Origin of the sequence: Scandinavium tedordense (assembly GCF_024764965.1) — a bacterium.
In the GTDB taxonomy this organism is placed as follows: domain Bacteria; phylum Pseudomonadota; class Gammaproteobacteria; order Enterobacterales; family Enterobacteriaceae; genus Scandinavium; species Scandinavium tedordense.
This window is the reverse complement of the sequence record NZ_JALIGG010000053.1, coordinates 115,343-173,013: the sequence shown is the minus strand read 5'-3', so window position 1 is coordinate 173,013 and position 57,671 is coordinate 115,343. Positions and strand designations below refer to the sequence as shown.

The window sequence follows — 57,671 nt, the reverse complement described above, 5'->3', positions numbered from 1 at the left end:
CGCCGTTTCAATGTGCGAATGATAGAAGAGATGGTCGAGATGGCGGATGAAGACGATGCATCCTTCGCCGCAGCGTTCAAACGCACCAGTGCGATGTTGGCCGATATCATCAACGAAGACCGCAGTAACATGTCGATCATTCAGCGTCATGGCTGGCAGGGAACCGAGGAAGGAAAGCACACCGGTAATCCGGCTGACGAGCCAGAGGCGAAACCATCGGTATAACGGGCACTTAGTGAGAAGGCGAAAATATTTCGTCTTCTTTACTCTCCCTATTGTCGACGAAAGATTAAGCTTTCCGTATAGTGGCGGCAATTTTTACATCCGGGATATTTCAATGATCAGTCTGATTGCGGCGTTAGCGGTGGATCGCGTTATCGGCATGGAAAACGCCATGCCCTGGAACCTGCCTGCCGATCTCGCCTGGTTTAAACGTACCACACTCAACAAACCTGTGGTGATGGGTCGCCTGACCTGGGAATCCATCGGTCGTCCGTTGCCGGGCCGTAAAAACATCGTCATTAGCAGCCAGCCGGGCACTGACGATCGTGTTGAGTGGGTAAAGTCGGTAGATGACGCCATTGCTGCCTGCGGTGATGCAGAAGAGATCATGGTGATCGGTGGAGGCCGTGTGTACGAGCAGTTCCTGCCGCGCGCACAGCGTCTGTACCTGACACACATTGATGCTGAAGTGGAGGGAGATACCCATTTCCCGGATTACGATCCGGATCATTGGGAATCTACGTTCAGTGAGTTTCATGATGCCGACGAGCAGAACTCGCACAGCTATTGCTTTGAGATTTTAGAACGTCGCTAATGTTTATCCCCTCGTCCTTGTGGTCCGAGGGGATAATATTAAGACGCGACGGCTTCTTCTTCGCCGAGATCGAGATGACGATTAGACGGCTGCACAAAATACTTCTTATCTTCCCAGCGCAGACACGTTAAATCCCCACCCCAGCAGCATCCGGTATCCAGACCGTAAATCCCTTCCGGGGTCCCTTTGCCTTCCAGCGAAGCCCAGTGGCCAAAAATGACACTGTACTCTTCAGTAACGGGGCCAGGAATGGCAAACCACGGTTTTAGCGGCGCAGGCGCGTTTTCCGGAGACTCTTTGGTGTACATATCGAGTTGACCGTTCGGGAAGCAGTAGCGCATCCGCGTAAAGGCATTGGTGATAAAGCGCAGACGCGCAAGACCCGTCAGCTCTGGCGACCAATGGTTTGGCAAATCGCCATACATGGCGTCAAGGAAGAACGGGTAGGAGTCGCTGCACAGCACCGCTTCAACGTCGCGGGCGCAAAGCTCAGCAGTATCAAGATCCCACTGCGGAGTGATCCCGGCATGGGCCATCACCAGTTTCTTCTCTTTATCAACTTGCAGCAGCGGCTGACGGCGTAGCCAGTTCAGCAGTTCGTCAGCATCCGGCGCTTCCAGCAGCGGCGTGAGTCGGTCTTTCGGCTTGTTGCGACTGATCCCGGCGAACACCGCCAGCAGATGCAGATCGTGATTGCCGAGCACCATACGCACGCTATCACCCAGAGATTTCACGTAGCGCAGCACGTCGAGCGATGCGGGGCCGCGGGCCACCAGATCGCCTGTCAGCCACAGCGTGTCTCGTCCGGGAGTAAATTCAACCTGCTTTAATAACGCGATCAGTTCATCGTAGCAGCCGTGAACGTCGCCAATAAGGTATGTGCTCATTTTATCAATGGATGAGAGCTGGCACGGCCAGACGGAAAACGGGAATATCAATGCTGAACGGATTACCGTCAGCATCGATCATGTCATAGTGACCCTGCATGGTGCCGAGTGGTGTTTCCAGCACGGCACCGCTGGTGTACTGATATTCGTTACCCGGATCAATGTGCGGCTGAACGCCGATTACACCTTCACCCTGAACCTCGGTTTCACGACCGTGGCCGTTAGTAATCAACCAGTAGCGCCCAAGCAGCTGCACCGATCCTCGCCCCAGATTACGAATCGTGACCGTATAAGCAAAAACATAGCGTTCATCGTCCGGTGAGGACTGGGACTCAATGTAGACGCTTTGTACCTGGACACAGACGCGGGGCGAATTGATCATGGTTTAGCTCTCCTTCTGGGGCGCATTTTCTGACAGCCAGTTTGCCAGGCGGCAGTACTGGGCCACAGAGATATTTTCTGCACGCATCGCCGGGTCAACGCCAAGCTCGATCAGCAATTCGACAGAGAAGATATTGCCGAGGCTGTTGCGGATCGTCTTACGACGCTGGTTGAACGCTTCGGTGGTAATTCGGCTTAACACACGAACCTCTTTAACCGGATGCGGTAGCGTGGTGTAAGGCACCAGGCGAACAACGGCAGAATCCACTTTTGGCGGCGGCGTAAAGGCGGTTGGCGGCACTTCCAGCACAGGGATAATCTGGCAGTAGTATTGCGCCATGACGCTTAAACGACCATACGCCTTACTGTTTGGCCCTGCAACCAGACGGTTTACCACTTCTTTTTGCAGCATGAAGTGCATGTCGGCAATGGCATCAGTATAGCTAAACAGGTGGAACATCAGCGGGGTAGAGATGTTGTACGGCAGGTTACCGAATACGCGTAGCGGCTGGCCCATTTCTTTCGACAGCTCGCCGAAGTTCATGGTCATCGCATCTTGCTGAAAAATGGTCAGCTTTGGTCCAAGGAACGGGTGCGTTTGCAGGCGTGCAGCCAGATCACGGTCCAGTTCGATGACGGTCAGTTTATCCAGACGTTCGCCAACCGGCTCGGTCAATGCGGCAAGACCCGGGCCGATTTCAACAATGGCCTGATCTTTCTGCGGGTTGATGGCCGAAACGATGCTGTCGATGACAAACTGATCGTTGAGGAAGTTTTGCCCGAAGCGTTTTCGGGCTAAGTGGCCCTGATGGACTCGATTATTCATTGAGAGTTACTGATCATTTTGATGGCGAGATTAAGCGCCGTAATAAAACTGCCGACGTTTGCTTTCCCCTGACCCGCCAGTTCTAGCGCGGTGCCGTGGTCAACGGACGTACGGATAAAAGGTAAACCGAGCGTGATATTCACGGCACGGCCGAAACCCTGGTATTTTAGCACGGGCAGGCCCTGATCGTGGTACATCGCGAGTACTGCGTCGGCATTGTCGAGATATTTTGGCTGAAACAGGGTATCTGCGGGCAGCGGCCCACTCAGATTCATGCCCTTCGCGCGCATTTCTTCGAGCACCGGAATGATGGTGTCTATTTCTTCCATCCCCATATGCCCGCCTTCACCGGCATGCGGGTTCAGCCCACACACCAGGATATGCGGCCTGGCAATGCCAAACTTCGTGCGCAGGTCGGTATCAAGAATGGTAATCACGTCGCGCAGGACATCTGTCGTAATCGCATCGCTGATGGCTTTAAGCGGCAGATGGGTAGTGGCGAGTGCGACACGCAGTTCTTCTGTCGCCAGCATCATCACCACTTTTGCAGTGTGAGAACGCTCTTCGAAGAATTCGGTGTGTCCGGTAAACGCAATCCCGGCATCGTTGATGATGCTCTTTTGTACCGGCCCGGTAATCAGGGCCGCAAACTCACCTTCAGTACTGCCATCGCAGGCGCGCGCCAGGGTTTCCACCACATAAGGACCGTTCAGCACGTTTAGTGTGCCAGGTGTAACGGGAGCCTGAAGGGGAACGGGAAGGAGAGTCAGCGTACCGGCTTTTTGCGGCACAGGTGCCAGAGCGGCATCGTAGGGCAGGAGCGTTAACGGCAAACCGAGCATTGCTGCCCGGTCTGTCAGAAGCGTTTCATCGGCGCAAACCACCAGTTCAACAGGCCAGTCACACTGTGCCAGTTGAACCACGAGGTCTGGGCCAATCCCGGCGGGTTCGCCGGGAGTGATAACCACACGCTGGGGCTGTGTCATCAGTTGCTCAGAATTTTGACGTACGCGCTGGCACGTTGTTCCTGCATCCAGGTTGCAGCTTCTTCAGCAAACTTACGGTTCATCAGCATGCGGTAAGCCTTGTCTTTCTGTGCTGCATCGGTGCGGTCCACGTTGCGGGTATCCAGCAGTTGAATCAGGTGCCAGCCGAACGAGGAGTGAACCGGCGCGCTGAGCTCACCTTTGCTCAGTTTCATCAGTGCATCACGGAATGCAGGATCGTACATGTCCGGAGTGCCCCAACCTAAATCACCGCCCTGGTTTGCAGAACCTGGGTCCTGAGACAGTTCTTTCGCCGCTTTATCAAAGGTGGTTTTACCACTCTTAATGTCCGCAGCCACGGCTTCCAGTTTCGCACGAGCCTGATCGTCAGTCATGATTGGCGATGGTTTCAGCAGGATGTGACGAGAATGAACCTCGGTCACAGAAATGCTCTGGCTCTGACCGCGCAGATCGTTCACTTTGATGATGTGGAAGCCCACACCGGAACGGATCGGACCAATCACATCGCCTTTTTTCGCGGTGCTCAGGGCCTGTGCGAAGATTGACGGCAGTTCCTGAATACGTCCCCAGCCCATCTGGCCACCTTTCAGCGCCTGTTGGTCAGCGGAGTAAGTGATAGCGAGTTTACCGAAGTCAGCGCCTTTGTTTGCCTGATCGACAACAGAGCGCGCCTGAGCTTCCGCTTCGTTAACCTGGTCAGAACTTGGGTTTTCCGGCAGTGGGATCAGGATGTGGCTCAGATTCAGCTCAGTGCTGGCATCGTTCTGATTGCCAATCTGTGAAGCCAATGAATCAACTTCCTGCGGCAGTACGGTAATACGACGACGAACTTCGTTATTACGCACTTCAGAGATAGTCATCTCTTTGCGGATCTGCGCGCGATAGGTGCTGTAGTTCATACCATCGTAGGCCAGACGGCTACGCATCTGATCCATCGACATATTGTTTTGCTTGGCGATGTTGGCGATGGCCTGATCGAGCTGTGCGTCAGTGACTTTTACGCCCATTTTCTGGCCCATCTGCAGGACAATCTGGTCCATGATCAGACGTTCCAGAATCTGGTGACGCAGCGTTGCGTCATCCGGTAATTGTTGTCCGGCCTGGCCTGCATTTCCTTTTACGGACTGCATCAAATTATCGACATCGCTTTCCAGTACAACGCCGTTATTTACGACAGCTGCTACCTTATCGACAACCTGCGGGGCGGCGAAACTGGTATTCGCAACCATGGCGATACCGAGAAGCAGCGTTTTCCAGTTCTTCATACTCTTTCCATTTCAATTAACCGCAAAGGCGGATTACGTTTCTAAGCCGTGGCGTTACAAAGAGCTTTGGTACGGCATAATTGTCGAGCGCAACATCTGCTGTGTGCCAAGACCGTAGTTGGAACTCAGGCCACGCAGTTCGATATTGAAGCCGACGACGTTGTCGTACACACCCTGGACATTGTTAGGATCCCAACCGTTGAGCTTACGCTCATAGCCGAGACGGATAGCATAACAACAGGAGTTATATTGTACGGCTATCATCTGATCCGCTGGTTTGTTGGCGTTGGTGTCGTAGTAATACGCGCCAACGACAGACCAACGGTCAACGACCGGCCAGCTTGCCGTCATGCCCACCTGGGAAATCCCGTCTTTATACTGCTGTGCCGTGGAGAAGGAAGGCAGTGTCGCCTGAATATACTCCGGGCTGGCGTAACGGTAGTTCAACTGGACTAAGCGGTTTTCATCGCGACGATACTCTACAGTGCCATTGCCGGTGGCAACGTTATCCAGACGTGTATCGTACTGAATACCGCCGCGCAGGCCCCATTGATCGCTCATGCGCCAATAGGTATCTCCGGCCCAGACCAGCGAGCCTTTCTGATCGCTCTGTGACCATTCTTGCGTTTCATCACCGGTACGAGACGGGGTGAAGTAGTAGATTTGACCCACAGAAACGTTAAAACGTTCAACGGCATTTTCATCATAAACGCGAGAGGTGAGGCCGGTCGTCACCTGGTTAGCCGACGAGATCCGGTCCAGGCCGCTATAGGTACGGTCGCGGAACAGGCCGCTATAGTCCGATTGCAGCAAGGTGGAGTCGTAGGACATGATGTCGCTTTGGTCTTTGTACGGTACGTACAGGTACTGCACGCGCGGTTCGAGGGTCTGGGTATAGCCCTGTGACCAGTCCATATCGCGCTCAAAGACCATTTTGCCGTCAATTTTAAACTGCGGCAGTACGCGGTTAACGTTTTCTTTCAGATTCGTGCCATAACGGGTGTTGTACCAGTCGACGTCATCCTGCTGGTAATGTGTCGCCATCAACTTGGCTTGGGTATCAATACTTCCCCAACCGTTCGACAGTGGTAAATCGATTGTCGGTTCAATGTGTACACGCGTCGCTTCTGGCATGTTGTCATTGGTGTTTTTGAAATGCACGACCTGACCGTAGACATGAGTGTCGAACGGCCCAACATCATTTTGGTAGAAGTTAACGTCCAGCTGCGGCTGTGCAGAATAGGAATTCGAGTTTTCTGTATCAAAGACCTGGAACTGCTTGCTGGATACGGTGGCGTTAAAGTTCTCAACGGCATAGCCAACGCTGAATTTCTGCGTGGCGTAACCATCGGTACTGGAACCGTATTTGGAATCGAAGTCGTTGAAGTAGTTCGGATCGCTGACTTTGGTGTAGTCGACATTGAAGCGCCACACCTGGTCCATCACCCCGGCATGTCGCCAGTAGAAGAGCCAGCGACGGCTATTATCGTCTTCAGGGTGTTCGTCTTCGTAGACTTTATCTTTATTCAAATAGTCGAATTCAAACAGTCCGGCGCCAGCTTTGGTCAGGTAGCGGAATTCGTTCTCCCACATCAATCCGCCACGTTTTTCCATATAGTGCGGCGTAATGGTGGCATCGAAGTTCGGCGCGATGTTCCAGTAGTACGGCAGGTAGATTTCCGTACCGTTATTACTGCTGTATTTGGCATTCGGGATCAGGAAACCTGAACGGCGTTTGTCACCAATCGGCAGCTGCAAATAAGGGCTATAAAACACCGGCACTGGGCCGATTTTAAAGCGGGCGTTCCAGATTTCGGCCACCTGCTCCTGGCGGTCCTGAATCACTTCGCTCCCGACCACGCTCCAGGTGTTCGAACCTGGCAAACAGGACGTAAAGGTTCCGTTATCGAGAATGGTGTACCGGTTTTCGCCACGCTGTTTCATGACGTCAGCAGTACCACGGCCTTGACGGTCGACCATTTGATAGTCGCCTTTCCAGACGTTGGTATCTTTGGTATTCAGATTTGACCAGGCTTTAGGACCTTTCAGGATCACCTGATTATCGTCATAGTGTACATTGCCCAAAGCATCTACGGTGCGAACCGGATCCGCCTGTCCAGGCGCCTGCTTCTGGTGCAATTGCACTTCGTCTGCCTGTAATCGACTGTTCGCCTGATTAATATCGACATTGCCGGTAAATACGGCATCATCAGGGTAATTACCCTTGGCATGATCGGCATTGATGGTGACAGGCAGGCTATTAGTATCCCCCTGAACCAGCGGACGGGTATAGCTTGGTACCCCCAGCATACATTGTGATGCGAGGTCGGCCGCCGCACCCTGTTGACTGTACAGGGCGCTGGCGATCAGGGTTGCCAGAAGGGTGGGAATACGTTTTTTCATACGTTTTATTTGTTGTTCCGTCATCTGTGGCTTCGCGGCTTGCAAACGGTCAGAGACTAACGTACTCATCGGTCACGCGCCAGTGTTAATCCTGCCGCTTCGAGCCAGTGGCGTTAGGCACTGTGTTGAATGGCGAGTATGATAAAGCAAATTATAGGTTATGTCCTGCACTGACCATCAGGTCATCGCTGTGAAAATCGCCTTTTATCAAGGCGGAAGCCATTACCTGCGACATGATGATTATGACTATCCGGGGAGTCTATGCAGTATTGGGGTAAAGTGATTGGTGTGGCCGTCGCACTTATGATGGGTGGCGGATTCTGGGGAGCGGTGCTTGGACTGCTGATTGGCCACATGTTTGATAAGGCGCGTAGCCGCAGACTCAATTTGTTTGCTAACCAGCAAGAGCGCCAGTCGCTGTTCTTTGCCACCACCTTTGAGGTGATGGGGCATTTGACCAAATCGAAAGGTCGCGTGACCGAAGCGGATATTCACGTGGCCAGTATTCTGATGGACCGCATGAATCTTCACGGCGAGTCCCGTACCGCGGCGCAGCAGGCTTTCCGCGTCGGTAAAGCGGATAATTACCCGCTGCGCGAAAAGATGCGTGCATTCCGTGGTGTCTGTTTTGGTCGCTTCGATTTGATTAGGATGTTTCTGGAAATTCAGATTCAGGCCGCGTTTGCCGATGGCTCATTGCACCCTAACGAACGTGAAGTGCTGTTTGTCATTGCTGATGAACTCGGTATCTCGCGCGCCCAGTTTGAACAGTTCCTGCGCATGATGCAGGGCGGCGCACAGTTCGGTGGCGGCTATCAGCAGCAATCGCAGTCCGGCGGTGGCTGGCAGCAGGCGCAGCGTGGCCCTACGCTTGAAGATGCGTGTAACGTGCTCGGTGTGAAATCGACGGATGATGCGACAACCATTAAGCGCGCCTATCGCAAGCTGATGAGCGAACATCACCCGGATAAGCTGGTGGCGAAAGGTTTACCGCCGGAAATGATGGAAATGGCGAAGCAAAAAGCGCAAGAAATTCAACGGGCTTATGAGCTCGTCAAAGAACAGAAAGGCTTTAAGTAAATCGACTTGGTTTACTTGCCATTTTGAATCAGGGCAGTGCTCATCACAGTCACGTACTTCATGTACGCTCCTGTGATTGTGCGCTGTCCGTGTCCAGACTGGCTACGCCACCGACGGCCTCATCCCCAATCAAAAATCGACGGGTGCTTTAAACGTCATACTATTGCCAAACTGCGGATGGGTAATGGTCAGCATTTCTGCGTGCAGTAGAAGGCGAGGTGCCATTGCCAGCGCTTCTGGCGTGGCGTAGAAACGATCGCCCAGAATCGGATGCCCCAGCGCCTGCATATGCACGCGCAACTGATGCGAGCGGCCGGTAATAGGCTTAAGCAGCACCCGCGCGGTGTTGTCATCGGCGAACTCCAGCACTTCAAATTCGGTTTGCGCCGATTTGCCTGTCTCGAAACAGACCTTTTGCTTTGGACGGTTCGGCCAGTCGCAGATCAGAGGTAAATCCACCATCCCTTCGGCTTTTTCCGGATGTCCCCACACGCGGGCCAGATACTGCTTTTTCGGTTCACGCTCGCGGAACTGGCGTTTCAGCTCCCGTTCCGCCGCTTTGGTCAGAGCCACAACAATCACGCCGCTGGTCGCCATATCGAGACGATGCACCGACTCAGCCTGCGGAAAATCACGCTGCACGCGCGTCATCACGCTATCTTTATGACTGTCCAGGCGGCCGGGGACGGACAACAGGCCACTGGGCTTGTTGACCACCATGATGTGCTCATCCTGATAGAGCACCACCAGCCACGGATCCTGTGGCGGATTGTAGGACTCCAGTACCATACTTTTTTCCTTACTGATGCGTAACGACGATCAGTCGCAGCGCATCGAGACGCCAGCCGGCCTGCGCCAAGGCTTCCATTACCTGCTGACGATTGCTTTCAATCGCTTCCAGCTCGTCATCACGGATGTTCGGATTGACGGCCTTCAGCGCTTCCAGACGCGACAGCTCGGCGCTCAGCTTATCGTCCGCTTCCTGACGAGCCGCTTCTATCAGCGCCTTCGCCACTTTTTCTACTTGAGCTTCGCCCTGCTGCAGAATGGCGTGGACGTCTTGCTGCACGGCGTTAACCAGCTTGCTGCCTGTGTGACGGTTAACGGCGCTGAGTTGACGGTTAAAGGTTTCAAACTCGACCTGCGCCGCAAGGTTGTTGCCGTTTTTATCGACAAGCATACGGACCGGCGTTGCAGGCAGGAAACGGTGCAGCTGAAGCTGCTTCGGTGCCTGCGCTTCAACCACATAAATCAGCTCGAGCAGCAGGGTGCCAACCGGTAATGCTTTGTTTTTCAACAGTGAAATGGTGCTGCTGCCGGTATCGCCGGACAGAATCAGATCCAGACCGTTGCGGATCAGCGGATGTTCCCAGGTCAGGAACTGCGCATCTTCGCGGGACAGCGCCACGTCACGCTCAAAGGTTACGGTGCAGCCATCTTCTGGCAGGCCAGGGAAATCAGGAACCAGCATATGATCGCCAGGCGTCAGGACGATCAGGTTTTCACCGCGGTCATCCTGGTTAATGCCGATAATGTCGAACAGGTTCATCGTGAAGCTGATAAGCCCGGTGTCGTCATCTTGCTCTTCAATGCTTTCTGCCAGTGCCTGCGCTTTTTCACCGCCGTTGGAGTTGATCTCCAGCAGACGGTCACGGCCCTGCTCAAGCTGTGCTTTCAGCGCATCGTGCTGTTCGCGACAGGTTTTGATCAGCGCATCGAATCCATCGGTATTTTCCGGTGCCGCAAGGTATTCAATCAGCTGCGGATGCACGTTGTCGTAAATAGTGCGGCCGGTCGGGCAGGTATGTTCGAACGCGTCCAGACCTTCGTGGAACCAGCGCACAAGCACCGACTGCGCGGTTTTTTCCAGATACGGTACGTGGATTTGAATATCGTGCGCCTGGCCAATACGATCCAGACGACCAATACGCTGTTCCAGCAGATCCGGGTTAAACGGCAAATCGAACATCACCAGATGGCTGGCAAACTGGAAGTTACGGCCTTCGGAGCCGATTTCAGAACACAGCAGCACCTGCGCGCCGGTATCTTCTTCGCCAAACCAGGCGGCGGCCCGATCGCGTTCAACAATCGACATGCCTTCATGGAACACGGCGGCACGGATGCCTTCGCGCTCGCGCAGCACTTGCTCCAGCTGAAGCGCAGTGGCGGCTTTGGCGCAGATCACCAGCACTTTCTGTGAGCGGTGGCTGGTCAGATAGCCCATCAGCCACTCAACGCGTGGGTCGAAGTTCCACCAGGTGCCGGTATCGCCTTCAAATTCCTGATAAATCTGCTCCGGATAGAGCATGTCGCGTGCGCGTTCTTCTGAGGATTTACGCGCACCCATGATGCCGGACACTTTAATCGCGGTCTGATACTGCGTCGGCAGCGGCAGTTTGATGGTGTGCAGCTCGCGTTTCGGGAAACCTTTCACGCCGTGACGAGTATTACGGAACAGTACGCGGCTGGTACCGTGGCGGTCCATCAGCATCGAGATCAGTTCCTGACGGGCGCTTTCACCGTCATCGCTGTTGCTGTTCGCCGCCGAAAGCAATGGCTCAATATCCTGCTCGCCCATCAGTTCGCTCAGGGCGTTCATCTGGTCGTTATTCAGCTTCTCGCCGCTCAGGAGCAGAGAAACGGCATCAGCTACTGGACGGAAATTCTGCTGTTCTTCGACGAACTGCTCAAAATCGTGGAAGCGGTTCGGATCCAGCAGGCGCAGACGCGCAAAGTGGCTTTCGAGGCCCAGTTGTTCCGGCGTCGCGGTTAAAAGTAGAATGCCCGGCACGCGTTCGGCCAGCTGTTCGATGGCCTGATATTCACGGCTCGGCGCGTCTTCGCTCCAGACCAAGTGATGGGCTTCGTCCACCACCATGATGTCCCACTCGGCGTCGCACAGGTGTTCCAGGCGCTGCTTGCTGCGGCGCACGAAATCCAGCGAACAAATCACCAGCTGTTCGGTTTCAAACGGGTTATCCGCGTCGTGCTGCGCTTCGGCATAACGCTCATCATCAAACAGCGCAAAGCGCAGGTTGAAGCGGCGCAGCATTTCGACCAGCCACTGATGTTGCAGGGTTTCCGGCACGATAACCAGAACGCGTTCGGCTGCACCGGACAGCAGCTGTTGATGCAGGATCATCCCGGCTTCAATGGTTTTACCAAGACCCACTTCATCTGCCAACAGGACGCGTGGTGCGTGGCGACGACCCACGTCGTGGGCAATGTGCAGCTGGTGTGGGATCAGACTGGTACGCTGACCGCGCAGGCCGCTCCACGGCATACGGTACTCTTCGCTCTGATACTTACGCGCACGGTAGCGCAGGGCGAAACGGTCCATACGGTCAATTTGCCCGGCAAACAGACGATCTTGTGGCTTGCTGAAGATGAGTTTGCTGTCGAGCAACACTTCACGCAGTTCTACGCCTTCTTCTTCGGTGTCCAGACGCGTACCGGTGTACGCCAGCAGGCCATTTTCTTCTTTTACTTCGTCAACGCGCAGCTGCCAGCCATCGTGGCTGGTAATGGTATCGCCTGGATTGAACATCACGCGGGTGATGGGGGAGTCGTTGCGGGCGTACAGTCGGTTTTCACCCGTTGCCGGATAAAGGAGTGTGACCATGCGCGCATCCAGCGCTACGACTGTCCCTAATCCTAACTCGCTTTCTGTATCGCTGATCCAGCGTTGACCAAGTGTAAAAGGCATATAATTTGGGCTCTATATCTTCAATTGCAGGCAATAATTGTCCTCCGCGGAAAAAACCACGGAGAGTCAAAATTGGGGTCCAGGAATGGAAAGGGCGCTATGGTACTGGAAGCCAGGGTGTTAGTCACCTGTCAAAATAACCCCAACTGTCCTGTCAGTAGTGTAGCAAAATCATCATGGACAAAGGGCAAAATTCCATCAGCAATGGGTTCTAACTGTTTAGTCAGATAATGTTCATAATCCAGCGGCGACTGCTGATACGCCAACGGCTCCGGGCCGCTGGTGGTCCAGACATATTTAATGCTGCCACGAGATTGATATTGTAAAGGTCGGCCAAGCCTGGCGTTATGTTCATCGGCAAGCCGTGCGGCACGGACATGCGGCGGAATGTTGCGCTGATATTCCGCCAACGGACGCCTGAGTTGCTTGCGGTACACCAGCCTGTCATCGAACTCACCGGCCATCAGCTTATCGATGGTTTCGCGAATAAAATCCTGGTACGGCTCGTTTCGAAAAATGCGCAAAAACAGGGTTTGCTGGAACTGTTGCGCCAGCGGGGTCCAGTCAGTTCGCACCGTTTCCAGCCCTTTAAACACCATCTTCTGTTCATCACCAGTCTGGATCATACCCGCATAGCGTTTTTTACTGCCCGTCTCGGTGCCGCGAATGGTGGGCATCAGGAAGCGGCAAAAATGGGTTTCGAACTCCAGCTCCATCGCGCTGGTCAGCCCCTGTTTTTGCAGCTCTGCTGACCACCAAGCATTGACGAATTTAACCAGTTCACGGCCAATTCTCGCTGCATCTTCCTCGTTGTGCGCACGTTTCAGCCACACAAAGGTGGAGTCCGTATCGCCGTAAATCACGTCGTAACCCTGCGATTCAACGAGCTCTTTGGTCTTACGCATGATCGCATGACCGCGCATGGTTATCGACGAGGCGAGGCGCGGATCGAAAAAGCGGCAGGCGCTGGTGCCGAGCACACCATAGAAGGCGTTCATGATGATTTTTAGCGCCTGCGAGAGCGGTTTATTACCGTGTAATTTGGCCTCATCGCGCCCGTGCCAGATTTGCCCGACGATGTCCGGTAGGCAGTTCTGCGTGCGGGAGAACCACGCGCCAAGAAAGCCCTCGGTGCTGTGTTCGGCGTCCGGCTGCGCCATGCCTTCCACCAAGCCGACAGGGTCAATCAGAAACGTGCGGATAATCGACGGGTACAGGCTTTTGTAATCGAGCACCAGCACCGAGTCGTAAAGCCCGGGTCGGGAATCCATGACGTAGCCGCCAGGACTGGCCTGTGGTGGCACTTCACCGAGATTAGGTGCAACGTAGCCCAACCGGTGCATCCGCGGAAAATAGAGGTGGCCAAAGGCTGCAACCGAACCGCCGTGACGGTCGGCAGGCAGGCCATTGACCGTCGCGCGTTCCAGTAAAAACGGCATAATCTCCGTTTTGTGGAAAATGCGCGTCACTAGCTCGCAGTCTTTAAGGTTATATTTCGCCAGTGCGGGCTTATCTTCGGCAAAGCGGCGGTCAATTTCGTCCATCCGGTCCCACGGATTATCGATAGACTTGCCTTCACCGAGTAGCTCTCGTGATACGGACTCCAGCGAATACGACGGGAAATTCCAGAAGGCGGATTTCAGCGCTTCGATACCGTCGATAATTAAACGACCATTGGCCTGAGCGAAGAACACGCCGTTCTTAAAACCGTGCTCACGCCAGTCAATCTCAACGTTTCCGCGTCCGAGTGTCAGCGGGATTCGGTAACGTTCGGCATGTTTTTGCAGGACTTTGAGGTCAAACTGCACTAGATTCCAGCCGATGATCACATCCGGATCGTGTTCAGCAAACCAGGCGTTCAACTTCTCGAGTAATTGCGGGCGGCTGGCGACATACTCCAGCCGAAAATCGAGCTGAGAAGGGTCGCCATTTTCAGGCCCCAGCATGTACACCACGCGTTGACCGCAACCTTCAAGGCCAATGCAGTAAAGCTCGCCGTGGCGCGTGGTTTCGATATCCAGCGATACCCACTTCAGCGGTGGACGATAGTGCGGGCTCGGCTTCAAGCGTGCGTTAGTCAGCGCATTACCCTGAGGCTCACCTTCCACCCAGACCGGAGCGGTGATAAAACGCTCCATCAGATAGCGTTCTGGTGGACGGATATCCGCTTCATAAACGGTAATGCCCTCTTCGCGGAGTCGTTTTTCGAGGCGCATCAGCTGTCGATGGGAACGGCAATACAGGCCGAATACCGGCTGGCGATGGAAGTCTTTCAATGCGAGAGGTGCCAGCCGGGCATCGCGCTCACGGCGAAGCACACGTTCGGTCTGAGCGCGTTGTGATTCAGGAATAAATGCGACCGATTCCTGCGGGGCAAGTGTCACCTGCAGCGGACCGTCGTCGGTTGCCAGCCAGAACGTAACTTCCGTTCCCTGCGGGGTATCCCGCCAGTGACGGGTTAATAAAAACCCTTCTCGCGCCTGCGTCACTCGCTCTACTCAAATAGAAAACCAGGCCTGATTATAGCCTGGTTTGCTTTGAGTTGCTGTGGTTTTATACAGGTGTCACTGCCCGTAATAGGCCTTCGCGCCGTGCTTGCGCAGGTAGTGTTTATCCAGCAACGTTTGCTGCATATCCGGAAGTTGTGGCGCTAACTGGCGACAGAAAATCCCCATGTAAGCGACTTCTTCGAGCACGATGGCATTGTGCACGGCATCTTCGGCATTTTTTCCCCAGGCAAACGGGCCGTGGGAATGGACCAGCACGCCGGGCATTTGTGCGGCATCGATCCCCTGTTTTTCGAAGGTTTCGACGATAACGTTGCCCGTTTCCCATTCGTACTGACCGTTGATTTCGCCATCAGTCATTTTGCGCGTGCAGGGAATTGCACCGTAGAAATAGTCCGCGTGGGTGGTGCCCGTCGCCGGGATCGACTGACCCGCCTGCGCCCAGATAGTGGCGTGGCGAGAATGGGTGTGAACAATGCCGCCGATGCTCGGAAACGCCTGATACAACAGACGGTGCGTCGGCGTGTCCGAAGACGGTTTTTTATGGCCTTCGACCACTTCACCCGTCGCGAGACTCACCACAACCATATCGTCTGCGGTCATCAGGCTGTAATCGACGCCCGAAGGTTTAATGACGAACACGCCTCTTTCGCGGTCAACCGCGCTGACGTTGCCCCAGGTCAGGGTGACCAGATTGTGCTCTGGCAGCGCCAGATTGGCTTCCAGTACCTGACGTTTGAGATCTTCTAACATAGTCATCTCCATGCCTGATGGCGGCATAAATGCCTCATCAGGCCTACATTCAATCGTAGGCCTGATAAGCAAAGCGGCATCAGGCAATTCAGCTTAACGTTTTGAGCCGTAATAGACTTCGTTCCAGCGCAGCGCGTCTTTGAAGGCTGGCAGGCGCGTATCGTTGTCGATGACGGTCAGCTCAATATTGTGCAACTCGGCGAACTGGCGCATGTCGTCCAGGGTTAACGCATGACTGAACACGGTGTGGTGCGCGCCGCCTGCTACGATCCACGCTTCGGACGCGGTCTGCAGATCTGGATGAGCTTTCCATAGCGCATTCGCCACCGGCAGTTTCGGCAGGTCTTGCGGGGTCTGGACCGTTTCAATGGTGTTCACCAGCAGGCGGAAACGATCGCCCAGATCGATAAGGCTAGCGACCAGCGCCGGACCTGTTTTGGTATCGAAGATCAAACGCGCCGGATCGGCTTTGCCACCGATGCCCAGATGCTGCACGTCGAGGATCGGTTTCTCGGCGGTGGCGATCGTCGGGCACACTTCCAGCATGTGCGAGCCCAGCACCAGATCGTTGCCATTGTCGAAGTGGTAGGTGTAATCCTCCATAAAGGAGGTACCGCCATTCAGGCCAGTAGACATCACTTTCATGATGCGAAGCAGCGCTGCGGTTTTCCAGTCACCTTCGCCCGCAAAGCCGTAACCCTGCTGCATCAGACGCTGCACCGCCAGGCCTGGCAGCTGTTTCAGCCCGTGCAAATCTTCAAACGTGGTGGTGAACGCGTGGAAGCCTCCCTGTTCGAGGAAGCGCTTCATACCGAGTTCAATTCGCGCGGCATCCAGTACGTTCTGGCGTTTATCACCGTGAACCTGTGCCGCCGCCGTCAGGCGATAACTGCTTTCGTATTCGTCGACCAGCGCGCTGATATCACCGTCGCTGATTTCATTGACAACCTGCACTAAATCGCCCACCGCCCAGGTGTTGACGGAGAAGCCGAATTTAATCTGCGCGGCGACTTTATCGCCGTCAGTCACTGCTACTTCGCGCATGTTGTCGCCGAAACGCACCACTTTCAGCTGGCGAGTATCCTGTTTTGATACCGCCTGACGCATCCACGACCCGATGCGCTGATGCGCCTGTTTGTCCTGCCAGTGACCGGTCACGACGCCGTGCTGCTGACGCATCCGCGCGCCGATGAAACCGAACTCGCGGCCGCCGTGCGCGGTCTGGTTCAGGTTCATAAAGTTCATATCGATGCTGTCCCACGGCAGGGCCGCGTTGAACTGGGTATGGAATTGCAGCAGCGGTTTGTTGAGGATTGTCAGGCCATTGATCCACATTTTGGCCGGAGAGAAGGTATGCAGCCACACCACCATACCGGCGCATTTATCGTCGTAGTTGGCATCACGACAGATAGCGGAAATTTCGTCCGGCGTGGTGCCAAGCGGTTTCAGCACCAGCTTGCACGGCAGTTTGGCTTCGGCATTCAGGGCATTAACGACGTGTTCCGCATGTTGCGTCACCTGACGCAGAGTTTCCGGGCCATACAGGTGCTGGCTGCCAATCACAAACCACACTTCATAGTTGTTAAAAATCGTCATTTCCAATTTCCTTAATGAGTCATTGCTGCCTGAACCACCGGCTTGCTTTCCGTCGGGGCCGCAGAAGGGAGATAGTGTTGTTCGGCGCTTTTCGCCCATTGCTGGTAGCGCTGATAAAGCTGTTCAAAGCGCTGTGCCTGAGCAGGGCGAGGTTCGAGCGTGTGCTCGACGCGACTGGCCATTTGCTGCTGCGCTTGTGGAATATCGGTGTGAACGCCAGCGGCCACGGCGGCAAAAATGGCGGCTCCCAGCGCGCAGCACTGGTCAGAGGCGACGATTTGCAGTGGGCGATTGAGCACGTCGCAGCAGGCCTGCATGATGTCGACGTTTTTACGGGCGATACCCCCCAGCGCCATCACGTTGTTCACCGGAATGCCCTGAGAGGTGAAGCACTCCATAATTGCGCGCGCGCCAAAGGCGGTGGCGGCGACCAAGCCACCGAACAGCGCCGGCGCGTCCGTCGCCAGGTTCAGGTCAGTAATGACGCCTTTCAGACGCTGATTCGCATTCGGCGTGCGTCGGCCGTTAAACCAGTCGAGGACGACCGGCAGATGTTCGAGAGAAGGCTTTTGCGCCCAAGCGGCGGTCAGCGCAGGCAGAAGCTGTTTCTGACTGGCTTTAATTTGCTCTTTCAGTTCAGGATGCTGAGCTGCGAGCTGCTCCAGCGGCCAGCCGAGAATGCGGCCAAACCAGGCGTAGATATCGCCAAAGGCAGACTGCCCGGCTTCCATCCCGATGAAGTCTGGCGTCACGCTGCCGTCCACCTGACCGCAAATACCCTGCACGGTGCGGTCACCGACGCTGGATTTGTCGGCGATCAGAATATCGCAGGTTGAGGTGCCAATGACTTTGACCAGCGTATTTGGCTGTGCACCGGCACCTACGGCACCCATATGGCAGTCAAACGCGCCGCCGGAAATGACCACACTTTCCGCTAAACCCAGGCGCTGTGCCCAGTCGGCACTAAGCGTGCCCACCGGGATATCGGCAGTCCAGGTGTCGGTAAAAAGCGGGTAATCGAGATGCTGATTGAGCAGCGGATCAAGCGCATCAAAGAAGCTGGCTGGCGGCAGGCCGTTCCAGCTTTCATGCCACAGGGATTTGTGTCCGGCACTACAGCGCCCGCGACGAATATCCTGCGGACGGGTGGTGCCGGAAAGCAGGGCAGGCACCCAATCGCACAGTTCAATCCAGGAGGTGGCAGCCTGCGCCACGCTACTGTCGGCGCGGGTTACATGCAGGATTTTTGCCCAGAACCATTCGCTGGAGTAAATCCCGCCGATGTAGCGCGAGTAATCGACATTGCCCGGCTGGTGGCACAGGAGGGTGATGGCTTCGGCTTCTTCCACGGCGGTGTGATCTTTCCACAGTACGAACATGGCATTCGGGTTGTCGGCGAATTCCGGGCGTAGCGCCAGTACATTGCCGTCGGCGTCAATGGGAGCAGGGGTTGAACCGGTGCTGTCTACACCGATCCCGACGACCTCCTCCCGGCGAGATCCGAGTTCGTCCAGCATGCTTTTCAGCGCAGTTTCCATCGACTCGATGTAATCGAGTGGATGATGGCGGAACTGATTATTAGGGGCGTCGCAGTAGCGACCTTCCTGCCAGCGCGGATACCATTCCACGCTGGTGGCGATTTCCTTCCCGGTGGCACATTCCACCGCCAGCGCTCGCACTGAATCACTACCAAAATCGAGGCCAATTGCTATTGCCATCGTGTTGCTCCATGAAGAATGTCAGACATGGTGAAACAGTAGATATCAGGGAAAAAAAACGTCAGGCGGGAACCGCTAATCTTATGGACAATAATGCTGTGTCATTGCAAAGTGTGACGGCGTGCAAATATTCTCGCAGGCCATTTCACCCTTTTTCGCTTCACTGGCAATATGGACAATTGATTTCCTGCTGAGCATGCTGAGCGAGTATTTTTATGCCTGAACTCCAGAATGACCCGCTATTACCCGGCTACTCTTTTAACGCCCATTTAGTGACGGGCCTGACGCCTATTGAAGCCGAGAGCTATCTTGATTTTTTCATTGATAGACCACTTGGCATGAAGGGATATATTCTCAATCTGACGGTGCGGGGAGAGGGGGTCATTGACAATCATGGACAGCAATTTGTTTGCCGTACGGGGGATATTCTGCTGTTCCCCCCGGGCGAAATTCATCACTACGGCCGTCACCCCGATGCCAGCGAGTGGTATCACCAGTGGGTGTACTTCCGTCCACGCGCTTACTGGCACGAATGGCTGGCGTGGCCCGCGTTGTTTGCCCAGACCGGGTTTTATCGTCCAGACGATGCGCACCAGGTGCAATTTGCCGAACTGTTTGGGCAGATAATCGATGCCGGACAGGGCGTAGGACGCTATTCCGAATTACTGGCGATTAATCTACTGGAACAGCTTCTACTGCGGCGTATGGAGGCGATCAACGAATCACTGCATCCGCCGATGGACCACCGGGTGCGCGACGCTTGCCAGTACATCAGCGATCATCTGGCGGACAGCCACTTTGACATTGCCAGCGTCGCACAGCATGTGTGTCTGTCGCCGTCGCGCCTCTCGCACTTGTTCCGCCAGCAGCTGGGCGTCAGCGTGCTGAGCTGGCGCGAAGACCAGCGCATCAGCCAGGCGAAGCTGTTGTTGAGCACGACCCGGATGCCGATTGCCAGCGTAGGGCGCAATGTGGGCTTCGAAGATCAACTCTACTTTTCCCGCGTTTTCAAGAAGTGCACGGGTGCCAGCCCCAGCGAGTTTCGCGCTGGTGTAAACAATGTGTGAAAAAAGTGAACCCCTTTGCGCGAATGCGGGTCATAACCTGTAAACTATTCAGACAATTGACGGCTTGACGAAGTGGGTGCCCCTCGGGAGAATCCCTGCTTCGTTTTCCTACCGGGTACCCTATGCAAGCATTGCTGGAACATTTCATAACGCAGTCGGTGATGTATTCATTGATTGCGGTCGCGATGGTCGCATTTCTCGAGTCGCTGGCGCTGGTTGGGCTGATTCTGCCTGGTACCATTATGATGTCGGCGCTGGGAGCACTCATCGGCAGCGGAGAAGTGAATTTTTGGCAGGCGTGGTTGGCGGGAATTATCGGCTGCCTGCTCGGGGACTGGCTCTCTTTCTGGCTCGGCTGGCGTTTTAAAAAGCCGCTGCATCGCTGGTCGTTCATGAAAAAGAACAAAGCGCTGCTGGATAAAACCGAGCACGCGCTGCATCAGCACAGCATGATTACCATTCTGATTGGTCGCTTTATTGGCCCGACTCGCCCGCTGGTGCCGATGGTTGCCGGGATGCTTGACCTGCCCGTATCCAAATTTATTATTCCTAATATCATTGGCTGTTTGTTCTGGCCGCCGGTCTATTTTCTGCCGGGCATTCTTGCCGGAGCGGCGATCGACATTCCTGCGGATGCACAGAGCGGGAGCTTCAAGTGGTTGTTGTTACTGGCAGCAGGTTTGCTGTGGCTGGCGGCGTGGCTTGGCTGGCGTTTGTGGCGCACAGGTAAATCAGGCAGCGATCGCCTGACGCGCTTTTTGCCGCGCGGCAGGCTGTTATGGCTGACGCCAGTGATGTCGGTTTTGACTCTGGTATCGCTGTATGTTGTGTGCAAACACCCACTGATGCCGGTATATCTCGATATTCTCAGGAAGGTTGTGAGCCGCTAATTCCCAGCAGATGCGATGCGCTGGCTTTGCCGCTGAGCAATTCTTCAGTGGCACCGTCCCAGGCAATGCGCCCCTCGGCTACCACCAGCGAACGCGGGGCAATGCTAAGCGCATCCTCCACGCTGTGTGACACCATTAACAGCGTCAACTGTTGGCGGCGGCAAACGTCGCTGACTAACTGCAGCATCTCCTGTCGCAGCGCCGGGTCAAGTGCTGAAAATGGTTCATCCAGCAACAAAACCGGCTGCTCGCGCACCAGACAACGGGCCAGCGCCGCACGTTGACGTTGACCGCCCGACAACTCGCCCGGCACTCTTTCCAGCAGCGATTCAATCCCCATCTGACTGGCGATCACATCCAGCTTATGCTGCTGCACGGCGTTCAGTTTCAGCCCCGGATGCATGCCAAGGCCGATGTTTTGCCGCACCGTCAGGTGGCTAAAAAGATTGTTCTCCTGAAACAGCATCGACACCGGACGTTTGGCGGGCGGCGTGTCGGTATGCGGCTGATTTTCGATAAAAATCGTCCCGCTAGAGGGAGTGATAAAACCAGCAATCAGGTTCAGTAGCGTGCTCTTACCCGCGCCGCTGGGGCCGAGCACCGCGATGTGCTCGCCCTGTTTGACGGTGAGGGTAAAGCGCATCGGCAGATGCTCGTAAAGCCAGGTGACATCATTCAGTTTTAGCATCACGACCCGGAAGTTTTTCAATAACGGTGAATAACAGGAAACACAGCAGCAGCAGGATAAAGGCGGTCACGGCTCCGTCCTGGCTGCGGTAGGCGCCAATCTGCTGATAAAGATAGAACGGCAGGGTGCGGAAATCCTCGTTGCCAAACAGCGCCACTACGCCAAAATCGCCAATCGACAGCACGCAGGCAAACGCCAGCGCTTGTGCCAGCGGCCGCTTCAGCGCGCGCAGCTCTACCACCTGAAAACGGGTAAAACCCTGCATACCGAGCGACTGGCACAGAAGACTATAGCGAGCGGTTGCATCGCGCATCGGGTTTTCTAGCACCTTTAACGCGTACGGGATGGCCATCAGCGCGTTGGTGAAAATCACAATCCCGTCGGCGGAGCCTGGCAAGCCCACGCTGTTGTTGAGCAGCAAAAAGAAGCCTGTCGCCAGCACGATACCCGGCATGGCGAGGATTAGCATTCCGCTTAGTTCCAGCGCCTGCCCAGCCAGATTTCGCTTTCTGGCGTACAGTTCGCGACTACTCCACAGCAGCATCAAGGTCAGCGTAATAGATAAAAAACCTGCTGCCACCGCGATGCGTAGTGACGTCCACACCGCCTGCCAGAGTACCGGCTGCGCCAGCACCTGCGGCAGACTGCGGTTCAGGCCATCGGCAATCACCGCCATCAGCGGCGGCAAAAGCAGCAGCAGGGCGAGGGCGATCAGGGTGACATCAATAACGCGGCTGTGCAGCCTGTCGTCCGGATCGCGCCAGCCCACATGCTGAGTGTTCCCCGGCATCAGCGATTTGCTCAGACGTTGGCTGATGAGCATTAACCCCAGACAGCACAGCATCTGGACGATCGCCAGCATCGCCGCGCGGCCCGGGTCATAATCAAAATTGAGCGCCTGATAGATGGCAAGCTCAATGGTGGTGGCCTGCGGACCGCCGCCGAGCGACAGCACGGTAGCGAAACTCGCGAAGCACAGCATGAAAATAAGTGCGGCAATCGCCGGAATTTGTCGCCGCATCCACGGCCATTCGATGAAGCGGAAAAAGGTGAAGCCGCGCATCCCTAGCTGCGCCGCCAGCTGGCGCTGCTCGCCGGGAATTTGCTCCAGCGCCTGCAGCAGCAAACGCGTCGCCATCGGCATATTAAAGAACACATGCGCCAGCAGAATGCCCTGCAAACCGTAAGGCGAGAATGTCCATTCCCAACCGAATAAGTGCCACAACTGGGCCAGCCAGCCCTGTCGTCCGTAAACGCTAAGAATGCCAAACACCGCCACCAATACCGGCAGAATTAAGGTCATCGCGCACAAGCGAAGCAGGATTTGACGGCCCGGGAATCGGCGTCGGTATAGCGATCGGGCGAGGAAAATGGCCGGAATAACCGACAGCGTGGCGGAGAGAAACGCCTGCCAGAAGGAGAACCTGACCACGTGCCACAAATAGCTGTCGTGCAGAAAACGGCTCCAGCTTGCCGCCGGAGCGTTAAACCACAAGGCCAGAAATGCGGCTAGCGCGACGGCCACCATTAAGGCCGCAACCGTCACGCCTGGCACTAGCCAGCCGGCGATTACTGGCTGACGGCGCGTTGCCATGTGGCAATCCAATTTTGGCGTTCAGAGGCGACCTGCTGCGGTGTGTATTCCAACGTGGTTTTTGGTTTCACCAGGCCGTTAAAGGCTTCTGGCAGCGTGACCTGAGTGACCGGATACATCCAGTTACCGGTAGGGATCGCCTTCTGGAATGCTGGGCTGACCATGAATTTCAGGAATTTTTCGGCCAGCTCAGGCTGTTTGCCTGACGCGGTACGCGCGGCGACTTCCACTTGCAAGTAATGGCCTTCGGCAAAATCGGCGGCGGCGTAGTTATCTTTTTTCTCTTCGATAATGTGATACGCCGGAGAAGTGGTGTAGCTCAGTACCAGATCGCTTTCGCCTTTCAGGAACAGGCCGTAAGCCTCGCTCCAGCCTTTGGTGACGGTGACGGTTTTGGCGGCCAGTTTCTGCCACGCTTCAGGGGCTTTGTCGCCGTACACTTTTTGCATCCACAGCAGCAGACCCAGACCTGGCGTACTGGTGCGAGGATCTTCATAGATAACGCGCCATTTCTGCGGGCTTTCGACCAGATCTTTCAGGCTCTTCGGTGGGTTCTTCAGCTTGTTCTTGTCATAGACAAACGCAAAGTAGCCGTAGTCGAACGGGACGAAGGTGTCATTTTTCCATCCGCCCGGCACGTTAACGCCGGTGGTCGGCACGCCGCTTTTGGCGAACAACCCGGTTTGCGTGGCGGCGTCGAGCAGATTGTTGTCGAGCCCCAGAACCACGTCGGCTTTGCTGTTTTTGCCTTCCATGCGCAGACGATTGAGCAGCGACACGCCGTCTTCCAGCGCCACGTATTTAAGCTCGCAGTTGCAGTCGGCTTCAAAGGCTTTTTTCACCGCAGGCCCTGGACCCCAGTCGGCAGAGAAAGAATCATAGGTATACACGGTGAGAACAGGTTTCGCGAAAACGGGCACGCTAGCCAGGACGAGTAACGGCAGGAATTTTTTAAGCACTTTGCACCTCAAATTAAGGGGTGGCAAAGGATTTTGAGTGAGCCCCAAATCCCTTCGCCGGCGTTATCCGGATCAGGTTCGACGGGTATTATCTCAGCCCATACACGTCATCCTTCAAGCTGCCTCTGTGTTGGCTACGCTCGCTCACACCAGTCACATAGTTTTCTATGCTCCTGGCGATTCACTCGCTTGCCGCCTTGATGCATCTCGAATGATTGTGTGTATGTTAATTAGCACCCCGTTGAGAACGCCGCTATTGTAATGAGTTTGTGACTTTTCAGGAAGCGTTACGGGCTATTCGGGGTCAGGCGGTGCAAACCACGCCGATTTAAAGTCAAACCAGCCCAGCGTGTTCATGCGCAGGCCGCGCATACTTCGCTGTCCTTGAATGCGCAGCCAGTGGTGAATCAGCGGCACCACCGAACGTTGGGCTATCAGCTGTTGTGACCAGTTGGCCAGATTTATCTCTCCGGACTGCCAGTCGGCGGCGGCTTGCTGCCAGTCCAGCGGAATACAGTGCTGAATTAGCGGCACTTCAAACAGATGGGCAAACAGCGAGAAATCCAGCGGCAGCGTGAAGTTGGCGCTGTTTAGCCACATGTCGCTGTGAATTTCGCCGAGATGCCATTCGTCGTAGTCGATCTCCCGGATCTCCAGCGTCACCTGATGCTCGGCGAGCAGGCGGCTCATGATCAGCGCAATGTTTTTGTGTTCCAGATGTTCCCGATAATAAGTCAGCGTCAGCGTTTCCAGCCCGGCGGGTTTGTCGCCCTTACCCGGACGTGCATGGTGCCAGCGCGGCAACAGGCCATAAGCCGGGAACCAATCGCCCTGATACTGCTCGTCGGCGTGGTACAGGAGATTGGCAGGAGAGAGAATTTGGCTGACCCAGCGGCGAACGTCTTCAGACACCCCTTTCTGGCTGCGGGCATCAAACAGCAGGTAATAGCAGCCTTCTTCCAGGCGGCTTTCCACCGCTTTTTCGCCTTCGGTCGAGCCTTCCAGCGTCAGGCCGCAGGTTACTTCGTCCCCAATTTCCGGCAGTACCCACACATTTACTTCATCAATCAGCGCGCGATAGCCGAAGAAGTCGTCGAAGGCGTGGATTTTGAGTTGGTTCTGGTTATTGCGCGAGACGGCATAAGGCCCGGTGCCTACCGGCATGCTGGAAAAGTTGTTCATGGTTTCCCATTCGCGCGGCAGGATCATCGCCGGGATATGCCCCAGCAGCCACGGGAGCCAAAGATCCGGGCGAGAAAGGTGAATATCCAGTGTCCATGTGGTAGGTGATTCGATGCGGGTAATGTGGGCGTACAGTGGCAGAATATTGATTCGCTGTAAGGAGTGAACCACATCCTCCATCTCCAGCTCACGACCGTGATGAAAATGAATGCCTGGACGAAGATAAAAACGCCAGTGCAAAGGGGAAATTTGCTGCCAGTGATGCGCAATATCCGCTTCCAGTTCCCCATTTTCCTCATTTATACGGGTCAATGCGCTGAAAATCTGCCGCGCAATGTGAGTTTCCGAGCGTCGTAAAGGTGTGCCGGGCAGTAAGTTACGCATCGGGCGGTAGTAAAGCACCCGCATGATATGTCGCCCCTGGCGGAAACTGCGGCCCAGATGTGAAACCAGCATTTGGCGCACGGTGGCTTTATCGCCCACCAGTTGTACCAGTTGATCGATTCTGTCCTGCTCAAGTAAGTCCTCCGCACGCTGCTGTTGGAGCGCCAGCCCGGTATAGAGAAACGTCAGGTGGGACCGCTTGCCACGCCCGGCTTCCGCCTGCCACGTCAGCCAACCGCGATCTTCCATGGTGTTCAACAAAGTCCGCATATGGCGGCGCGAACAGCTGAGCAATTCGGCCAGCTCGTTGAGCGTGGTGTCCTGGGATTTTCCGTCACAGCATTGCCATAAACGGATGAACTGTTGTTGCAAACGACCAGAGGACATAAAAGGGGAACTCCTGACGAAAACCCAGCAATTTATTTATCCTCATATTAAGCCAATAATCACTCCCGATGAAGTGAGGAGATGAATATGAAGAAGCTAACTGCTTGTGAGTTTTATCAACAGTACTTTTCAGCGACGCAGGGAGCGTCATGGCTGGCCCGCCGGGTTGCAGGAACGCGCCTGAAAATGCTGGAAGATTTGATGCAGTGGGAAGTTACATGCCCGGCTTCGGAATTCATTGACTTGACTTGATCATGTGTGACTGAGTATTGGTATCAGGCGATAGCCTTGAAAGACCCGCCAGCAGAATGCTTCTGCTGGCTTTTTTCGTTTCTCTTTTGCGATTAAGGATGAATCATGCTTTGGCTGATGACGATGGCACGACGACTGAACGGGGTGTACGCCGCGTTTATGCTGGTGGCATTTATGATGGGGATTGCGGGCGCATTACAGATGCCGACGTTAAGCCTTTTTCTCAGTCGCGAAGTAGGTGCGCAGCCATTCTGGATTGGCCTGTTTTATACCGCCAACGCCATCGTCGGGATCGTCGTGAGTCTGGGGCTGGCGAAGCGCTCTGACAACCAGGGCGATCGCCGGAAGTTGATACTGTTCTGCTGTCTGATGGCGGTGGGCAATGCGCTGCTGTTTGCTTTTAATCGTCATTATCTGACGCTTGTCACTTGCGGTGTGCTGCTTGCGTCGCTGGCGAATACCGCCATGCCTCAGTTGTTTGCGCTTGCGCGTGAATACGCTGACAGTTCGGCACGCGAAGTTGTGATGTTCAGTTCGGTGATGCGTGCGCAGCTTTCGCTGGCGTGGGTGATTGGCCCGCCGCTGGCCTTTATGCTGGCGCTCAATTACGGCTTCACCGTGATGTTTTCCATTGCCGCCGGAATTTTTGTCCTGAGTCTGGTACTGATCGCGTTTGCGCTGCCCTCGGTGGCACGCGTTGAACAGTCCGCAGCGGTGGCATTGACCGAGGTCAGCGGCTGGGGCGATAAAAACGTGCGTATGCTGTTTGTGGCCTCCACGCTGATGTGGGCCTGCAACACTATGTACATCATTGATATGCCGCTGTGGATCAGCAGCGATTTAGGTCTGCCAGATAAGCTTGCGGGTTTTTTGATGGGCACCGCTGCGGCACTTGAGATCCCAGCGATGATCCTTGCGGGCTATTACGTTAAACGCTTTGGTAAACGTCGGATGATGGTGACCGCAGTGGCGGCGGGCGTGCTGTTTTATATCGGACTTATTCTGTTCCACAGCCGCGAGGCATTGTTGATATTACAGCTGTTTAACGCGGTGTTCATTGGGATAATTGCCGGGATAGGCATGCTTTGGTTCCAGGATTTGATGCCGGGCAGGGCGGGTTCGGCCACGACGCTTTTCACCAACAGCATTTCTACCGGGGTCATCCTCGCGGGGGTGATTCAGGGCGCGGTGTCGCAAAGCTTTGGACATCAGTACGTATATTGGGTGATTGCGGCAGTTTCGGTGGTGACGCTGGCGCTGACGTGTCGGGTGAAGGATGTGTAGTGTGAGAATTGCCCGGCAGGCGGCACAACGCCGCCGGGCACTACATCACGCCATAAACGCAGGCTGTTTGTTTTCGTACTCTGAAATGGATGCTTCATGCTGGAGCGTCAGTCCGATGCTGTCCAGACCGTTCAGCATACAGTGGCGACGGAAGGCGTCGAGGGTAAAGCTGTAGGTTTTATCTCCCGCTTTTACCTCCAGTGCTTTCAGATCGACTTCAAACGTCATGCCCGGATTTGCCTGGACCTGCTTAAACAAATCATCGACCTGCTCATCGCTCAGGGTCACCGGCAGCAGCTGATTGTTAAAGCTGTTGCCGTAGAAAATGTCGGCAAAGCTTGGGGCAATCACCACTTTGAAACCGTAGTCGGTCAACGCCCACGGCGCGTGTTCACGCGATGAGCCGCAACCGAAGTTTTCACGAGCCAGCAGGATTGATGCACCTTTAAATTCCGGGAAGTTCAGTACGAACTCCGGGTTTGGCTGCTCGCCTTTGTCATCGAGGAAACGCCAGTCGTTAAACAGATGTGCGCCAAAACCGGTGCGGGTGACTTTCTGCAAAAACTGCTTCGGGATGATCGCATCGGTATCCACATTAGCCGCATCCAAAGGGACAACCAGGCCGGTGTGTTGGGTAAATTTCTCTGCCATGATGGTGTCCTTATTTCATGCTACGAATGTCGGCGAAATGGCCGGTAACGGCAGCCGCTGCGGCCATTGCCGGGCTAACCAGATGCGTGCGTCCACCGCGGCCCTGACGGCCTTCGAAGTTGCGGTTGCTGGTCGATGCGCAGCGCTCGCCTGGCTCCAGGCGGTCGTTGTTCATTGCCAGGCACATAGAGCAGCCCGGTAAACGCCATTCAAAACCGGCTTCGATGAAAATCTTATCCAGACCTTCCGCTTCTGCCTGCGCTTTCACAGGGCCAGAGCCAGGAACAACCAGCGCCTGTACGCCAGGGGCAACTTTGCGACCTTTGGCAATTTCTGCCGCGGCGCGCAAATCTTCGATACGAGAGTTGGTGCAGGAGCCGATAAAGACTTTGTCGATAGCGACGTCGGTCAGTGGCACACCCGGTTTCAGGCCCATATACGCCAGTGCTTTTTCGGCGCTGGCACGCTCAACGGGATCGGTGAATGACGCTGGATCAGGAATATTATCGCTAACAGAAATCACCTGACCCGGGTTGGTGCCCCAGGTGACTTGCGGTGCAATCTCTTCTGCTTGCAAGGTGACGACAGTATCGAAGGATGCGCCTTCGTCAGTATTCAGGGTTTTCCAGTAGGCGACGGCGTCTTCAAAATTCTGTTCTTTCGGCGCGTGCAGACGGCCTTTAACGTAGTTAAAGGTGGTGTCATCCGGCGCGACCAGGCCCGCTTTGGCCCCCATTTCAATCGCCATGTTGCACAGGGTCATGCGGCCTTCCATGGTCAACGCCTGAATGGCGTCGCCGCAGAATTCCACCACGTGACCAGTACCGCCCGCGCTGCCGGTTTTACCGATAATCGCCAGCACAATGTCTTTGGCGGTGATGCCCGGAGCGGCTTTACCTTTGACTTCGATTTTCATGGTTTTCGCGCGGCCCTGTTTCAGGGTCTGCGTCGCCAGAACGTGTTCAACTTCTGAGGTGCCGATCCCGAATGCCAGTGCGCCAAATGCGCCGTGGGTCGCGGTATGGGAATCGCCACATACGATGGTCATGCCCGGCAGGGTGATACCTTGTTCCGGCCCCATCACGTGAACGATGCCCTGATACGGGTGGTTCAGGTCGTACAACTCAACGCCGAACTCATTACAGTTTTTGATGAGCTCCTGCATCTGGATGCGGGCCATTTCGCCGGACGCGTTGATGTCTTTGGTCTGGGTCGATACGTTGTGATCCATGGTCGCGAAGGTTTTGCCAGGCTGACGCACTGGACGATGGTGCGCGCGCAGGCCATCAAACGCTTGCGGGGACGTCACTTCGTGGACCAGATGACGGTCGATGTACAGCAGCGGGGTTTCGTTTGGTGCTTCGTACACGATGTGCGCATCAAACAGTTTTTCATATAACGTCTTCGCCATGATCACACCCCTTCAGCTACATAGCGGGCAATGATGTCGCCCATTTCTTCGGTACTGACGGCCGCGTTGCCGCGCGCCAAATCGCCGGTACGCACGCCTTGCTCTAACGCGCGGTTGATAGCACTTTCGATAGCGTTAGCCGCATCGTTTGCATCCAGGCTGTAGCGCAACAGCAGCGCGAGGGACAGGATTTGCGCAATTGGATTCGCGATGTTTTTACCCGCGATATCCGGCGCTGAGCCGCCCGCAGGTTCATACAGACCAAAATCTTGTTCGTTGAGGCTGGCAGACGGCAACATGCCCATCGAACCGGTGATCATCGCGCATTCGTCAGACAGAATATCGCCGAACAGGTTGGAGCACAGCAGGACGTCGAACTGAGACGGGTCCTTAATCAGCTGCATGGTGGCGTTATCGATGTACATATGCGCCAGCTCAACGTCTGGGTACTCTTTGGCAATTTCGTTAACGATTTCGCGCCATAAAATAGAAGACTGAAGTACGTTCGCTTTATCAATCGAGGTCACTTTGTGACGACGTTTGCGGGCAGATTCAAACGCGATGCGAGCGATACGTTCAATCTCAAAGCGGTGATACACCTCGGTGTCGAACGCTTTCTCATGCGGGCCGCTGCCTTCGCGACCTTTCGGTTGACCGAAATAGATACCGCCGGTCAGCTCACGCACGCACAGAATGTCGAAGCCGTTAGCGGCGATGTCTGCACGCAGTGGGCAAAATTCTTCCAGGCCCTGATACAGCTTGGCTGGGCGCAGGTTAGAGAACAGCTTAAAGTGCTTGCGCAATGGCAGCAGCGCGCCGCGCTCTGGCTGCTCTGCCGGTGGCAGGTGTTCCCATTTCGGGCCACCTACAGAACCGAACAGAATGGCATCAGCCTGTTCGCAGCCTTCAACGGTGGCCTGCGGCAGCGGTTTACCGTGCTTGTCAATGGCGATCCCGCCGACATCATAGTGGCTGGTGGTAATGCGCATTTCAAAACGCTGCCGAACGGCTTCCAGTACTTTCAGGGCTTGCGCCATCACTTCCGGGCCAATACCGTCACCCGGCAAAACAGCAATATGGTAATTCTTCGACATTACACGGTTTCCTTTTTGTTCTCGTTATTCTGCGCTTTGCGCTGCAACTCTTTTTCGACTTCATTGGCACGCCAGATGCTGTTCAGCACGTGAACCATGGCTTTGGCGGAGGATTCAACGATATCCGTTGCCAGGCCGACACCGTGGAAACGGCGGCCGTTATAGTTAGCAACGATATCCACCTGACCCAGCGCATCTTTGCCGTGACCTTTGGCAGTCAGACCGTATTTGACCAGCTCGATGTCAAACTGGGTGAGGCGGTTGATGGCCTGATAAACCGCATCGACCGGGCCGTTTCCGTTCGCCGCTTCGGCTTTAACTTCATCGCCGCAGGCCAGTTTGACTGAGGCGGTGGCGATGTCGTTGGAGCCAGACTGCACGCTGAAATAGTCCAGACGGAAATGCTCGGGCTCTTCCTGCTGCTTATTAATGAAGGCCAGCGCTTCCAGGTCGTAATCGAAAACCTGCCCTTTTTTGTCGGCCAGTTTCAGGAATGCGTCGTACAAATTGTCCAGGCTGTAATCGGACTCTTTGTAGCCCATTTCGTCCATGCGGTGTTTCACTGCCGCGCGGCCAGAGCGTGAGGTCAGGTTCAGCTGTACCTGATTCAGACCGATGGACTCCGGGGTCATGATTTCGTAGTTTTCACGATTTTTCAGCACGCCGTCCTGGTGGATGCCGGAGGAGTGGGCGAAGGCACCAGTACCGACAATCGCTTTGTTCGCCGGAATGGGCATGTTGCAAATCTGGCTGACAGTCTGGCTGGTACGCCAGATTTCGTTGTGATTGATTCGGGTCTGCACATTCATGATGTCTTTGCGGACCTTGATAGCCATGATGACTTCTTCCAACGAGCAGTTGCCTGCGCGTTCGCCGATGCCGTTCATTGCGCCTTCAACCTGGCGAGCACCGGCGTGAACCGCGGCGATGGCGTTGCCAACCGCCAGGCCCAGATCGTCATGGGTGTGGACGGAGATAATGGCTTTATCAATGTTCGGCACGCGTTCGTACAGGCCGGTAATGATGTTGGCAAACTCGAACGGCATGGTGTAGCCGACGGTGTCCGGGATGTTGATGGTGCGTGCCCCGGCGTTAATCGCGGCTTCTACGACGCGGGACAAGTCTTCAATCGGTGTACGGCCAGCATCTTCACATGAGAACTCAACGTCGTCGGTGTAGTTGCGAGCGCGTTTAATCATGTAAATGGAGCGTTCGATGACTTCATCCAGCGTGCTGCGCAGTTTGGTGGCGATGTGCATCGGTGAGGTGGCAATAAAAGTATGAATTCGGAACGCTTCCGCGACTTTCAGGGACTCAGCCGCCACATCGATGTCTTTCTCGACGCAGCGAGCTAAGCCGCACACGCGGCTGTTTTTGATGTTGCGCGCGATAGTCTGTACAGATTCGAAGTCGCCCGGGGAAGACACTGGGAAACCGACTTCCATTACGTCTACACCCATGCGCTCAAGGGCCAGAGCGATTTGCAGTTTCTCTTTTACGCTCAGGCTTGCCTGTAACGCTTGTTCACCGTCACGTAAGGTAGTATCGAAGATAACGACTTGTTGGCTCATGTTTTAGGTCCTTGTCAGTCTTTGGTCGCCTTGCTACGAGCATAAAAAAACCCGCGCTAAGGCGCGGGTTTTTAGTCTTACTGGGAGATGACTTAACGCAAAACGTCGTCCACCAGTCTACCGCGCAGAGTGATTGCGTTTAGTAGTAGTAGACCGGTGAAACGAGAGGTGCGAATCATTGCGTCATGCTCCAGATGAATGCGTTATGCTTTTAGTGGTACTGGATACGCAGATTGATGTCAACCTTTTCTGAGGCGACAGAGGGGATAAGTGACCGGGGAAAGAGAAAGTTCTTTAGCTAATTGTGCTGGTTATTCTCTTTTTTATCGATGATTATCGTCATATTGTTTCGTGGGTTTAATATGATGAATCATATCAAAATGTTTAATTTCATCTGGAAACGCTTTTGGGTATCCCATTCATCCCTGTAAATTGATGATATTAGGGAGATTAACGGCCGGTGTTTTCTGGATTTAAGAATTTTCACAGTTTGTTGATGAGGATTTGTTAGGTGATCCAGGTTATTTTAAACCACAAATTTAAATTTGCTTAAGTAGTCTTGTCTCAACGTGCTGTTGTCTATTCCCCCCGTTTATGATTAAAATTTGTCTACAAAGCACCGCTTATTGTTTGATGGTTAATTGAACGTAGTTCAGCCGGGTTTGCTCCATGTCTTACTGGCGTAACTTTATAAATTCCTAATTTTGTCCGTATCTCTTTTTCTGAATGTATATGCGTGTTAAATCATATTTTCAGTATTTATTACTGCACCTAAGAAAAGGACGTTAAGTGTGACAGTGGAGTCAAGTATGATCGTTGAAAAAGAAACCCCACCTACTGGTTCTGGTCAGGAGCATGCGCGCCTCCAGCTCCGTTCGGTCGATCTCAATTTATTGACCGTTTTTGATGCGGTCATGCAGGAACAAAATATTACCCGTGCAGCCCATCTTTTGGGAATGTCACAACCGGCTGTCAGTAATGCGGTCTCGCGTCTCAAAGTCATGTTTAATGATGAGCTGTTCGTGCGCTATGGCCGTGGCATCCAGCCTACCGCCCGGGCCTCTCAACTGTTCGGTTCTGTTCGACAAGCATTGCAGTTGGTACAAAACGAGTTGCCAGGTTCAGGGTTCGAACCGATTAGCAGTGAGCGTGTGTTTAATCTCTGCGTGTGCAGCCCACTGGATAATGCGTTGACCTCATTAATTCTTAATAATGTGAATAAGGTCGCACCGAATACGCATTTAGTATTTAAGTCTTGCTTAAATCAAAATACTGAACATCAGTTACGCTACCAGGAACTCGAGTTTGTTATTGGCTATGACGAATTCCGCCGTCCTGAGTTTGCTTGTGTGCCATTATTTCGCGATGAAATGGTGTTAGTAGCGAGTGCGGATCATCCGCGTCTGCTGGGCCCACTAAAAGAAAGTGATATATATCACGAAGAACATGCTGTCGTTTCCCTGGAGCGTTACGCATCATTCAGTCAGCCCTGGTACGATACGGTAGAAAAACAGGCCTGTATCGCTTATCAAGGAATGGCATTAACCAGCGTGCTTAATGTCGTCTCACAGACGGAGCTCGTGGCTATTGCACCACGTTGGTTAGCGGAAGATTTTACGAAGAAATTGAATATTCAAATTCTGCCGCTGCCGATGAAATTAAATAGCCGTACTTGTTTCCTTTCCTGGCATGAAGCGGCGGGCCGTGACAAAGGCCATCAGTGGATGGAAGAGCTGCTTGTCTCAGTTTGTCGCCGTTAATCTCCACGCAACGAATAATCGTACCCATAAACCAGATGTGAAGGCATCTGGTTTATTCTGTTGATGTCGTCAATGTCGGTATATTCCACTGACATCATTTTTTTTTATGGCCTGTCGTAAGGTTAAAAATGCATGATTACCTGCAACGGAGCTATTCCTTCGAGTTTTTTCCATCATCTTTCCTGATTCCTGAAGTATTTCACCATTTAGTGTAAATCCATCTTTCTTTTCTTCTGTATGACCCCGTTCTGCAGGACAGGTGGCTGATTGCCTGCCTGATAGGGAGCGGTTATGTTAAGGAAATGCTGTCATTCTAAAATCAACGGGGCGCGATATAACCCTGTTGTATGACGATGCGGAAATGAGTTCCGCCGTCATCAACTAAGCCTGGAGGCAAACCATGGAGATGTTGTCTGGCGCCGAGATGGTCGTTCGATCGTTAATCGATCAGGGCGTAAAGCAGGTATTCGGCTACCCGGGAGGCGCGGTCCTCGATATTTATGATGCATTGCATACTGTGGGGGGAATCGATCATGTTCTGGTTCGCCACGAGCAGGCCGCGGTGCATATGGCCGATGGACTGGCGCGCGCGACAGGTGAAGTGGGCGTGGTGTTGGTGACGTCCGGTCCTGGTGCGACCAACGCGATTACCGGGATTGCGACCGCCTATATGGACTCGATTCCTTTGGTGATCCTCTCGGGTCAGGTGGCGACCTCGCTGATTGGCTATGATGCGTTCCAGGAATGCGACATGGTGGGCGTGTCACGCCCGGTGGTAAAACACAGCTTCCTGGTGAAGCAAACCGAAGATATACCTGGCGTACTGAAGAAGGCTTTCTGGCTGGCGGCCAGTGGGCGTCCTGGCCCGGTGGTGGTTGATTTGCCGAAAGATATCCTGAGTCCGGCCAACAAACTGCCGTACAGCTGGCCGGATGAAGTCAGCATGCGTTCGTATAATCCAACCACGACCGGACACAAGGGCCAAATTAAGCGCGCGTTACAGACGCTTATCGCTGCCAAAAAACCGGTAGTGTATGTCGGTGGTGGGGCGATTACGTCGTCCAGCGAAGCTGTGCTGCGCACGCTGATTGAAAAACTGAATCTTCCCGTCGCGTCATCGCTGATGGGTTTAGGCGCGTTTCCGGCGACGCATCGCCAGGCGCTCGGCATGCTTGGCATGCACGGCACCTATGAAGCCAACATGACCATGCATAACTCTGACGTGATTTTTGCCGTCGGGGTACGCTTTGACGATCGCACCACCAACAATCTGGCGAAGTACTGCCCGAACGCCACGGTGCTGCACATTGATATCGATCCTACGTCGATTTCTAAAACCGTTTCTGCCGATGTGCCAATTGTCGGCGATGCGCGTCAGGTGCTTGAACAAATGCTGGAGCTGCTGGATCAAGAATCCACCACGCAGCCGCTGGATGATATCCGCGACTGGTGGCAGCAAATCGACCAGTGGCGTGCGCGTCAGTGCCTGAAATACGACACCCAGAGCGAGCACATTAAACCTCAGGCGGTGATTGAAACTATCTGGCGTCTGACGAAGGGCGAAGCCTATGTGACCTCTGACGTGGGTCAGCATCAGATGTTTGCGGCCCTCTATTACCCGTTCGATAAACCGCGACACTGGATAAACTCCGGTGGCCTCGGCACGATGGGCTTCGGCCTGCCTGCTGCGTTAGGCGTTAAAATGGCGCTTCCGGCAGAAACGGTTATCTGCGTGACCGGCGATGGCAGTATCCAGATGAACATCCAGGAGCTGTCGACCGCATTGCAATACGAACTGCCCGTCCTGGTGTTGAACCTCAACAACGGTTATCTCGGCATGGTGAAACAATGGCAGGATATGATTTACTCCGGACGCCATTCGCAGTCCTATATGTCCTCGTTACCAGACTTTGTCCGTCTGGCGGAGGCTTATGGTCACGTGGGTATTCGCGTCAGCGAACCTGCTGAACTGGAAGCCAGCCTGAGCGAAGCGCTGGAGCACGTGCGGAACAATCGCCTGGTATTTGTCGATGTCATCGTTGATGGCAGTGAGCATGTCTATCCTATGCACATCCGTGGCGGCGGTATGGATGAAATGTGGTTGAGCAAAACGGAGAGAACCTGATTATGCGCCGGATATTATCAGTCTTACTGGAGAATGAATCGGGTGCTTTATCGCGCGTGATCGGACTGTTCTCCCAGCGTGGCTACAACATTGAAAGCCTGACCGTGGCGCCGACCGACGATCCGACGCTCTCCCGCATGACGATTCAGACCGTCGGTGATGAAAAAGTTATTGAGCAAATCGAAAAGCAGCTGCACAAGCTGGTGGACGTGCTACGCGTCAGTGAACTCGGCCAGGGCGCGCACGTCGAACGTGAAATTATGTTGGTTAAAGTGCAGGCCAGCGGTTACGGGCGCGAAGAAGTTAAGCGCAATACCGAGATCTTCCGCGGACAGATAATCGACGTCACGCCGTCTATCTACACCGTTCAACTGGCGGGTACGAGTGATAAGCTCGACGCTTTCCTCGCCTCGCTACGTGATGTGGCGCGAATTGTCGAAGTGGCGCGATCGGGCATTGTTGGCCTGTCGCGTGGCGACAAGATAATGAGATAAGTCTGCGTTTCATCCGAAAACTGTAGCCCGACCTTTGATGTCGGGCTTTTTTTTGCGAAATCAGCGGTAAGTGTCAACAAAAGCGGTTGCCGCTGTGCGCATTCTGCGCTTAGATGTTATGGAATTTATTCCATGATTTAACAATGGTTATGGATTGTACATTTTAAGCAAGGGGCAATTGTGAAACTGGATGAAATCGCCAGGCTTGCCGGCGTGTCACGCACCACGGCGAGCTATGTGATCAATGGAAAAGCGAAACAGTATCGCGTCAGCGATAAAACTGTCGAAAAGGTCATGGCCGTTGTGCGCGAGCATAACTATCATCCCAACGCCGTCGCCGCCGGTTTGCGCGCGGGCCGTACCCGTTCCATTGGCCTGGTTATACCCGATCTCGAAAACACCAGTTATACCCGCATTGCGAATTATCTTGAGCGCCAGGCGCGCCAGCGTGGTTATCAGCTGCTGATTGCCTGCTCTGAAGATCAACCTGACAACGAAATGCGCTGCATTGAGCATCTGCTCCAGCGTCAGGTGGATGCGATCATCGTGTCGACTTCATTGCCGCCTGAGCATCCGTTTTATCAGCGCTGGGCTAACGATCCCTTCCCGATTGTCGCCCTTGATCGTGCGCTCGATCGCGAGCATTTCACCAGCGTCGTCGGAGCCGATCAGGAAGACGCCGAAGCGCTGGGCGCTGAGCTGCGTAAATTCCCGGGGGACACGGTGCTGTATCTCGGCGCACTGCCTGAGCTTTCCGTCAGCTTCCTGCGCGAGCAGGGGTTCCGTAGCGCATGGAAAGACGACCCGCGCGAGGTGAATTTCCTTTACGCGAACAGCTATGAGCGTGAAGCCGCCGCTCAGCTATTCGAAAAATGGCTGGAAACCCATCCGATGCCACAGGCGCTGTTTACGACCTCTTTTGCGCTGCTTCAGGGCGTGATGGACGTTACGCTTCGTCGAGAAGGGAAGCTGCCATCAGAACTGGCTATCGCCACCTTTGGCGATCATGAGCTTCTCGATTTCCTCCAGTGCCCTGTTCTGGCCGTGGCGCAGCGTCATCGTGATGTTGCCGAACGCGTGCTTGAAATCGTGCTGGCAAGCCTGGATGAGCCTCGTAAGCCAAAGCCAGGTCTCAGCCGCATTCGCCGTAATCTGTATCGTCGCGGAAGTCTGAGCCGACGTTAAGAGATAATGGGAAAGGCAAACGAATCGAATTGCCTTTCCTAATTTCCTTCCAGAAAAAGATGAAAATACTTATTCAGACAATTCCTTAAGATTCATCCAGTCACTATTTTCTTTCTTTTTAAACAAGCCCAGCGGTATTAATTTAGGTTAATGAAAAGTAAAGAACGGTTTCTTTTGTATTGTTTTGTTACATTCATGTCGCCTTTTGCAGATTTAACAGCCACTTCATTCACGCGCTCACATTTCCTCACGCTTTAAGGGCTCTGAGCTGGTAGAAACAGTTCCAGCAAGGGCTATTAACGCGAAGGAGAATGTCCTAAAATGCCGCGCACGTCGCAAACTGACACTTTATATTTTCACCTTTGTGAAATTGAGTTGTTCAAAATCGTTACGAACCTGTTGGTTTTTTTCTCGCCACTATTCATGACGTTATTTTGCCTCGTTCGCTGGACAGAAATTAATCAAGGCGAATATTGATGCTTATTATTGAGTTTTAGGACTCTTATGGCATCAGTGCTGGCTTGACAAGCTTTTCCTCCGCTCCGTAAACTCCTTTAGGTGGGGATTTGTGGGCGAAAGTGGAGAAAAGGGGTGAGGCTGGCATGTTCCGTGGAGCTACGTTAGTCAATCTCGACAGTAAGGGGCGTTTAGCCGTCCCAACCCGATACCGGGATTTACTGCTTGAGAACGCTGCTGGTCAATTGGTTTGCACCATTGACATCCATCACCCATGCCTGCTGCTTTACCCACTGCCCGAATGGGAAATCATCGAGCAAAAATTGTCGCGACTGTCGAGCATGAACCCCGCAGAACGCCGCGTACAGCGTCTGTTGCTGGGACATGCCAGCGAATGTCAAATGGACAACGCCGGTCGTTTGCTGATTGCGCCGGTTTTACGGCAACACGCCGGACTGACCAAAGAAGTGATGCTGGTCGGACAGTTCAACAAGTTTGAACTGTGGGATGAAACGACTTGGTATCAACGGGTCAAGGAAGATATCGACGCTGAGCAGTCCGCCTCTGGAGAATTGTCGGAGCGGTTGCAGGATTTGTCCTTATAAAATGATGGAAAATTTTAAACATACAACGGTACTGCTGGACGAGGCTGTAAACGGTCTGAACATTCGTCCTGACGGTATCTACATTGACGGCACTTTTGGTCGTGGTGGTCACTCACGCCTGATCCTTTCGCAACTGGGAGCGGAAGGGCAGTTGTTGGCTATCGACAGGGATCCAGAAGCTATCGCTGTGGCGAACGCCATTGATGACTCCCGCTTTTCCATTGTGCATGGACCTTTTTCCGCACTTGCTGATTACGTTAGCGAGCGCGGTCTTACAGGCAAGATCGACGGCATTCTTCTCGATCTTGGTGTCTCTTCACCGCAGCTTGACGATGCTGAACGCGGCTTCTCCTTCATGCGTGACGGACCGCTGGATATGCGTATGGATCCCTCGCGCGGTCAGTCAGCAGCCGAGTGGCTGCTGAACGCAGAAGAAGCAGATATCGCTTGGGTTATCAAAACCTTTGGCGAAGAGCGCTTTGGCAAACGTATTGCCCGCGCCATCGTTGAGCGTAATCGCATTGAGCCAATGACCCGCACCAAAGAACTGGCGGAAGTCATTGCCGCGGCAATGCCTGTGAAAGACAAATTCAAACATCCTGCGACCCGTACTTTCCAGGCGGTGCGCATCTGGGTGAACAGTGAACTTGAGGAGATAGAGCAGGCGCTAAAAAGCTCGCTCAGCGTGCTTGCCCCGGGTGGGCGGCTCTCCATCATCAGTTTCCACTCGCTGGAAGACCGCATTGTGAAACGCTTTATGCGTGAGCAAAGCCGTGGTCCGCAGGTTCCGGCAGGGCTACCGATGACCGAAGAGCAACTCATGAAACTGGGTGGCCGTTATCTGCGAGCACTAGGCAAGTTGATGCCGGGCGAACAAGAAGTGGCAGAGAATCCACGCGCTCGTAGTTCAGTGCTGCGTATTGCAGAGAGGACGAACGCATGATCAGCAGAGTGTCAGAAGCCCTAAGCAAAGTGAAAGGGTCGTTAGGAAGCAACGAGCGCCATGCCTTGCCTGGCGTGATCGGCGACGACCTTTTGCGGTTTGGGAAGCTGCCACTCTGCCTGTTCATTTGCATTATTTTGTCGGCAATAACGGTGGTCACGACGGCGCACCATACCCGTCTACTGACTGCACAACGTGAACAGCTGGTTCTGGAACGCGATGCTCTGGATATTGAGTGGCGTAACCTGATCCTTGAAGAGAATGCACTCGGCGACCATAGCCGGGTTGAGCGGATTGCCACGGAGAAGCTGCAAATGCAGCATGTCGATCCTTCCCAGGAAAACATCGTTGTACAAAAATAAGGATTATCACGACGCATGAAAGCAGCGGCAAAGACGCTTAAACCAAAACGTCAGGAAGCACAGGCCAACTTTATCAGTTGGCGTTTTGCGTTGCTTTGCGGCTGTATTTTGCTGGCGATGGCGTTCCTGCTGGGTCGTGTAGCATGGTTGCAGATAATCAACCCTGACATGCTGGTTCGTCAGGGCGATATGCGCTCCCTGCGTGTGCAGGAAGTCACTACCTCGCGCGGCCTGATAACCGACCGCTCTGGCCGCCCACTGGCGGTGAGCGTGCCGGTGAAGGCTATCTGGGCCGATCCGAAAGAACTGCATGATGCAGGCGGCGTTAGCATCGATAACCGCTGGAAAGCATTGGCAGATGCGCTGAATATGCCGCTCGATCAGCTGGCTGCGCGCATCAATACCAATCCGCGGATGCGCTTTATCTATCTGGCGCGTCAGGTCAACCCTGACATGGCCGACTACATCAAAAAGCTCAAGCTGCCAGGGATTCATTTACGTGAAGAATCTCGTCGTTACTATCCATCCGGAGAAGTAACCGCTCACCTCATCGGTTTTACTAACGTTGATAGCCAGGGCATTGAAGGCGTCGAAAAGAGCTTTGATAAATGGCTGACCGGCCAGTCGGGTGAGCGTATCGTGCGTAAAGACCGCTACGGTCGCGTGATTGAAGATATCTCCTCCACCGACAGTCAGGCCGCGCACAACCTGGCGCTGAGCATTGATGAACGCCTACAGGCTCTGGTTTATCGCGAACTGAATAACGCCGTGGCGTTTAACAAAGCGGAGTCCGGTAGTGCGGTGCTGGTGGATGTCAGCACTGGCGAAGTGCTGGCGATGGCCAACAGCCCCTCCTATAACCCGAATAATCTGACGGGTACGCAGAAAGACATTATGCGTAACCGCACCATTACTGACGTGTTCGAACCCGGTTCGACTATTAAACCGATGGTGGTGATGACCGCGCTTCAACGCGGTATCGTCAATGAAAACACTGTCCTGAACACCATTCCATACCGAATTAACGGCCACGAAATCAAAGACGTGGCGCGCTACAGCGAATTAACCCTGACCGGGGTACTACAGAAGTCGAGTAACGTCGGTGTCTCCAAGCTGGCGTTAGCGATGCCGTCCTCAGCATTAGTAGATACTTACTCACGCTTTGGATTGGGAAAAGCGACCAATTTGGGGTTGGTCGGAGAACGCAGTGGCTTATATCCTCAAAAACAACGGTGGTCTGACATAGAGAGGGCCACCTTCTCTTTCGGCTACGGGCTAATGGTAACACCGTTACAGTTAGCGCGAGTCTACGCAACGATTGGCAGCTACGGGATCTATCGTCCGCTGTCGATAACCAAAGTTGATCCCCCGGTTCCCGGTGAGCGTATCTTCCCGGAATCTATCGTTCGCACTGTGGTTCACATGATGGAAAGCGTGGCGCTGCCTGGCGGCGGCGGTGTGAAGGCGGCCATCAAAGGCTACCGCATCGCGATTAAAACCGGTACGGCGAAGAAAGTGGGTCCAGACGGTAAGTACATCAACAAATACATTGCTTATACCGCGGGCGTTGCGCCAGCCAGCCAGCCGCGTTTTGCGCTGGTGGTGGTGATTAACGATCCGCAGGCAGGGAAATACTACGGCGGTGCCGTTTCCGCACCGGTGTTCGGTGCCATCATGGGCGGCGTTCTGCGTACCATGAACATTGAACCGGATGCGCTGGCAACGGGCGATAAAAGTGAATTTGTGACTGATAAAGGCGAGGGAACAGGTGGCAGATCGTAATTTGCGTGACCTTCTTGCTCCGTGGGTGCCAAATGCACCGGAGCGGACACTGCGAGAGATGACACTCGACAGCCGTGTGGCGGCGTCGGGCGACCTTTTTGTGGCTGTTTTAGGTCATCAGGCGGACGGGCGTCGATATATCCCGCAGGCGATAGCGCAAGGTGTAGCTGCCATTATTGCTGAAGCAAAAGACGAAGCTGCGGATGGCGAAATCTGCGAAATGCACGGCGTGCCGGTTATCTATCTCAGCCAGCTTAACGAGCGTTTGTCCGCCCTGGCGGGACGTTTTTATAACCAGCCTTCAGAACAATTGAGCCTGGTCGGCGTAACCGGGACCAACGGCAAAACCACCACCACACAGCTTCTGGCGCAATGGGCGCAGCTGCTCGGTGAAACCAGTGCCGTGATGGGCACCGTGGGCAATGGCCTGCTGGATAAAGTCATTCCAACCGAAAATACCACCGGTTCTGCGGTCGACGTACAGCATGTGTTGTCTGGCCTGGCAGGGCAGGGCGCTTCATTTGCGGCGATGGAAGTTTCCTCTCATGGTCTGGTTCAGCATCGCGTATCGGCGCTGAAATTTGTCGCCTCGGTGTTTACCAACCTCAGCCGCGATCATCTCGATTACCATGGCGACATGGAACATTACGAAGCGGCGAAGTGGATGCTTTATTCCACACACCATTTCGGTCAGGCGATTATTAATGCCGATGACGAAGTGGGCCGTCGCTGGCTGGCAAAACTGCCGAACGCCGTCGCGGTATCGATGGAAGACCATATTAATCCGAACTGTCATGGCCGCTGGCTGAAAGCCACTGCGGTGAACTACCACGACAGTGGGGCGACCATTCACTTCGACTCCAGCTGGGGCGAAGGCGAAATCGAAAGCCGCCTGATGGGCGCGTTTAACGTCAGCAATCTGCTGCTGGCCCTGGCGACTCTGCTGGCGCTGGATTACCCGCTGGCTGACCTGCTGAAATCTGCGGCGCGTTTGCAGCCAGTTTGCGGCCGTATGGAAGTGTTCAGCGCACCAGGAAAACCGACCGTAGTGGTGGATTATGCTCACACGCCGGATGCGCTGGAAAAAGCGCTCGAAGCTGCACGATTGCACTGTACCGGTACGCTGTGGTGCGTATTTGGCTGCGGCGGCGATCGCGACAAAGGTAAGCGTCCGCTGATGGGGGCCATTGCTGAACAGTTCGCGGATATCGCTGTGGTAACGGACGACAATCCCCGAACTGAAGAGCCGCGCGCCATCATCAACGATATTCTTAGCGGAATGCTCGATGCAGGCCGGACGAAAGTGATGGAGGGCCGCGCGGAAGCCGTGACTGCCACCATCATGCAGGCCAAAGAGAACGATGTAGTGCTGCTGGCCGGTAAAGGTCATGAAGACTACCAAATCGTTGGTAATCGTCGTCTCGACTATTCCGACCGCGTCACCGCGGCGCGTTTGCTGGGAGTCGTCGCATGATTCGCCTTCCGCTGAGCCAAATCGCTGAGATCCTCAACGGCGAGCTGTTGGGCCAGGACGCCATGATTGACGCCGTGACCACGGATACCCGCAAAATCACTGCGGGCTGCCTGTTTGTGGCCCTCAAAGGTGAGCGTTTCGATGCCCACGATTTTGCCGAACAAGCCAAAGCCGCTGGCGCAGGTGCATTGCTGGTGAGCCGTAAACTGGACTGTAATTTACCGCAGGTAGTGGTGAAAGACACCCGACTGGCTTTTGGCGAGCTGGCAGCCTGGGTGCGTCATCAGGTGCCAACGCGCGTTGTCGCATTAACCGGTTCTTCCGGTAAAACCTCGGTGAAAGAGATGGCGGCGTCCATTCTCAGCCAGTGCGGCAACACGCTGTACACCGCAGGAAATCTGAATAACGATATCGGCGTGCCGATGACGCTGCTGCGTCTGACCAAAGAACACGAATTTGCGGTAATAGAATTAGGCGCGAACCATCAGGGCGAAATTGCCTGGACCGTCGACCTGACGCGTCCGGAAGCCGCGCTGGTGAATAACCTGGCTGCCGCGCATCTGGAAGGTTTCGGCTCTTTGGCGGGTGTTGCCAAAGCGAAAGGCGAAATCTACAGCGGCTTGCCGCTGAATGGCATCGCGATTATGAACGCCGACAATAACGACTGGCTGAACTGGCAGAGCGTAATTGGCGATCGTAAGGTGTGGCGCTTCTCACCAAATGCGGCGAACAGTGATTTCACCGCCAACAACATTCACGTCACCAGCCATGGCACCGAATTCACGCTGCAGACTCCGGTCGGCAACGTCGACGTGCTGCTACCGCTGCCGGGTCGCCACAACATCGCCAATGCGCTGGCCGCAGCGGCGCTGACGATGGCGGTCGGTGCAGACTTAGCGGCAGTGAAAGCCGGTCTCGCTACGCTGAAAGCCGTGCCGGGCCGTCTGTTCCCAATTGAACTGGCCGAAAACCAGCTTCTGCTCGATGACTCCTACAATGCCAACGTTGGATCAATGACCGCGGCGGCACAGGTGCTATCTGAAATGCCTGGCTTCCGCGTGATGGTAGTTGGTGACATGGCAGAGCTCGGCGACGAAAGCGAAGCCTGTCATAACCAGGTGGGTGACGCGGCGAAAGCGGCGGGCATCGACTGCGTCATCAGCGTGGGTACCCTCAGTAAAACGATTAGCGACGCCAGCGGCGTTGGCGAGCATTTTGCCGACAAGCCAGCAGCGATTTCACGTCTGAAAACGCTTATCGAAGAGCATCAGATTATTACCATTTTAGTGAAAGGTTCACGTAGCGCTGCCATGGAAGAGGTGGTTCGCGCTCTACAGGAGAACGGAACATGTTAGTTTGGCTGGCCGAACATTTGGTCAAGTATTACTCAGGCTTTAACGTCTTTTCCTATCTGACGTTTCGTGCCATCGTCAGCCTGCTGACCGCGCTGTTCATCTCCCTGTGGATGGGCCCGCGTATGATTGCCCGTCTGCAAAAATTAGCGTTTGGTCAGGTCGTACGTAACGACGGCCCGGAGTCGCATTTCAGTAAACGCGGCACGCCAACCATGGGCGGGATCATGATCCTGACCGCAATTGTGGTGTCTGTTCTGCTGTGGGCTTACCCATCTAACCCGTACGTCTGGTGCGTGCTGGTGGTGCTGGTGGGTTACGGAATCATCGGCTTCGTCGATGACTACCGCAAAGTGGTGCGTAAAGACACCAAAGGCCTGATTGCCCGCTGGAAATACTTCTGGATGTCGGTGATTGCACTGGGCGTGGCCTTCGCGCTGTACATGGTCGGAAAAGATACGCCAGCCACCGAGCTGGTTGTACCGTTCTTTAAAGACGTCATGCCGCAGCTCGGCATCTTCTACATCGTGCTGGCTTACTTCGTGATTGTCGGCACCGGCAACGCGGTAAACCTGACGGACGGCCTCGACGGCCTCGCGATTATGCCAACGGTCTTCGTGGCAGCGGGCTTCGCACTGGTGGCATGGGCTACCGGTAACATGAACTTTGCCAACTATCTACACATTCCGTATTTACGCCATGCCGGGGAGCTGGTGATCGTCTGTACGGCGATCGTCGGGGCCGGTTTAGGTTTCTTGTGGTTCAACACCTACCCGGCTCAGGTCTTCATGGGCGATGTCGGCTCTCTGGCGCTGGGCGGCGCGCTTGGCATTATTGCCGTGCTGCTGCGTCAGGAATTCCTGCTGTTGATCATGGGCGGTGTGTTTGTGGTTGAAACCCTGTCGGTCATTTTGCAGGTTGGATCCTTCAAGCTGCGCGGTCAGCGCATCTTCCGTATGGCGCCAATTCATCACCACTATGAACTGAAAGGCTGGCCGGAACCGCGCGTGATTGTGCGATTCTGGATTATCTCGCTGATGCTGGTCCTGATTGGCCTGGCAACGCTGAAGGTGCGTTAATGATGACTGATTACCAGGATAAAAATGTTGTCATCATCGGTCTGGGAATGACCGGGCTTTCCTGCGTCGATTTCTTCCTCGCGCAGGGTGTGACCCCGCGTGTGATGGACACTCGCGCAACGCCTCCTGGTCTGGATAAGCTGCCAGAAGACGTCGAGCGTTTTGTCGGTGGCCTGAATGATGATTGGCTGCTGGCGGCAGATTTGATTGTCGCCAGTCCTGGTATGGCGCTGGCTCACCCTTCGCTGAGCGCGGCGGCAGACGCGGGCGTAGAAATTGTGGGTGACATCGAACTGTTCTGCCGTGAAGCGCAGGCGCCGATTATTGCCATTACTGGCTCGAATGGTAAAAGCACCGTCACCACATTGGTGGGTGAAATGGCGAAAGCTGCGGGTGTGAACGTCGGCGTGGGCGGCAACATTGGTCTGCCTGCGTTAATGCTGCTGGACGTTTCACGCGAGCTGTACGTGCTTGAGCTTTCCAGCTTCCAGCTGGAAACGACCTCCAGCCTGGAAGCGGTAGCCGCGACGATCCTCAACGTTACCGAAGATCATATGGATCGCTATCCGTTTGGCCTGCAGCAGTATCGCGCCGCCAAACTACGGGTCTATGAAAATGCAAAAGCCTGTGTGGTGAACGCCGATGATGCGCTGACCATGCCGGTCCGCGGCGCCGATACGCGCTGCGTCAGTTTCGGCGTCAACATGGGTGACTATCACCTCAATCGCCAGCAAGGCGAAACCTGGCTGCGCGTAAAAGGCGAGAAAGTCCTGAACGTTCGCGAGATGAAATTGACAGGTCAGCACAACTACAGCAACGCCCTGGCGGCGCTGGCTCTGGCGGATGCCGCTGGACTACCGCGTGCCAGCAGTCTGAAAGCGCTGACCACATTTACCGGTCTGGCGCACCGTTTCCAGTTAGCGCTGGAGCATAAGGGCGTGCGCTGGATTAACGATTCGAAAGCGACCAACGTTGGCAGTACCGAAGCTGCGCTGAACGGCTTACAGGTCGAAGGCACGCTGCATCTGTTGCTGGGCGGCGACGGTAAATCTGCCGATTTCTCCCCGCTGAAGACTTGGCTGAAAGGCGACAACGTTCGTCTGTGGTGCTTTGGTCGCGATGGCGATGCGCTGGCGGAACTGCGTCCTGACGCTGCCGTTCGTACCGAAACAATGGAAGAAGCAATACATCTGATTGCTCCGCAACTGAAACACGGCGACATGGTCCTGCTCTCTCCGGCCTGTGCCAGCCTTGATCAGTTTAAGAATTTTGAACAGCGCGGGGATGTATTTACCCGCCTGGCGAAGGAGCTTGGTTAATGCGTTTATCTTTCCCACGCCTGAGAATGCCCCATATGCCGGGATCCGGAATTCTGGTATGGCTGTTTGCGGCATTAAAAGGTTGGGTGATGGGCTCCCGGCAGCAGGATACCGACAGCCTGGTCATGTACGATCGTATGCTGCTGTGGTTGACTCTGGGCCTTGCAGCCGTCGGTTTTATTATGGTGACCTCGGCGTCAATGCCAGTGGGTCAGCGTCTGGCGAACGATCCCTTTCTGTTCGCTAAACGTGATGGCTTGTACATCGTCCTTGCGTTCTGTCTGGGCCTGGTCACGCTGCGTTTGCCAATGGCATTCTGGCAGCGCCACAGCACCGCAATGCTGATAACGGCGATCGCGATGCTGTTGATTGTACTGGTTGTTGGTAGCTCGGTTAACGGTGCATCGCGCTGGATTGCCTTTGGCCCGCTGCGTATTCAGCCTGCGGAATTTACCAAGCTGTCGCTGTTCTGCTACATCGCTAACTACCTGGTGCGTAAAGGCGATGAGGTGCGAAACAACCTGCGCGGCTTCTTAAAGCCGATGGGCGTGATATTCGTGCTGGCGATCTTACTGTTGGCGCAGCCGGACCTCGGTACCGTGGTGGTGCTGTTCGTGACGACCCTGGCGATGCTGTTCCTCGCCGGGGCTAAGCTCTGGCAGTTCATCGCGATTATCGGCATGGGGATGTCGGCGGTTGTCCTGCTGATCCTCGCCGAGCCGTACCGTATTCGCCGTGTAACTTCCTTCTGGAACCCATGGGAAGATCCGTTTGGCAGCGGCTATCAGCTGACGCAATCCCTGATGGCCTTTGGCCGCGGTGAGATGTGGGGGCAGGGCCTCGGCAACTCGGTACAGAAACTCGAGTATTTACCGGAAGCGCACACCGATTTCATCTTCGCCATCATCGGCGAAGAACTGGGCTATATCGGTGTGGTCCTTGCTCTTTTAATGGTATTCTTCGTCGCTTTCCGCGCCATGTCCATTGGCCGCAAGGCGCTGGAGATGGATCAGCGTTTCTCAGGCTTCCTGGCGTGTTCGATTGGTGTGTGGTTCAGCTTCCAGGCGTTAGTAAACGTCGGTGCAGCGGCGGGTATGCTGCCAACCAAAGGTCTGACGCTGCCGCTTATCAGCTACGGTGGTTCCAGTCTGCTGATTATGTCGACGGCCATCATGTTCTTGTTACGCATTGATTATGAAACGCGTCTGGAAAAAGCGCAGGCGTTTACACGGGGTGTTCGATGAGTGGTCAGGCTAAGCGGTTGATGGTGATGGCGGGTGGCACCGGTGGACACGTGTTCCCTGGGCTGGCCGTTGCGCATCATCTGATGGATCAGGGCTGGCAGATTCGCTGGCTCGGTACCGCCGATCGTATGGAAGCGAGTTTAGTGCCGAAACACGGGATCGACATTGATTTCATTGAGATCTCCGGTTTGCGTGGAAAAGGTCTCAAGGCAATGCTTTTGGCGCCGATACGTATCTTCAACGCCTGGCGTCAGGCGCGCGCAATTATGCAGCGTTTTCAGCCAGATGTGGTGCTAGGCATGGGCGGATATGTCTCAGGTCCGGGTGGTCTGGCGGCGTGGTCGCTGGGAATTCCTGTGGTGCTGCATGAGCAAAACGGCATTGCCGGACTGACCAACAAATGGTTGTCGAAAATTGCCAAAACTGTGATGCAGGCGTTTCCGGGGGCATTCCCGAACGCTGAAGTGGTAGGCAACCCGGTACGCACTGACGTGCTTGCACTTCCGCAGCCGGAACAGCGTCTGGCCGGGCGTGAAGGCGAAATTCGCGTATTGGTCGTTGGGGGCTCTCAGGGCGCTCGCGTATTGAATCTGACGATGCCGCAGGTCGCCGAAAAGCTGGGCGATAGTGTAACCATCTGGCATCAGAGTGGTAAAGGTGGGCAGCAGACCGTGGAGCAGGCTTACGCTGATGCCGGTCAGCCGCAGCACAAGGTCACCGAGTTTATTGACGATATGGCCGAAGCTTACGCCTGGGCCGATGTCGTGGTTTGCCGCTCCGGCGCGCTGACTGTGAGCGAAATTGCCGCCGCTGGGCTGCCTGCGATTTTTGTGCCGTTCCAGCACAAAGACAGACAGCAGTACTGGAATGCGCTGCCATTGGAAAAAGCAGGCGCCGCGAAGATTTTTGAGCAGCCGCAATTTACTGCGGATGCTGTTGCCCGCACCCTTGCGGGCTGGGACAGAAAAACATTACTGGAAATGGCCGAGTGCGCACGTGCCGCCGCCATCCCGGATGCTACCGAGCGTGTAGCGCAAGCAGTAAGCCTGGCAGCTCAGGCTTAATCATCGCAGCGCCTTTTGCGCTGCACGAATTTTTAAGTAGTCGATGGCGTTTAGAGAATGAATACACAACAACTGGCGAAACTGCGTTCCATTGTGCCCGAGATGCGTCGCGTCCGGCACATTCACTTTGTTGGCATCGGCGGTGCTGGCATGGGCGGTATTGCCGAAGTGTTGGCTAACGAAGGGTATCAGATCAGTGGTTCGGACCTCGCGCCGAACCCGGTGACTCAGCAGCTGACGGCGCTGGGTGCCACGATTTATTTCAATCATCGTCCTGAAAATGTGCGCGATGCGAGTGTGGTGGTGGTTTCAACGGCAATTTCTGCGGACAACCCGGAAATCGTTGCGGCGCATGAAGCGCGTATTCCTGTTATCCGCCGCGCAGAGATGCTGGCCGAGCTGATGCGTTTTCGCCACGGCATCGCCGTTGCCGGGACACACGGTAAAACCACGACCACCGCGATGGTGTCGAGTATTTACGCCGAAGCCGGTCTGGATCCGACTTTCGTCAACGGTGGTCTGGTCAAAGCGGCGGGTGTGCATGCTCGCCTGGGCCACAGCCGTTACCTGATTGCGGAAGCGGATGAAAGCGATGCATCGTTCCTGCATTTGCAGCCAATGGTGTCGATTGTCACCAATATCGAAGCCGACCATATGGACACGTATCAGGGCGATTTCGAAAATTTAAAGCAGACGTTTATTAATTTCCTGCATAACCTGCCGTTTTATGGACGTGCGGTGATGTGCGTTGATGACCCGGTTATCCGCGAGCTTCTGCCGCGCGTGGGTCGTCAGATTACAACGTATGGTTTTAGCGACGACGCTGACGTGCGCGTCGAAGATTACACACAGATTGGCGCGCAGGGGCACTTTACTCTGATTCGTCATGATAACGCGCCGCTGCGCGTAACGTTGAACGCACCGGGTCGTCACAACGCCCTGAATGCGGCCGCAGCGGTGGCGGTCGCCACAGAAGAAGGCATCGAAGACGACGCCATTCTGCGCGCGCTGGAAAGCTTCCAGGGTACAGGCCGTCGTTTCGATTTCCTTGGCGAGTATCCGCTGGAAGGCGTTAACGGTAAAAGCGGTACCGCTATGCTGGTGGACGACTACGGTCATCACCCAACGGAAGTGGATGCAACCATTAAAGCGGCTCGCGCGGGCTGGCCAGACAAAAATCTGGTTATGGTGTTCCAGCCACACCGTTATACGCGTACGCGTGATCTGTATGACGATTTTGCCAACGTGCTGACGGAAGTTGATGCGTTGTTGATGCTGGAGGTCTACGCGGCGGGTGAAGCGCCGATTCCGGGAGCGGATAGCCGTTCTCTGTGTCGTACCATCCGCGGTCGCGGTAAAGTAGACCCCATTCTGGTGTCAGATCCGGCGAAAGTCGCTGAAATTCTGGCCCCGGTCCTGACCGGTAACGACTTGATTTTGATACAAGGCGCGGGAAATATCGGCAAAATCGCGCGTAACTTAGCTGAAATCAAACTCAAGCCGCAAACTCAGGAGGAAGAGCGCCATGGCTGATAGAATCGCTGTCCTCCTGGGGGGAACCTCCGCTGAGCGTGAGGTTTCACTGAATTCCGGCGCGGCTGTGCTGGCGGGTTTGCGCGAAGCGGGCATTGATGCACATGCGGTCGATCCGCGTGACGCAGATATCACTCAGCTGAAAAAACTGGGTTTTAAGAAAGCGTTTATTGCACTTCACGGACGCGGTGGGGAAGATGGTACGTTGCAGGGCTTATTGGAACTGATAGGCCTGCCTTACACCGGCAGTGGTGTGATGGCTTCTGCTCTTTCGATGGACAAACTGCGCAGTAAATTGCTCTGGCAGGGCGCAGGACTTCCGGTGGCACCTTGGGTCGCGTTGACGCGGACTCAGTTTGCACAGGGCCTGTCACAGGACGAAAAACAGCGCATTGCCGCACTCGGTTTGCCGCTGATTGTGAAGCCAAGCCGGGAAGGTTCTAGCGTCGGAATGTCGAAAGTGGACGAAAGTAGTGCACTTCACGATGCCTTAACGCTGGCTTTTCAGCATGATGAAGAAGTTCTGATCGAAAAATGGTTAAGCGGGCCGGAATTTACCGTTGCAGTACTCGATGAAGAAATTTTACCGTCGGTTCGCATCCAACCGGCCGGAGTCTTCTATGATTATGAAGCGAAGTATCTCTCTGACGAGACGCAGTATTTCTGCCCTGGTTGTGAAGATTCGGCGCGTGAGCAAGAAATGCAGGCCCTGGTGCTTAAAGCCTGGAACATCCTCGGGTGCTCAGGTTGGGGACGCATTGATGTAATGCAGGACAGCGATGGTCAGCTTTATCTGTTGGAGGCTAACACCTCCCCAGGCATGACCAGCCACAGTCTGGTGCCGATGGCGGCACGTCAGGCCGGCATGAGCTTCTCGCAGTTGGTGGTACGTATTTTGGACCTGGCGGGTTGATATGTCGCAGGCAGCACTGAACACACGGAACCGTGAAGAAGAAGAGGACGACATCGCTTCTTCACGTAGAAATAATGGAACGCGTCTTGCAGGGATGATGTTCCTGCTCGCGGTATTATTCACCGTGTTGATGAGCGGCTGGATGGTACTGAACTGGATGGAAGATGCGCAGCGTCTGCCGTTATCCAGGCTGGTAGTGACCGGGGAACGTCACTACACGCGTAATGATGATATTCGCCAGGCAATTCTGGCACTCGGCTCGCCGGGTACGTTTATGACTCAGGACGTAAATATCATTCAGAGTCAGATTGAACGCCTGCCGTGGATTAAGCAGGCAAGCGTTCGTAAGCAGTGGCCAGACGAATTGAAGATTCATCTGGTTGAATATGTGCCGATTGCGCGCTGGAATGATCAGCATATGGTGGACAGCGACGGTAACGCGTTTAGCGTGCCGGCCGAACGCACCAGTAAGCAGAATCTGCCTATGTTGTATGGCCCGGAAGGTAGCGAGAACGAAGTGCTGCAAGGCTATCGCGATATGGGACAGATGCTGGCGAAAGATAAGTTTACGTTGAAAGTGGCGGCGATGACCGCACGCCGCTCCTGGCAGCTGACGTTGAATAATGACATCAAGCTGGACCTGGGGCGCGGCGATACGATGAAACGGCTTGAGCGCTTTATAGAACTCTATCCTGTTCTTCAGCAGCAGGCGCAAACCGATGGCAAACGGATTAGCTACGTTGATTTGCGTTATGACTCAGGCGCGGCAGTAGGGTGGCAGCCCGCTCCCGTAGAGGATACACATCAACAACAAAATCAGGCACAGGCAGAGCAACAATGATCAAAGCGACGGACAGAAAACTGGTAGTAGGACTGGAAATTGGTACCGCGAAGGTAGCCGCTTTGGTAGGGGAAGTTCTGCCCGACGGAATGGTGAATATCATTGGCGTGGGCAGCTGCCCATCCCGGGGTATGGACAAAGGCGGTGTGAACGACCTGGAATCCGTGGTGAAATGCGTACAGCGCGCCATTGACCAGGCGGAATTGATGGCTGATTGCCAGATTTCTTCAGTGTATCTGGCGCTTTCAGGCAAACATATTAGCTGTCAAAATGAAATCGGGATGGTGCCGATTTCTGAAGAAGAAGTGACTCAGGAAGACGTTGAGAACGTGGTGCATACGGCCAAGTCCGTACGCGTACGCGATGAACACCGTGTTCTGCATGTGATTCCGCAAGAATACGCCATCGACTACCAGGAAGGGATCAAAAACCCGGTAGGTTTGTCCGGCGTACGTATGCAGGCAAAAGTGCACTTGATCACATGTCACAACGATATGGCGAAAAACATCGTCAAAGCCGTAGAACGCTGTGGTCTGAAAGTGGATCAACTTATTTTCGCCGGTCTGGCGTCGAGCTATTCCGTCCTAACGGAAGATGAACGTGAGCTGGGCGTCTGCGTGGTTGATGTCGGTGGTGGTACTATGGATATCGCCGTCTATACCGGCGGTGCGCTGCGTCACACTAAAGTTATCCCGTATGCCGGGAACGTGGTGACCAGCGATATCGCTTACGCCTTCGGTACGCCACCGAGCGATGCCGAAGCGATTAAAGTTCGCCACGGTTGCGCACTGGGCTCTATTGTCGGTAAAGATGAGAGCGTAGAAGTGCCAAGCGTAGGTGGTCGTCCACCGCGTAGCCTGCAGCGCCAGACGTTGGCAGAGGTCATTGAGCCGCGTTATACCGAGCTGCTCAACCTGGTGAACGAAGAGATTTTGCAGTTGCAGGAACAGCTGCGCCAGCAGGGTGTCAAACACCATCTGGCCGCAGGGATTGTTCTTACCGGTGGCGCGGCGCAAATTGAAGGCCTGGCGGCCTGCGCTCAGCGCGTGTTCCATACGCAGGTGCGCATTGGCGCGCCGCTGAACATTACCGGACTGACGGATTATGCTCAGGAGCCGTACTATTCAACGGCTGTGGGCCTGCTGCACTACGGAAAAGAGTCACATCTGAGTGGTGAAGCTGAAGTGGAAAAACGTGTCGCAGTGAGTTCGTGGATCAAACGAATCAATACCTGGCTGCGAAAAGAGTTTTAATTTTTTAAGAGAGCGCCGAAAATTAGCGCGCTCAGGCGACAGGCACAAAACGGAGAGAAACTATGTTTGAACCTATGGAACTGACCAACGACGCGGTGATTAAAGTCATCGGCGTCGGTGGTGGCGGTGGCAACGCCGTCGAACACATGGTGCGCGAGCGCATTGAGGGTGTTGAATTCTTCGCAGTGAATACTGACGCTCAGGCGTTACGTAAAACGGCTGTCGGTCAGACGATTCAGATTGGTAATGGGATTACCAAAGGTCTGGGTGCTGGCGCAAACCCGGAAGTCGGTCGCAATGCGGCAGACGAAGATCGTGAAGCACTGCGTGCAGCCCTTGATGGCGCTGACATGGTGTTTATCGCAGCTGGCATGGGCGGCGGTACGGGTACTGGTGCTGCACCTGTTGTCGCTGAAGTAGCGAAAAATTTAGGTATTCTGACCGTTGCTGTCGTGACTAAGCCATTCAATTTTGAAGGCAAAAAGCGTATGGCGTTTGCGGAGCAGGGTATCGCCGAGCTGTCCAAACATGTGGACTCCTTGATTACCATCCCTAACGACAAGCTGCTGAAAGTGCTGGGTCGTGGTATTTCCCTGCTGGACGCATTTGGCGCAGCCAACGACGTGCTGAAAGGCGCTGTTCAGGGCATCGCCGAACTGATTACTCGTCCGGGTCTGATGAACGTCGACTTTGCTGACGTGCGCACTGTAATGTCCGAAATGGGCTATGCAATGATGGGCTCTGGTCTGGCAAGCGGTGAAGACCGTGCGGAAGAAGCGGCTGAAATGGCTATCTCTTCTCCACTGCTGGAAGACATCGACCTGTCCGGTGCGCGCGGCGTGCTGGTTAACATCACCGCTGGCTTCGACCTGCGTTTGGATGAGTTCGAAACCGTGGGTAACACCATCCGTGCGTTTGCATCGGATAACGCGACCGTGGTTATCGGTACTTCCCTGGACCCGGATATGAACGACGAACTGCGAGTGACCGTAGTGGCTACCGGTATCGGTATGGACAAGCGTCCTGAAATTACCCTGGTAACAAACAAACAGCAGCAACAACCGGTGATGGATCGCTACCAGCAGCACGGTATGGCGCCGCTGACTCAGGAGCAGAAACCGGCCGCTAAAGTGGTAAACGACAATACGCCGCAGACCACCAAAGAACCGGATTATTTGGATATCCCAGCATTCCTGCGCAAGCAAGCTGATTAAGAATTAGCTGGAATTTGGGAATCTGCGCTCTTTGTGCTAAACTGGCCTGCCGAATGTATAGTACACTTCGGTTGGATAAGTAATTTGGCGAGATTATACGATGATCAAACAAAGGACTCTTAAACGTATCGTTCAGGCGACTGGAGTCGGTTTACATACTGGCAAGAAAGTCACGCTGACGTTGCGCCCTGCGCCGGCAAATACCGGGGTCATCTATCGTCGCACCGACTTGAATCCACCGGTTGATTTTCCGGCAGATGCCAAATCTGTGCGTGATACCATGCTCTGTACTTGCCTTGTCAACGAGCATGACGTGCGGATTTCAACGGTTGAGCACTTAAATGCCGCCCTGGCGGGCCTGGGTATCGACAACATCATGATTGAAGTCGATGCGCCGGAAATCCCGATTATGGATGGTAGCGCTGCCCCATTCGTTTATCTGCTGCTCGACGCAGGCATTGATGAACTGAACTGTGCGAAGAAATTTGTGCGCATTAAAGACACGGTTCGTGTAGAAGACGGCGACAAATGGGCTGAATTCAAACCGTTCAATGGTTTCTCGTTGGATTTCACCATCGACTTTAACCATCCGGCGATTGACGGCAGCAACCAGCGTTATGCTATGAACTTCTCTGCGGATGCGTTCATGCGTCAGATTAGCCGAGCACGTACTTTTGGTTTCATGCGTGATATCGAATATCTGCAGTCCCGTGGTTTGTGCCTGGGCGGCAGCTTCGATTGTGCCATCGTTGTTGACGATTATCGCGTATTGAACGAAGACGGTCTGCGCTTTGAAGATGAATTTGTACGCCACAAAATGCTGGATGCTATCGGTGACCTCTTTATGTGTGGTCACAATATCATCGGTGCATTCACCGCGTACAAATCAGGTCACGCACTGAATAATAAACTGCTGCAAGCAGTCCTGGCTAAACAGGAAGCTTGGGAGTTTGTGACCTTCGAAGACGACGCTGAACTGCCGCTGGCATTTAAAGCACCGTCATTGGTTCTGGCGTAAGCCTGACACCAAACTGTAAATTCGACTGGTAACCTGGTACTCTCTCCGTCCAGGGAGCCAGTCGTTTTTTCTTTTTAGTTTCTGAAAATCCCTCATTCTTCAATTCTTCCTGTTTCTCACTTGCCTGACGTGTGCGATCGCTGTTTTCCTGAGCACTTTTCCACGTGGATTGCCCTCATTCGTGCTGCTGGCTTGAGCCATTAATGGTACTATCTGAACGCTTAAAAATTTTGAAGGGTTGCCCGGCAATCAAGGTGAAAAGGTAAGTGAACGGAATACTGACGCGTTGGCGACAGTTTGGCAGACGATATTTCTGGCCGCATCTCCTGTTGGGGATGGTCGCGGCAGGGTTCGGCCTGCCTGCGATTGCCAATGCCGCAGAATCCACGCCACCGACCAAAACCGCCAGTAGCCACACGTCTACCACAAAAGTCAGTTTCACCCATCTGGCTTTACTGGAAGGCAACCGTCGTCCAACGTTTACCGTCGATTACTGGCATCAGCACGCCATTCGAACGGTCATTCGTCATCTTTCCTTCGCGATGGCGCCACAGGCGCTGCCGGTCGCAGAAGCGTCTGCTCCACTCGAAGTACATCACCTGGCCCTGCTGGATACGCTCAGCGCACTGCTGATGCGAGAAAGTCAGCAGCCGGTTATCGTACGCTCAGTGGCATACCGCTCAGATTCCATTACACATCAAGCCTTTTCTGTCAGCGCCTGGGTAAGCCAGGTACACGGCATCCGCGCCGGACCTCAACGCCTTAGCTGAAAAACAACAAACTTCAACTAATGACTAAGACTCCGCATGGCGGGGCGATTGAGATTTTAATTATGCTTAATTTATTGACCAAAGTTTTCGGTAGCCGTAACGATCGTACATTGCGTCGTATGCGCAAAACCGTTGTACAAATCAATGCCATGGAACCTGCGCTGGAAAAGCTCTCTGATGACGAGCTGAAAACAAAAACCAACGAATTCCGTGAGCGCCTGGAAAAAGGCGCAACCGTAGAAAGCCTGATCCCAGAAGCTTTCGCGGTCGTCCGTGAAGCCAGTAAACGTGTCTTCGGCATGCGTCACTTTGACGTACAGCTGCTCGGCGGTATGGTTCTGAATGATCGCTGCATCGCGGAAATGCGTACAGGTGAAGGTAAAACCTTGACCGCAACGCTGCCTGCGTACGTCAATGCCCTGTCAGGTAAAGGCGTTCACGTGGTCACCGTCAACGACTATCTGGCACAGCGTGATGCTGAAAACAACCGTCCGCTGTTTGAGTTCCTGGGGATGAGCGTTGCGG

Annotated in this window: 50 protein-coding genes (2 of these 50 running past the window's edge); 29 read left to right on the top strand and 21 right to left on the bottom strand. The window is 54.5% G+C overall.

The annotated features are described in order from the left end of the window. Together kefC and folA are read left to right on the top strand one after the other, a co-directional pair. Positions 1–225, top strand: partial view of a glutathione-regulated potassium-efflux system protein KefC gene (kefC, locus tag MUU46_RS08470; RefSeq protein ID WP_258965296.1) — the end only. It extends 1,641 nt beyond the left edge of the window; 225 of the gene's 1,866 nt are visible here — the last part of the coding sequence; its start codon lies beyond the left edge, outside the window; its stop codon occupies positions 223–225. A 112-nt stretch (positions 226–337) separates the two neighbouring features. After that, positions 338–817: a type 3 dihydrofolate reductase gene (gene folA / locus MUU46_RS08465; protein ID WP_159760975.1), complete on the top strand. Its 480-nt coding sequence runs from the start codon at positions 338–340 to the stop codon at positions 815–817. Positions 818–855: 38 nt separating this feature from the next. Here folA and apaH read toward each other — a convergent pair whose 3' ends face one another. From apaH to lptD, 6 genes are read right to left on the bottom strand one after another with little or no spacing between them, the layout of a single operon-like run. Beyond that, entirely contained in the window at positions 856–1,704 is an 849-nt protein-coding gene (apaH, locus tag MUU46_RS08460) for a bis(5'-nucleosyl)-tetraphosphatase (symmetrical) ApaH (RefSeq protein ID WP_159760977.1), read from the bottom strand. Positions 1,705–1,708: 4 nt separating this feature from the next. Next, positions 1,709–2,086, bottom strand: a complete 378-nt coding sequence (apaG, locus tag MUU46_RS08455; RefSeq protein ID WP_159760979.1) for a Co2+/Mg2+ efflux facilitator ApaG/CorD — start codon at positions 2,084–2,086, stop codon at positions 1,709–1,711. 3 nt (positions 2,087–2,089) lie between these two features. After that, a complete protein-coding gene (rsmA, locus tag MUU46_RS08450) occupies positions 2,090–2,911 on the bottom strand; it encodes a 16S rRNA (adenine(1518)-N(6)/adenine(1519)-N(6))-dimethyltransferase RsmA (protein WP_159760981.1) in 822 nt (273 codons plus the stop codon). Then, on the bottom strand, positions 2,908–3,897 hold the full coding sequence (gene pdxA / locus MUU46_RS08445; protein WP_258965295.1) for a 4-hydroxythreonine-4-phosphate dehydrogenase PdxA: 990 nt from the start codon (positions 3,895–3,897) through the stop codon (positions 2,908–2,910). Before pdxA ends, rsmA begins: the two co-directional genes overlap by 4 nt. Then, positions 3,897–5,183, bottom strand: a complete 1,287-nt coding sequence (gene surA, locus MUU46_RS08440) for a peptidylprolyl isomerase SurA (RefSeq protein ID WP_159760985.1) — start codon at positions 5,181–5,183, stop codon at positions 3,897–3,899. Before surA ends, pdxA begins: the two co-directional genes overlap by 1 nt. 54 nt (positions 5,184–5,237) lie before the next feature. Beyond that, positions 5,238–7,586: an LPS assembly protein LptD gene (gene lptD / locus MUU46_RS08435; RefSeq protein ID WP_258965353.1), complete on the bottom strand. Its 2,349-nt coding sequence runs from the start codon at positions 7,584–7,586 to the stop codon at positions 5,238–5,240. Positions 7,587–7,847: 261 nt separating this feature from the next. On the opposite strand from lptD, the gene djlA reads away from it, so the two are divergent. After that, positions 7,848–8,666 (top strand): co-chaperone DjlA, encoded by an 819-nt coding sequence (gene djlA, locus MUU46_RS08430; RefSeq protein ID WP_159760987.1) that lies wholly within the window; start codon positions 7,848–7,850, stop codon positions 8,664–8,666. A gap of 129 nt (positions 8,667–8,795) precedes the next feature. Here djlA and rluA read toward each other — a convergent pair whose 3' ends face one another. The 6 genes from rluA to araB form a co-directional block, all read right to left on the bottom strand. Continuing rightward, positions 8,796–9,455 carry a bifunctional tRNA pseudouridine(32) synthase/23S rRNA pseudouridine(746) synthase RluA gene (gene rluA, locus MUU46_RS08425; protein ID WP_258965294.1) on the bottom strand — a complete coding sequence of 220 codons (660 nt, stop codon included), beginning with the start codon at positions 9,453–9,455 and terminating at the stop codon, positions 8,796–8,798. A gap of 10 nt (positions 9,456–9,465) precedes the next feature. Continuing rightward, positions 9,466–12,372: an RNA polymerase-associated protein RapA gene (gene rapA, locus MUU46_RS08420; protein ID WP_258965293.1), complete on the bottom strand. Its 2,907-nt coding sequence runs from the start codon at positions 12,370–12,372 to the stop codon at positions 9,466–9,468. A gap of 131 nt (positions 12,373–12,503) precedes the next feature. Next, positions 12,504–14,861 (bottom strand): DNA polymerase II, encoded by a 2,358-nt coding sequence (gene polB / locus MUU46_RS08415; RefSeq protein WP_258965292.1) that lies wholly within the window; start codon positions 14,859–14,861, stop codon positions 12,504–12,506. Positions 14,862–14,936: 75 nt separating this feature from the next. Continuing rightward, entirely contained in the window at positions 14,937–15,632 is a 696-nt protein-coding gene (gene araD / locus MUU46_RS08410) for an L-ribulose-5-phosphate 4-epimerase (RefSeq protein ID WP_258965352.1), read from the bottom strand. 93 nt (positions 15,633–15,725) lie between these two features. After that, positions 15,726–17,228, bottom strand: a complete 1,503-nt coding sequence (araA, locus tag MUU46_RS08405; protein WP_258965291.1) for an L-arabinose isomerase — start codon at positions 17,226–17,228, stop codon at positions 15,726–15,728. Positions 17,229–17,239: 11 nt separating this feature from the next. Then, positions 17,240–18,946 carry a ribulokinase gene (araB, locus tag MUU46_RS08400; protein ID WP_159760999.1) on the bottom strand — a complete coding sequence of 569 codons (1,707 nt, stop codon included), beginning with the start codon at positions 18,944–18,946 and terminating at the stop codon, positions 17,240–17,242. 215 nt (positions 18,947–19,161) lie between these two features. Between araB and araC the strand changes: the two genes are divergently transcribed. Further along, positions 19,162–20,013, top strand: coding sequence for an arabinose operon transcriptional regulator AraC (araC, locus tag MUU46_RS08395; RefSeq protein ID WP_258965290.1), 852 nt, complete (start codon positions 19,162–19,164; stop codon positions 20,011–20,013). 122 nt (positions 20,014–20,135) lie between these two features. After that, the gene (locus MUU46_RS08390; RefSeq protein WP_159761003.1) at positions 20,136–20,903 is read left to right on the top strand and encodes a DedA family protein; all 768 of its coding nucleotides are present in this window, start codon (positions 20,136–20,138) and stop codon (positions 20,901–20,903) included. On the opposite strand, the gene thiQ is transcribed toward MUU46_RS08390, so the two are convergent. The 4 genes from thiQ to sgrR form a co-directional block, all read right to left on the bottom strand. Next, positions 20,881–21,591 (bottom strand): thiamine ABC transporter ATP-binding protein ThiQ, encoded by a 711-nt coding sequence (gene thiQ, locus MUU46_RS08385; RefSeq protein WP_258965289.1) that lies wholly within the window; start codon positions 21,589–21,591, stop codon positions 20,881–20,883. The genes MUU46_RS08390 and thiQ overlap by 23 nt on opposite strands. Continuing rightward, positions 21,575–23,185, bottom strand: coding sequence for a thiamine/thiamine pyrophosphate ABC transporter permease ThiP (thiP, locus tag MUU46_RS08380; RefSeq protein ID WP_159761007.1), 1,611 nt, complete (start codon positions 23,183–23,185; stop codon positions 21,575–21,577). Before thiP ends, thiQ begins: the two co-directional genes overlap by 17 nt. Continuing rightward, on the bottom strand, positions 23,161–24,144 hold the full coding sequence (gene thiB, locus MUU46_RS08375) for a thiamine ABC transporter substrate binding subunit (protein WP_159761009.1): 984 nt from the start codon (positions 24,142–24,144) through the stop codon (positions 23,161–23,163). Before thiB ends, thiP begins: the two co-directional genes overlap by 25 nt. 294 nt (positions 24,145–24,438) lie before the next feature. After that, the gene (gene sgrR, locus MUU46_RS08370) at positions 24,439–26,097 is read right to left on the bottom strand and encodes an HTH-type transcriptional regulator SgrR (RefSeq protein WP_159761011.1); all 1,659 of its coding nucleotides are present in this window, start codon (positions 26,095–26,097) and stop codon (positions 24,439–24,441) included. Positions 26,098–26,184: 87 nt separating this feature from the next. Here sgrR and sgrT point away from each other — a divergent pair, with 87 nt between their 5' ends. Together sgrT and MUU46_RS08360 are read left to right on the top strand one after the other, a co-directional pair. Continuing rightward, positions 26,185–26,349: a glucose uptake inhibitor SgrT gene (sgrT, locus tag MUU46_RS08365; RefSeq protein WP_258965288.1), complete on the top strand. Its 165-nt coding sequence runs from the start codon at positions 26,185–26,187 to the stop codon at positions 26,347–26,349. 105 nt (positions 26,350–26,454) lie between these two features. After that, a complete protein-coding gene (locus MUU46_RS08360) occupies positions 26,455–27,633 on the top strand; it encodes a sugar efflux transporter (RefSeq protein ID WP_258965287.1) in 1,179 nt (392 codons plus the stop codon). A 45-nt stretch (positions 27,634–27,678) separates the two neighbouring features. On the opposite strand, the gene leuD is transcribed toward MUU46_RS08360, so the two are convergent. The 5 genes from leuD to leuL form a co-directional block, all read right to left on the bottom strand. Continuing rightward, complete coding sequence (leuD, locus tag MUU46_RS08355; protein WP_159761017.1) at positions 27,679–28,284, bottom strand: 3-isopropylmalate dehydratase small subunit; 606 nt, start codon at positions 28,282–28,284, stop codon at positions 27,679–27,681. 10 nt (positions 28,285–28,294) lie between these two features. Beyond that, on the bottom strand, positions 28,295–29,695 hold the full coding sequence (gene leuC, locus MUU46_RS08350; protein WP_258965286.1) for a 3-isopropylmalate dehydratase large subunit: 1,401 nt from the start codon (positions 29,693–29,695) through the stop codon (positions 28,295–28,297). A gap of 2 nt (positions 29,696–29,697) precedes the next feature. Further along, positions 29,698–30,789, bottom strand: a complete 1,092-nt coding sequence (gene leuB / locus MUU46_RS08345; protein WP_159761021.1) for a 3-isopropylmalate dehydrogenase — start codon at positions 30,787–30,789, stop codon at positions 29,698–29,700. Next, the gene (gene leuA / locus MUU46_RS08340; protein ID WP_110510753.1) at positions 30,789–32,360 is read right to left on the bottom strand and encodes a 2-isopropylmalate synthase; all 1,572 of its coding nucleotides are present in this window, start codon (positions 32,358–32,360) and stop codon (positions 30,789–30,791) included. The genes leuB and leuA overlap by 1 nt, the downstream gene beginning before the upstream one ends. Before the next feature lie 92 nt (positions 32,361–32,452). Beyond that, a complete protein-coding gene (gene leuL / locus MUU46_RS22970) occupies positions 32,453–32,539 on the bottom strand; it encodes a leu operon leader peptide (protein WP_374685000.1) in 87 nt (28 codons plus the stop codon). A gap of 630 nt (positions 32,540–33,169) precedes the next feature. Here leuL and leuO point away from each other — a divergent pair. From leuO to secA, 22 genes are all read left to right on the top strand, one after another. Next, positions 33,170–34,120, top strand: coding sequence for a transcriptional regulator LeuO (gene leuO / locus MUU46_RS08335; protein WP_185153781.1), 951 nt, complete (start codon positions 33,170–33,172; stop codon positions 34,118–34,120). A gap of 400 nt (positions 34,121–34,520) precedes the next feature. Next, complete coding sequence (gene ilvI / locus MUU46_RS08330; RefSeq protein WP_159761027.1) at positions 34,521–36,245, top strand: acetolactate synthase 3 large subunit; 1,725 nt, start codon at positions 34,521–34,523, stop codon at positions 36,243–36,245. Positions 36,246–36,247: 2 nt separating this feature from the next. Beyond that, positions 36,248–36,739, top strand: coding sequence for an acetolactate synthase small subunit (gene ilvN, locus MUU46_RS08325; RefSeq protein WP_159761039.1), 492 nt, complete (start codon positions 36,248–36,250; stop codon positions 36,737–36,739). Positions 36,740–36,919: 180 nt separating this feature from the next. Continuing rightward, positions 36,920–37,924 carry a catabolite repressor/activator gene (gene cra / locus MUU46_RS08320; RefSeq protein WP_159761041.1) on the top strand — a complete coding sequence of 335 codons (1,005 nt, stop codon included), beginning with the start codon at positions 36,920–36,922 and terminating at the stop codon, positions 37,922–37,924. A 602-nt stretch (positions 37,925–38,526) separates the two neighbouring features. Then, positions 38,527–38,985, top strand: a complete 459-nt coding sequence (gene mraZ, locus MUU46_RS08315; protein ID WP_110510758.1) for a division/cell wall cluster transcriptional repressor MraZ — start codon at positions 38,527–38,529, stop codon at positions 38,983–38,985. Between the two features lies 1 nt (position 38,986). Next, complete coding sequence (gene rsmH / locus MUU46_RS08310; RefSeq protein WP_159761043.1) at positions 38,987–39,928, top strand: 16S rRNA (cytosine(1402)-N(4))-methyltransferase RsmH; 942 nt, start codon at positions 38,987–38,989, stop codon at positions 39,926–39,928. Continuing rightward, positions 39,925–40,290 carry a cell division protein FtsL gene (ftsL, locus tag MUU46_RS08305; protein ID WP_110510760.1) on the top strand — a complete coding sequence of 122 codons (366 nt, stop codon included), beginning with the start codon at positions 39,925–39,927 and terminating at the stop codon, positions 40,288–40,290. The genes rsmH and ftsL overlap by 4 nt, the downstream gene beginning before the upstream one ends. Before the next feature lie 15 nt (positions 40,291–40,305). Then, positions 40,306–42,072 (top strand): peptidoglycan DD-transpeptidase PBP3, encoded by a 1,767-nt coding sequence (gene ftsI, locus MUU46_RS08300; RefSeq protein WP_159761045.1) that lies wholly within the window; start codon positions 40,306–40,308, stop codon positions 42,070–42,072. Beyond that, the gene (gene murE, locus MUU46_RS08295; RefSeq protein ID WP_258965285.1) at positions 42,059–43,546 is read left to right on the top strand and encodes a UDP-N-acetylmuramoyl-L-alanyl-D-glutamate--2,6-diaminopimelate ligase; all 1,488 of its coding nucleotides are present in this window, start codon (positions 42,059–42,061) and stop codon (positions 43,544–43,546) included. Before ftsI ends, murE begins: the two co-directional genes overlap by 14 nt. Then, a complete protein-coding gene (gene murF, locus MUU46_RS08290; protein WP_258965284.1) occupies positions 43,543–44,901 on the top strand; it encodes a UDP-N-acetylmuramoyl-tripeptide--D-alanyl-D-alanine ligase in 1,359 nt (452 codons plus the stop codon). Before murE ends, murF begins: the two co-directional genes overlap by 4 nt. Beyond that, positions 44,895–45,977: a phospho-N-acetylmuramoyl-pentapeptide-transferase gene (gene mraY, locus MUU46_RS08285; RefSeq protein ID WP_110510764.1), complete on the top strand. Its 1,083-nt coding sequence runs from the start codon at positions 44,895–44,897 to the stop codon at positions 45,975–45,977. Before murF ends, mraY begins: the two co-directional genes overlap by 7 nt. Before the next feature lie 2 nt (positions 45,978–45,979). Beyond that, on the top strand, positions 45,980–47,296 hold the full coding sequence (murD, locus tag MUU46_RS08280) for a UDP-N-acetylmuramoyl-L-alanine--D-glutamate ligase (RefSeq protein ID WP_159761260.1): 1,317 nt from the start codon (positions 45,980–45,982) through the stop codon (positions 47,294–47,296). Then, positions 47,296–48,540: a cell division protein FtsW gene (gene ftsW, locus MUU46_RS08275; RefSeq protein WP_159761051.1), complete on the top strand. Its 1,245-nt coding sequence runs from the start codon at positions 47,296–47,298 to the stop codon at positions 48,538–48,540. Before murD ends, ftsW begins: the two co-directional genes overlap by 1 nt. Further along, positions 48,537–49,604 carry an undecaprenyldiphospho-muramoylpentapeptide beta-N-acetylglucosaminyltransferase gene (murG, locus tag MUU46_RS08270; protein WP_258965283.1) on the top strand — a complete coding sequence of 356 codons (1,068 nt, stop codon included), beginning with the start codon at positions 48,537–48,539 and terminating at the stop codon, positions 49,602–49,604. Before ftsW ends, murG begins: the two co-directional genes overlap by 4 nt. Before the next feature lie 57 nt (positions 49,605–49,661). Beyond that, positions 49,662–51,137, top strand: coding sequence for a UDP-N-acetylmuramate--L-alanine ligase (gene murC / locus MUU46_RS08265; RefSeq protein WP_258965282.1), 1,476 nt, complete (start codon positions 49,662–49,664; stop codon positions 51,135–51,137). After that, positions 51,130–52,050, top strand: coding sequence for a D-alanine--D-alanine ligase (locus MUU46_RS08260; protein ID WP_258965281.1), 921 nt, complete (start codon positions 51,130–51,132; stop codon positions 52,048–52,050). Before murC ends, MUU46_RS08260 begins: the two co-directional genes overlap by 8 nt. A gap of 1 nt (position 52,051) precedes the next feature. Continuing rightward, a complete protein-coding gene (gene ftsQ, locus MUU46_RS08255) occupies positions 52,052–52,891 on the top strand; it encodes a cell division protein FtsQ (RefSeq protein ID WP_258965280.1) in 840 nt (279 codons plus the stop codon). Continuing rightward, complete coding sequence (gene ftsA / locus MUU46_RS08250; protein WP_097162871.1) at positions 52,888–54,144, top strand: cell division protein FtsA; 1,257 nt, start codon at positions 52,888–52,890, stop codon at positions 54,142–54,144. Before ftsQ ends, ftsA begins: the two co-directional genes overlap by 4 nt. 62 nt (positions 54,145–54,206) lie before the next feature. Next, positions 54,207–55,358, top strand: coding sequence for a cell division protein FtsZ (ftsZ, locus tag MUU46_RS08245; RefSeq protein WP_159761061.1), 1,152 nt, complete (start codon positions 54,207–54,209; stop codon positions 55,356–55,358). 100 nt (positions 55,359–55,458) lie between these two features. Beyond that, positions 55,459–56,376: a UDP-3-O-acyl-N-acetylglucosamine deacetylase gene (gene lpxC, locus MUU46_RS08240; protein ID WP_110510771.1), complete on the top strand. Its 918-nt coding sequence runs from the start codon at positions 55,459–55,461 to the stop codon at positions 56,374–56,376. A 266-nt stretch (positions 56,377–56,642) separates the two neighbouring features. Continuing rightward, on the top strand, positions 56,643–57,146 hold the full coding sequence (gene secM / locus MUU46_RS08235; protein ID WP_159761063.1) for a secA translation cis-regulator SecM: 504 nt from the start codon (positions 56,643–56,645) through the stop codon (positions 57,144–57,146). Positions 57,147–57,208: 62 nt separating this feature from the next. Further along, positions 57,209–57,671: the 5' portion of a preprotein translocase subunit SecA gene (secA, locus tag MUU46_RS08230; protein WP_374684997.1), read on the top strand. The gene runs 2,240 nt beyond the window's last position; only the first 463 of its 2,703 coding nucleotides appear in the window; the start codon lies at positions 57,209–57,211; its stop codon lies beyond the right edge, outside the window.

Bases quoted from the DNA above. Each gene is read 5' to 3' on its own strand.
- lpxC (WP_110510771.1), top strand. From the start codon at position 55,459: ATGATCAAACAAAGGACTCTTAAACGTATCGTTCAGGCGACTGGAGTC.
- ftsW (WP_159761051.1), top strand. From the start codon at position 47,296: ATGCGTTTATCTTTCCCACGCCTGAGAATGCCCCATATGCCGGGATCC.
- ilvN (WP_159761039.1), top strand. From the start codon at position 36,248: ATGCGCCGGATATTATCAGTCTTACTGGAGAATGAATCGGGTGCTTTA.
- ilvI (WP_159761027.1), top strand. From the start codon at position 34,521: ATGGAGATGTTGTCTGGCGCCGAGATGGTCGTTCGATCGTTAATCGAT.
- MUU46_RS08390 (WP_159761003.1), top strand. From the start codon at position 20,136: ATGCAAGCATTGCTGGAACATTTCATAACGCAGTCGGTGATGTATTCA.
- leuB (WP_159761021.1), bottom strand. From the start codon at position 30,789: ATGTCGAAGAATTACCATATTGCTGTTTTGCCGGGTGACGGTATTGGC.
- surA (WP_159760985.1), bottom strand. From the start codon at position 5,183: ATGAAGAACTGGAAAACGCTGCTTCTCGGTATCGCCATGGTTGCGAAT.
- apaH (WP_159760977.1), bottom strand. From the start codon at position 1,704: ATGAGCACATACCTTATTGGCGACGTTCACGGCTGCTACGATGAACTG.
- lptD (WP_258965353.1), bottom strand. From the start codon at position 7,586: ATGAAAAAACGTATTCCCACCCTTCTGGCAACCCTGATCGCCAGCGCC.
- MUU46_RS08360 (WP_258965287.1), top strand. From the start codon at position 26,455: ATGCTTTGGCTGATGACGATGGCACGACGACTGAACGGGGTGTACGCC.
- leuA (WP_110510753.1), bottom strand. From the start codon at position 32,360: ATGAGCCAACAAGTCGTTATCTTCGATACTACCTTACGTGACGGTGAA.
- apaG (WP_159760979.1), bottom strand. From the start codon at position 2,086: ATGATCAATTCGCCCCGCGTCTGTGTCCAGGTACAAAGCGTCTACATT.
- rluA (WP_258965294.1), bottom strand. From the start codon at position 9,455: ATGGTACTGGAGTCCTACAATCCGCCACAGGATCCGTGGCTGGTGGTG.
- leuC (WP_258965286.1), bottom strand. From the start codon at position 29,695: ATGGCGAAGACGTTATATGAAAAACTGTTTGATGCGCACATCGTGTAC.
- thiP (WP_159761007.1), bottom strand. From the start codon at position 23,185: ATGGCAACGCGCCGTCAGCCAGTAATCGCCGGCTGGCTAGTGCCAGGC.
- ftsZ (WP_159761061.1), top strand. From the start codon at position 54,207: ATGTTTGAACCTATGGAACTGACCAACGACGCGGTGATTAAAGTCATC.
- ftsI (WP_159761045.1), top strand. From the start codon at position 40,306: ATGAAAGCAGCGGCAAAGACGCTTAAACCAAAACGTCAGGAAGCACAG.
- folA (WP_159760975.1), top strand. From the start codon at position 338: ATGATCAGTCTGATTGCGGCGTTAGCGGTGGATCGCGTTATCGGCATG.
- pdxA (WP_258965295.1), bottom strand. From the start codon at position 3,897: ATGACACAGCCCCAGCGTGTGGTTATCACTCCCGGCGAACCCGCCGGG.
- leuD (WP_159761017.1), bottom strand. From the start codon at position 28,284: ATGGCAGAGAAATTTACCCAACACACCGGCCTGGTTGTCCCTTTGGAT.
- araC (WP_258965290.1), top strand. From the start codon at position 19,162: ATGCCTGAACTCCAGAATGACCCGCTATTACCCGGCTACTCTTTTAAC.
- sgrR (WP_159761011.1), bottom strand. From the start codon at position 26,097: ATGTCCTCTGGTCGTTTGCAACAACAGTTCATCCGTTTATGGCAATGC.
- MUU46_RS08260 (WP_258965281.1), top strand. From the start codon at position 51,130: ATGGCTGATAGAATCGCTGTCCTCCTGGGGGGAACCTCCGCTGAGCGT.
- murD (WP_159761260.1), top strand. From the start codon at position 45,980: ATGACTGATTACCAGGATAAAAATGTTGTCATCATCGGTCTGGGAATG.
- rsmA (WP_159760981.1), bottom strand. From the start codon at position 2,911: ATGAATAATCGAGTCCATCAGGGCCACTTAGCCCGAAAACGCTTCGGG.
- araD (WP_258965352.1), bottom strand. From the start codon at position 15,632: ATGTTAGAAGATCTCAAACGTCAGGTACTGGAAGCCAATCTGGCGCTG.
- mraY (WP_110510764.1), top strand. From the start codon at position 44,895: ATGTTAGTTTGGCTGGCCGAACATTTGGTCAAGTATTACTCAGGCTTT.
- ftsL (WP_110510760.1), top strand. From the start codon at position 39,925: ATGATCAGCAGAGTGTCAGAAGCCCTAAGCAAAGTGAAAGGGTCGTTA.
- rapA (WP_258965293.1), bottom strand. From the start codon at position 12,372: ATGCCTTTTACACTTGGTCAACGCTGGATCAGCGATACAGAAAGCGAG.
- murC (WP_258965282.1), top strand. From the start codon at position 49,662: ATGAATACACAACAACTGGCGAAACTGCGTTCCATTGTGCCCGAGATG.
- murF (WP_258965284.1), top strand. From the start codon at position 43,543: ATGATTCGCCTTCCGCTGAGCCAAATCGCTGAGATCCTCAACGGCGAG.
- mraZ (WP_110510758.1), top strand. From the start codon at position 38,527: ATGTTCCGTGGAGCTACGTTAGTCAATCTCGACAGTAAGGGGCGTTTA.
- rsmH (WP_159761043.1), top strand. From the start codon at position 38,987: ATGATGGAAAATTTTAAACATACAACGGTACTGCTGGACGAGGCTGTA.
- leuL (WP_374685000.1), bottom strand. From the start codon at position 32,539: ATGATTCGCACCTCTCGTTTCACCGGTCTACTACTACTAAACGCAATC.
- murG (WP_258965283.1), top strand. From the start codon at position 48,537: ATGAGTGGTCAGGCTAAGCGGTTGATGGTGATGGCGGGTGGCACCGGT.
- thiQ (WP_258965289.1), bottom strand. From the start codon at position 21,591: ATGCTAAAACTGAATGATGTCACCTGGCTTTACGAGCATCTGCCGATG.
- leuO (WP_185153781.1), top strand. From the start codon at position 33,170: ATGATCGTTGAAAAAGAAACCCCACCTACTGGTTCTGGTCAGGAGCAT.
- djlA (WP_159760987.1), top strand. From the start codon at position 7,848: ATGCAGTATTGGGGTAAAGTGATTGGTGTGGCCGTCGCACTTATGATG.
- ftsQ (WP_258965280.1), top strand. From the start codon at position 52,052: ATGTCGCAGGCAGCACTGAACACACGGAACCGTGAAGAAGAAGAGGAC.
- araB (WP_159760999.1), bottom strand. From the start codon at position 18,946: ATGGCAATAGCAATTGGCCTCGATTTTGGTAGTGATTCAGTGCGAGCG.
- araA (WP_258965291.1), bottom strand. From the start codon at position 17,228: ATGACGATTTTTAACAACTATGAAGTGTGGTTTGTGATTGGCAGCCAG.
- ftsA (WP_097162871.1), top strand. From the start codon at position 52,888: ATGATCAAAGCGACGGACAGAAAACTGGTAGTAGGACTGGAAATTGGT.
- sgrT (WP_258965288.1), top strand. From the start codon at position 26,185: ATGAAGAAGCTAACTGCTTGTGAGTTTTATCAACAGTACTTTTCAGCG.